The sequence below is a fragment of the Mesorhizobium sp. M8A.F.Ca.ET.057.01.1.1 genome, assembly GCF_003952565.1.
In the GTDB taxonomy this organism is placed as follows: Bacteria; Pseudomonadota; Alphaproteobacteria; order Rhizobiales; family Rhizobiaceae; genus Mesorhizobium.
On sequence record NZ_CP034454.1, the window covers coordinates 6,260,443 to 6,318,113 of the forward strand.

Consider the following 57,671-nt stretch of genomic DNA (forward strand, 5'->3'; position numbering starts at 1 on the left):
GCGGCCCCTACGTGTTCCGCATGAACCTCAACCAGCAATCCTCAGGGCCGACCTGGGAGACGCACAAGCAGTTGATGCAGACAACGTCGCCGATCGTCGATTGCGGCGTGCACTATCTCGACGTGATGCTGCAGATCACCGACGCGAAACCAGTCGAGGTGCGCGGCATGGGCGTGCGGCTCACCGACGAGGTGGCGCCCACCATGTACAATTACGGCCATCTGCAGGTGCTCTTCGATGACGGTTCGGTCGGCTGGTACGAAGCCGGCTGGGGTCCGATGATCTCCGAGACGGCCTTCTTTGTGAAGGATGTCATGTCGCCCAAGGGCTGCGTGTCGATCGTCATGAAGGAGGGCGTGAAGTCCGACGACATCGACACCCACACCAAGACCTCGACCATCCGCCTGCACAGTGCGGCGACCGGCGCGGACGGCAAGTTCCTAAAGCCGGACGAGATGCTGTCGATGGAAGGCGAACCCGGCCACCAGGACCTCTGCGACCTCGAGCAGGCCTTCGTGCTGAAGGCGATCCGCGAAAATATCGACCTGACCCGCCATATGGACGATGCGGTGAAGTCGCTCGCCGTCTGCCTTGCAGCCGACGAGAGCGTGCGCAGCGGCGCAGCCGTCAAACTCTAACGACAGGAAGAAGCCGTGGGCGCGCTAAAAATCGAGAACGTGAAAAAGGCCTTTGGGCCGGTCGAGGTGCTGAAGGGCATCGACCTCGAAGTGACGGATGGCGAGTTCGTCGTCTTTGTCGGCCCTTCGGGCTGCGGCAAGTCGACCTTGCTCCGCGTCATCGCCGGGCTGGAGGACTCGACCTCGGGCCGGGTGCTGATCGATGGCGAGGACGTCTCCGTCACGCCGCCGGCGAAACGCGGCATCGCCATGGTGTTCCAGACCTATGCGCTCTATCCGCATCTGACGGTGAAGAACAATATGGGCCTCGGCCTCAAGCAGGCGAGCACCCCTGCGGCGGAGATCGACCGCCGCATCGGCATCGCCTCGTCCATGCTGTCGCTGGAACCGTACCTGGAAAGGCGGCCGGCGGAGCTCTCCGGCGGCCAGCGCCAGCGCGTCGCCATCGGCCGCGCCGTGGTGCGCGAGCCGAAACTGTTCCTGTTCGACGAGCCGCTGTCGAACCTCGATGCCGCGTTGCGCGTCAACACGCGGCTGGAAATCGCGCAGCTGCACCGCCGCCTCAAGGCGACGATGATCTACGTCACCCACGACCAGGTCGAGGCGATGACGCTGGCCGACAAGATCGTCGTGCTCAATGCGGGCCGCATCGAGCAGATCGGCGGCCCGATGGAGCTCTACAACTCGCCGGCAAACGAGTTCGTCGCCGGCTTCATCGGCTCGCCCAAGATGAATTTCGTCGACGGCGCCCGCCTTGGCGAGACAGCCAAGACCATCGGCGTGCGGCCGGAGCACCTGACCGTCGATCCGAAATCCGGCGCCTGGAAGGGCACGGTCGTGCATGCCGAGCATCTCGGCGCCGATACCAATCTTTATCTGGATTGCGAGAAGGCCGGCCTGATCACCGTGCGGATTTTCGGCGTCTACGACGCGGAGCCCGGCGCCACGCTGTATGCGACGCCCGATCCGGCGAGGACCTATCGGTTTGGCGCGGATGGGAGGGTGCTGAAGTAGGCAGGCGCCAACGCTTCTTCCCTTCTCCACAAGGGGAGAAGGGAAGGGGCTGTCGCCCTAAACGTCAGCCCTAAACGTCTGCTTCTGCTGCCCCAAACCCTCGATCCCCAGCTCCACCACATCGCCGGCCTTCAAGAACACCGGCGGCTTCATGCCGAGACCGACGCCGGGCGGGGTGCCCGTCGAAATAATGTCGCCGGGGTGCAGCGACATGAACTGGCTGAGGTAGGAGACGAGATAGGCAACGCCGTAGACCATGGTCTTGGTCGAGCCGTTCTGCATCGTCTTGCCGTTGACGGTCAGCCACATTTTGAGGTTCTGCGGGTCGGATACTTCGTCCTTGGTCACCAGCCACGGGCCGGTCGGGCCGAACGTGTCGCAGCTCTTGCCCTTGGTCCACTGGCCCTGACGCTCGGCCTGGAAGGCGCGTTCGGACACGTCATGGGAGACGCAGTAGCCGGCGACGTAGTCGAGCGCATCGGCTTCGCTGACATATTTGGCTTTTTGCCGATGACCACGCCGAGCTCGACTTCCCAGTCGGTCTTCTCCGAGCCGCGCGGGATCAGCACGTCATCGTCGGGGCCGACGATGGCCGAGCTTGCCTTCATGAAGATGATCGGCTCCGGCGGCACGGTGGCGCCGGTTTCGGCGGCATGGTCGGAATAGTTGAGGCCGATGCAGATGAACTTGCCGGTGCCGGCAACGCAGGCGCCGAGCCGCGGCTTGCCGGAAACCGCCGGTAGCGACTTCGCATCGAGCTTCGACAGCATGTCAAGCGAGGCCGGATGAAGCGTGGTGCCGGCGATGTCGGCGACATGGGCGGAGAGATCGCGGATCGTTCCATCCGCATCGAGCAGGCCGGGACGTTCGCTTCCCACCTCGCCATAGCGCAGCAGTTTCATGCATCTTCTCCTGATTGCGGCCTCGCGGCCGTTCTACAAACTCTCCGCCGAGGCACCAGCCTTCCGGAACCGGGCGGACCCTAGCCACCGGCCTGCTTCACGACAAGCGCAGGCAGCCTGTTTTGACGGCCGGCGAGCGGGATTTTCAGACTTCCCGATCCTTCGTCGAACCCGATCGCCCGGTGCCCGCGATTGTCTCCGGGCGCGCTCAGATCGACCAGCCGCCGTCGATATTGTAGGCCTGCCCCGATGTGTAGGTGGCGCCGCCCAGGTAGACGGCGAGATCGGCAATCTCTTCCGGCGTGCCGAGCCGGCCCATCGGCTGGCGGGCGATGAAGGCGGCACGCGCTGCTTCGTAGTCGCCCTGCGCGTGCATGCGGTCCTCCAGCGACGGGCTTTCGACCGTGCCGGGGCAGATGGCGTTGCAGCGTATGCCCTTGCCGACATAGTCGGCCGCGACCGCCTTGGTCAGGCCGATGACCGCGGCTTTGCTCAGGCCATAGACGAAGCGGTTCGGTACACCCTTGGTCGAGCTCGCCAGTGAGGCCATGTTGATGATCGATCCATCGCCGCGCTCAAGCATGCCCGGCAACACGGCGCGGATGGTGCGGACCATGGCGCGAACGTTGAGGTTGAGCGCGAAATCGAGGTCGCCATCCTTCATTTCGAGGATCGAGCCGGAATGGACGAAACCGGCGCAGTTGAACAGCACGTCGACGCGGCCGATCTCGGCGAAGGCCGAGTTGACCGCCTCGTCATTGAGGACGTCGACCCTGCGGGTCTTGATGCCGGAGGTCTTAGCGAGTTCCGCCAGCAGCGTCTCGTTGATGTCGGTGGCATGGACGGTAGCGCCGGCCTTGGCGAAGGCCAGCGCGCTTGCCTTGCCGATGCCTTGCGCCGCTGCCGTGATGACAACGACCTTGCCTGCCAGATCCGCCATATCTTTTCCTCGCCTGCTCGGGTCAACTGCCTTTATCGGCGGCCGGCGAAGGCGTCATGTGCCAGTCAGGCGCGATCGTGCCGCCTGTGCCAGTTCACTGATAAAGATGTTTTTTCTCGTTAAAGAACATGCGTCCGGGCGTCAAGCCCGAACGCGGTCACCAAGTGCAAACATCAGTCGCCGTAAGGCACCCAGACATTCTTCACCTCGATGGCGCGGCGCAGCAAGGCGTCACCGGCGGCGTCTTCCGAGGCCCAGTCGAGGCTGCGGCCATTGCCGCTCCAGACGCGCTTGAGGTTGCCGACGGAGTCGGCTTCCGCCTTGGCGCAGGTGTCGGCGTCGGCAAACAGCCAGAGCCCATCGACGTCGTCATGCTTGGCCAGCACGCCGGCAAGCTCCGCCGCGCGTCCGGTGACGATGTTGATGGCGCCGGCCGGCACGTCGGAATATTCGATGACCTGGTAGAGATCGGTGGCCAGCAGCGGGTGGCGTTCCGACGGCACGGCCACCACCGTGTTGCCCATGGCCAATGCGGGTGCGACCAGCGAGATGAAGCCGAGCAAGGGCTGATTGTCGGGCGCGACGATGCCGACGACGCCGACCGGCTCATGCAACGCCAGCGTCACGGCACGCGCCGGCGGCTGGTGCACCCGGCCCTCGAACTTGTCGGCGAGGCCGGCATAGAGGAACAGCCGCTCAATCGCCTGTTCGACCTCGTCCCGCGCGGCCTTGGGCGTAGCGCCGGTCAGTTCGGTGAGGCGGGCGGCAAACTCGCCTGCACGGCCGGAAAGGTTCTCGGCCAGGTAATAGAGCACCTGGGACCTGTTATAGGCGGTTGCCTCCGGCCAGCTCTTGCAGGCGCGCGCGGCGGAAACGGCGTCACGGATATCCTTGCGGTTGCCGAGCCCGACTTCGCCGGCAAGCTTGCCCTTGGCGGTCGCGACGGCAATCGAATAATTGCCGTCAGGCCGCACCTGCTTGCCACCGATGAACAGCTTGGCCGTGCGGTCGATGGCTGAGCCATCCGCCTGTTCGACGGGCTGAGCGGACGACGTCGCCAGCTTGATCACCGGACCGAGCGGCAATTTTGGGGAGAGATATTCGAACATGCCCTCGCGCCCGCCCTCGCGGCCGAAGCCGCTCTCGCGATAGCCGCCGAAGCCGCAGGCGGCGTCGAACATGTTGGTGCCGTTGACCCACACCACGCCGGCCTTCAACTGTGGCGCGACGTGGAGGGCGAGGTTGACGTTCTCGCTCCACACCGAGGCGGCGAGCCCGTAGCGCGTGTTGTTGGCGAGCTCGATCGCTTCCTCCGTGTTGCGGAAGGTCATGGTGGCGAGCACTGGCCCGAACACTTCCTCCTGCGCCAGGATATTAGCCGGCGAAACACCGGTTGCCAGCGTCGGCAGATGATAATAGCCCGAGGACGGCAGCGCTGCATCCGGCTGCCAGCAGACGGCGCCCTGCCGGGCACCCTCGGCGATCAATCCCTTGACGCGGTCGAGTTGGGTGAGGTCGACCAGCGGGCCGATATCGGTGTTCTTGTCGAGCGGGCTGCCGACTCGCAACCGGCTCATCCGCGTCTTGACCTTGGCGATCAAGGCGTCGGCGATGCCTTCCTGTACCAAGAGGCGCGAACCGGCGCAGCAGACCTCGCCCTGGTTGAACCAGATGCCGTCGACGAGGCCTTCGACGGCGCTGTCGAGATCGGCGTCCTCGAAGACGATGAAGGCCGATTTGCCGCCAAGTTCCAGCGACAGTTTCTTGCCCGAGCCGGCGGTGGCCTTGCGGATGATCTTGCCGACCTCGGACGAGCCGGTGAAAGCGATCTTCTGGATGCCGGGATGGTTGACGATCGCCGCACCTGCTTCCGGGCCGCCCTGGACGATGTTGACGACGCCCTTCGGCACACCGGCGCGTTCGCAGATCTCGGCGAACAGGATTGATGTGAGCGGCGTGAATTCGGCCGGCTTCAGCACCACCGTGCAACCCGCCGCGAGCGCGGGCGCGATCTTCCAGGCCAGCATCAGCAGCGGGAAATTCCACGGGATGATCTGGCCGACGACGCCGACACTCTTGTGGCCGGTGAAATCCCGGTCCAGCGCCTGCGCCCAGCCGGCGTGATGGATGAAATGGCGGATCGCCAGCGGCACGTCGATGTCGCGGCTTTCGCGGATCGGCTTGCCATTGTCGATTGTCTCGAGCACCGCGAACAGGCGCTGGTGGCGCTGCATGGCGCGGCCGATGGCGTAGAGCACTTTCGCGCGCTGGTAGCCTGAACTGGCGCTCCACTTAGGCAGCGCTTTCGTGGCCGCCGCGACGGCCGCGTCGATATCGGCGGCATTGGCGTCTGAAACCTTGGCCAGCAACTTGCCGGAAGACGGTTCGCTGGTGTCGAAAGTCTTGCCGCCGGAAGCCGCTTTCCAATCGCCGCCGATGAACAGCGCCTTGCCGAAATCGCGCGTCGCGAGCCAGGCATCAGCTTCGTTGCGCGCCTCCGGCGCCGGGCCGTATTCCATGGCATGATAGCGTTCGAGAATGTTCATCAGGCACTCCAGATAGTTGTCGGAGAAGGCATTCCGTTACGCCCCTCAAAACTCTGACGCTACGCCATCGCGTGGCGGTGATTGGCCGAATAATGCCCGGTCAGATGATGCTCGAGCTGCCGCTCGATGTCGGTGAGCAGGCTCGACGCGCCGAAGCGGAACAGCTCGGGCTCCAGCCATGGCCGGCCGAGCTCTTCCTTCATCAGCACCAGCCAGTCGAGCGATACTTTCGCGGTGGAAATGCCGCCGGCCGGCTTGAAACCGATGAGATAGCCGGTTTCCTCGAAATAGGCCCTGATGGCGCGCACCATGGCAAGCCCGACGGGCAGCGTGGCGTTGACGCTTTCCTTGCCGGTCGAGGTTTTGATGAAATCCGCGCCCGCCATCATCGCCACCATCGAGGCCAGCATGACATTGCGCAGCGTGGCGAGGTCGCCAGTGCCCAAAATGACCTTCAGATGCGCGTCACCGCAGGCGGCACGCATCGAGACGATTTCATTATAAAGCTCGCGCCACTTGGCGCCGAACACCAGGCCGCGCGGAATGACGACGTCGATCTCGTCGGCGCCGTCCTTCACCGAGGCCTCTATTTCCTGCAGGCGGGTCGACAGCGGCGCCAGGCCGTGCGGGAAGGCGGTGGAGACGGCGGCGACATGGATGCCGGTGCCGCGCACGGCGTCAACGGCCGTGGCAACGAAGGGATGATAGACGCAGACCGCGGCCGGCCGGATGGTTTCGCCCGCAATGCCGAGGCCTTCCATGATGTCGCGGCGCAGCGGGTTGATCGCCTTGGCGCAGAGCCGGCGCACGCGCTCCTCGGTGTCGTTGGAGTTGAGCGTCGTCAGGTCCATGCAGGCGATCGCCCGCAGCAGCCAGGCGGCCTGGTTGTCGGCCTTGATCGAGCGCCGCTTGGTCAGACTGGCGACGCGGCGTTCCAGCGCCGAGCGGTTGACGCTGCGCACCGATTCCAGAAAACCAAGATCGAGTTTCAGGCCGGGATTGCGCGCGATGTGATGATCCAGCGGCACCGGCGTGTTGGCGGCGGCGCGTGCCGGCAGCGGCGTCACCTTGGTGCCAAGATCGGCTTCGCGGATTGTGCTGCTCATCTCCTGCCCTTTCATTCAGCGGCGTGCGCCTGATGTCTTGGCGCATCGTTCTCCCAAAGCCGTTCGACACTTTTGGGCGACACGCACGAAGATAGCCCGCGAAGCCGTGCTTCACGAGTCCTCAAGCGAGGGATAGCTGAAAAAGGCCGCGAAAGCAGCTGATTTTTGACCGGAAGGTCAAAACCAGGTTTTTGGGAGACCCGCGCCTCAGCCGACGAAGGCGCGTTCGACGACGAAGCTAGAGGGGTGGCTGAGCGAACCTTCCTGGAAGCCGAGGCTTTCGGCCAGCTCCTTGACGTCCTTCAGCATGTGCATCGAGCCGCAGATCATGATGCGGTCGGTTTCCGGATTGAGCTTCTCGATGCCGAGATCGCTGTAGAACTTGCCCGAACCGATCAGCGCGGTGATGCGGCCCATGCGCGCCGACTCTTCGCGTGTCGTCGAATTGTAGAGCGTGACGCGGCCGGCGGTCAGCTCGCCGATCAGCGGGTCGCTTTCCAGTGCCGCCACCAGTTCCTGGCCATAGATCAGCTCGGCATTGTCGCGGCAGGTATGGGTCAGGATCAGCTGATCGAATTTCTCGTAGGTGTCGGGGTCGCGCAGCAGGCTGGCGAAAGGCGCGATGCCGGTGCCGGTCGAGATCATGAACAGCCGCTTGGCCGGCGTCAGCGCGTCGACGACCAGCGTGCCGGTCGACTTCTGGCGCATGATGACCGTGTCGCCGACCTGGATCTTCTGCAGTTCCGAGGTCAGCGGGCCGTCCGGCACCTTGATCGAGAAGAATTCCAGCTCTTCGTCCCAGGCCGGGCTGGCGACGGAGTAGGCGCGATACACCGGCTTCTCGGCATTGGGCAGGCCGATCATCACGAACTCGCCCGAGCGGAAGCGCAGCGATTGCGGACGGGTGATCCGGAACGAGAACAGCCGGTCGGTATAGTGCTTCACCGAGACGACGGTTTCGGCATAGACATTGGCCGGAATCGGAAACTGCAGCGGGCGGGCTTCAGCGGTATTGAACGCGGGCGTGGTGTTCATCAATTCCAACCTTCTCGCCCAATTACAGACGCGGGCGCCAAACTTTCCCGTGCGCGCCCGAACCATTCAGGTTCCGGCGTGCCTTGCACACACTGCGAGGCGGTAAGCTCTTGTGTCGAGAATTTATTAGTATACAAACGATATTTGCGTCAAGATGCCGCCATAAAACACCTTTCCAAACTGCGGCATATCCGTAGTCCCAGCATTTCGGGTTTCGACAATGAAAGAGAATTTTTCGGTGCAACCGCCGGATTCCCTGGGCAGCGTCGTCGCCGGCATCGATGTCGGCGGAACCTTCACCGACCTGCTCCTGATCGACGGCAAGGACGGCGGCAAGGTGTATCTGGCCAAGACCCCGACTACGGTCGACAACCAGGCCTTTGGCGTGGTTTCGGCGCTTGGCGCCACCGGCTTTCCGGTCGACGGCATCGATCTCATCGTGCATGGCACGACCACCACCACCAACGCGGTGCTAGAGCGCCGCCTGGCCAGGACCGGCATGATCACCACGCGCGGTTTTCGCGACGTGATCGAGCTTGGCCGCCGTACGCGGCCGCAACCCTATGGCATGACGGGCACCTTCGTTCCGGTCATTCCGCGCAATTTGCGGCTGGAGGTGTCCGAACGCGTCGAGGCATCAGGCGCCATCCGAACGCCGCTCGACGAGGCAGAAATGCGCGATGCCGTACAGGCGCTGATCGCCGCCGGTTGCGAATCCCTCGTCATCCACTTCCTGCATTCCTACGCCAACCCTTCGCATGAACGGCGCGCCGCCGAAATCGCCGCCGAATTCTGGCCGAACGGCTACATCACCACGGGCCACGCGCTGCTGTCGGAGGCACGCGAATTCGAGCGCGGGGTAACGGCCTCGGTCAATGCCTCGGTGCAGCCGATACTGGAGCGCTATGTCGAGCGGCTGCGCAAGGAATTGGCCGACAAGGGCTATGCCCGCGACTTCCTGATCATGAACGGCAATGGCGGCATGATATCGGCCCGCTTCGTCACACGTGAATCGGCAAAGACCGTGATGTCGGGGCCTGCCTCCGGCGTCATCGCCGCCGCCTATACGGGCAAGCGCGCCGGCTTCGAAAACCTTGTCACCTACGATATGGGCGGTACTTCGACCGACGTGGCGCTGATCCGCAACGCCGAGCCGGCGGTCTCGAATGAGATCGAGATCGAATATGCCATGCCGATCCATGTGCCGATTGTGGCGGTGCATACGGTTGGCGCCGGCGGCGGTTCGATCGCCCGCGTCGATGCGGCCGGACTGATCCAGATCGGTCCGGAAAGCGCGGGCGCCAATCCCGGCCCGATTTGCTATGGGCGCGGCGGGACCGAGCCAACCATCACCGACGCCAATCTGGTGCTCGGCCGGCTAGCGCCGAAGAAGCTGCTAGCCGTCGACAATCCGGTCACAGCGGAGCGCGTCACCGGCATTTTCGAGGACCGGATCGGCAAGGCAACCGGCCTGTCCGGCGTCGAAGCGGCTGGCGCGGTGCTCAGGCTCGGCAATATGAAGATGGCCGGCGCCATCCGCATGGTATCCGTATCGCGCGGCCACGACCCCCGCGATTTCGCGCTGTTCGCCTTCGGCGGCGCCGGGCCGCTGCATGCGACGGCGCTCGCCCGCGAACTCGGCCTGCCCAAAGTCCTGGTGCCGGCGCGTCCCGGCATCACCAATGCGCTCGGCTGCGTCGTCGCCGATCTGCGTCACGACTTCGTCAACACCATCAATCAGCCCGTGGCGTTGCTTGATGAAGCCCAGCTCCACCAAGTATTGGAACGGCACCGGAACGAAGGCGAGGAGCTGATCGCCAAGGAAGCGGTGAAGCCGGCAACGATCCGCGTCACCCACTCCGCCGACATGCAGTTCGTCGGCCAGACCCACATCATCAACGTGCCGTTGCCGTCCTCCTCGGTAACGCGCGCTGCATTGCAGGGCCTGTTCGAGAAAGCCTATTTCGCCCGCTTCAAGGTCGAGTTGCCGGAAATCCGCGCCAACCTCGTCAACCTCAACACCTCGGTCACCGGTGTCAGGCCGGCGATCGACCTGTCGCGGTTGATCGACCCGGTCGGGCGCGCAAAAACGCTCAAAGAGGCGCGGCGCGAAATCCGGCCGGTCTGGTATGCCGGCCACTGGCACGACACGCCGGTGTATATCAGGGAAAAGCTGCCGCTCGATGCGGTCATCGAAGGTCCGGCGATCCTCGAACAGATGGACGCCACCACCGTGCTCGAACCCGGCGACCGCGCGCGCTGCGACGCCGACGGCAACATCATCATCGATATTGGCGAGGCCTGAAATGCCTGACATTGATATGGCAAAGCTCGACGCCATCACGCTTTCGGTCCTCCAGGCGGCCTTGCAGCAGGTCTGCGACGAGATGGACCTGACCTTTTCCCGTGCCGCCTTCTCGCCCGTCATCGCCGAGGCCAATGACCGCTCCGACGGCATCTATTCGGCCGTCGACGGCTCGCTGATCGCGCAAGGCAGCCAGGGCCTGCCGGTGTTCGTCGGCGTCATGCAATATTCGACCAGGACGGTGATCGAAATGATCGCCGACGGCCGCTGCCTGCTGCCGGAGCCGGGCGACATCTACATCGTCAACGACCCCTATCTCGGCGGCACGCATCTGATGGATGTGCGCTTCGCCATGCCGGTCTATCGCGGTGAAAAGATCTTCTGCTGGTTGTCGAACACCGGCCATTGGCCTGATATCGGCGGTTCCGTGCCGGGCGGCTTCTCCGCGTCCGCGACCGCCGTAGAACAGGAAGGCCTGCGGCTGCCGCCGGTAAAATTGTTCAAGAAGGGCGTGCTCGATCCCGAAATCTACGCCATCATCTGCTCCAACATCCGGGTTGCAGACCAGCGCATCGGCGACATCAGGGCACAGGCCGCCGCGTTGCTGATCGGCCAGGACAGGCTCAATGGAATCCTGGATCGTTACGGAGACGAAACCGTTGTCGAGGCGATCGCCGAACTGCGCCGGCGCGCCGCCGAGCAGATGCGCGCCAACATATCCGCCATTCCCGACGGCACCTATCGTTCCAAGGCCTTCGTCGATTCCGACGGGGTGATCAACGAACCGCTGACCATCGCGCTCGCCGTCCAGAAACAGGGCGATAGGCTGACCTTCGATTTCACGGGCTCATCAAAGCCCTGCGCCGGTCCGATGAACAGCGTGCTGGCGACGACCTTGTCGTCGGTCTATCTCGCCATGCGCCATATCTTCCCGGATGTGCCGATCAGCGCCGGCGCCTTCGAGCCACTCGAGGTCAAGCGGCCGGAAGGCACCTTCCTGGACGCGAAGTATCCCCGCCCGGTCTCGGGTTGCGCCGCCGAGGTCTCGCAGCGCATCGCCGAGGCGGTGTTCGCGGCCATGGTGCAGGCGCTGCCCGACAAGGTGACGGCGGCTCCCGCCGGCTCCAGCGGCAATTTCGCGCTCGGCGGCAGCGATCCCGCGCGCGGCCGCGATTATGTCATGTACCAGATCTCAGGCGGCGGCTATGGCGGCAATTCGGGCCATGACGGCCTGACCAATGGCTGCTCGACCATCGGCATTTCGAAATCGCCGCCGGTCGAAATCATGGAGCAGGCTTTTCCCGTGCTCTACCGGCACTATGCCTTGCGCGAAGGCTCTGGCGGCGCCGGCAAGCATCGCGGCGGTTTTGGCCTCGCCTACGAGGTCGAGATCCTGCGAGGCGAGGCGCGCGCCTCCTTCGTCATGGACCATGGCCGTTTCGGCCCGCAGGGCGCGCTCGGCGGTGGGGATGGCGAGCCCAACAGCGTGACCGTCTTCCGCAATGGCGTAGAACACATACCGCCGCACCTCTCCAAAGAGCAGGACATCCCGCTGAAGGCCGGCGACCGCGTGCGCGTCGGCACGCCTGGCGGCGGCGGCTATGGCGATCCGCGTGAGCGCGACCCGAAACTGGTCGCTCAGGATGTCCGGCTTGGTTATTACACTGCTGAGCAAGCCAAGGATCTGTTCGGGACCGAGGCACAAGCAAGCTGACCAAACTCGGATGAGCCGCCCCGCGCCGTGATCGCCGCATGGCATGTCGTTTCCGTCTCCGCCGGGAGCATGAAAGCCCGTAGATTTATCCGGTCAACGGAGATCTCGAACATGCATCTTTTGGGTCGTCTCGTGCTTGCCGCTTCCGTCGCCTTCGCGCTTGCCACCGGCGCTGTTTGACTATCTTGGCTGAGCGGCGTTCCCCTTTCTACAGCAGCATCGTCGGGCTTGGCGCGACCATGGGCCGGGTCGGTGGCGATTTCATCTCGGCCAAATACTATTCCGGCATTGCCGACGAGCACCTGAACACCCGCGCCAATGTCGGCGTGCAGGACCTCAGCACCATGGGCAAGATGGACATCAAGGGGCCCCACGCCGAGGCGCTGGTCAACCATGTCATCGTCAATGACGCCGCGGCGATGAAACCGGGCCAGGTGCGGTATTCCACCGTCTGCCGCGAGGATGGCGGCATCATGGACGACCTCACCATATTCCGGCTGGCGCCGGAGCATTTCATGCTGGTGACTGGCTCGGTCAACCGCCTGAAGATGCTGCCCTGGCTCCAGCATCATGCTGAGGGCCGCAAGGCCTATGTCACCGACATCACCGCGGCGGTCGCCTTCCCGACCATCCAGGGGCCGCGCTCGCGTGAACTCCTCAAGGCTCTGGTCAGCGATGCCGATCTCGATGGGTTGAAGCGCTGGGCGTTCACCTCGGGTCGCGTCGGCGAAACCAAGGTCATGATTTCGCGCACAGGCGTGACCGGCGAACTCGGCTTCGAGCTGTTCGTGCCGGCGGATGAGGCGACCTCGGTCTGGGAGGCGCTGATGCGGACTGGCCAAGTCTTCGGCCTGAAGCCCTATGGCGTGCTGGCGATGTTCACGCTCGGGCTGGAGAAGGCCTATCCAGCCCATGGCATCGACATGGACGAGAGCCGCACGCCGTTCAATGTTGGCCTCGACCGCTGGATCAAGTTCGACAAGGGCGATTTCGTCGGCCGCGAAGCGCTGCTCAAGATCCGCGACAAGGGCCTCGACGAGCGTTGGACCGGCCTGATCCTCGACGGCGACAAGCCGGCGGCGACCGATGCCAGGGTGCTGGCTGACGGCAAGGATGTGGGTGTGGTCACCTATAGCGACCACGGCTATTCACTTGGCAAGGTGCTGGCGACCGCGCATCTGCGGTTGCCGTTCACGGCTGTGGGCACCGAACTCAGCATCGATATACGCGGCAATCCTACCCGCGCGGTCGTGGCGCCGATCCCCTTCTTCGACCCGGAAGGGGTTAGGTTGAGAGGCTAGCGCGGCTTGCCTCGGTGGGCCGCTTGCTTCGGTAGTTAGCCGTAACGCCCTTTGCTTCGTCATCCACGGGCGGAGCAAGGAGCGCAGCGACGCGGCGCAGACCCGAGGATCCATGCCGGGACTCTGACGCGTCACCACGGTGCAGAATTCTGCTCCGCCGCACCTTCGACGCCGGTCGCGGCATGGATCCTCGGGTCTCTGCGACGCCGCTTCGCGGCTGCTTCGCCCGTGGATGACGAAGTCGAGGAGCCTCGCCTCATTCCTGGCAAGCCTACCAGCTCACCCCCGCCGATCCAGCCGCGCCACCAGCCGGTCGCCCGCCCACTGGATGCCGCAGACCAGGACGATCAGCACCACGACAACAGCAATCATCACGCTGGTTTCAAACCGCTGGTAGCCGTAGCGAATGGCGAGGTCGCCGAGGCCGCCGGCGCCGATGGCGCCGGCCATCGCCGAGGCGCCGACCAGCGTCACCAGCGTCACCGTGAAGCCGGCGACGATGCCGGGCAAGGCTTCGGGCACCAGCACCTCGCGGATGATGGTCCAACGATTGCCGCCCATGGCGCGGGCGGCCTCGATCAGGCCGTGGTCGACCTCGCGCAGCGACACTTCGGCGATCCGCGCATAGTAGGGCGTGGCGGCGATCGATAGCGGCACGATGGCAGCCCAGGTGCCGATCGAGGTGCCGACGATCAGCCGCGTCACCGGGATCAGCGCCACCAGAAGGATGATGAAAGGCACCGAGCGGAAGCCGTTGATGACGGCGCCGAGCACGCGATTGACCCACGGGCTTTCGGCAATGCCGCCGCGTTCGGTGGCGATCAGCGCCAAGCCGAGCGGCAGGCCGAACACCAGCGAGATCAGGCCGGAGGCGGCCGTCATCAGCACCGTCTCCCAGATCGACCGCAGCAGAAGCTCAAACAGGATCGGCGACATGGCCAAGCACCTCCACCCGCGCCTGGCGGGATTCCAGGAAAGCGATCACCTCGGCGAGATGACCCGCATCGCCGCCAGGGATGGAGAGGAACAGCGTCCCCACCGGCTCTCGCTGGATATGGTCGATGCCGCCATGGACGAGCCGGAAGGCACCGGGCACGGTTCTCGCAAGGTCGGACAGCAGCGGCCCGCGCGCAGGCTCGCCCGCAACGTCGACGCGCAAGATCGTTTCGGTACCACCCGCGGGCAGCAGCCGCGCCGCCAGCTCCGGCGGCAGTTGCGGCCGGATCGCGCCGAGCAGGCGTCTTGTGATGTCTGACCGTGGATCGGCGAACACCGACCAGACTGGCCCTTCCTCGACGATGCGTCCGGCGTCGATCACCGCCACGCGGTCGGCGATCGAGCGGATCACCTCCATCTCGTGGGTGATCAGCAGGATGGTCAGGCCAAGTTGCCGGTTGATGTCTTTGAGCAAGGCGAGGATGGACCGCGTCGTCTCCGGGTCGAGCGCTGACGTCGCTTCGTCCGACAGAAGCAGCGCCGGCCGCGCGGCCAGCGCCCGGGCGATGCCGACGCGCTGCTTCTGGCCGCCCGACAGCGACGTCGGATAGGCTTTCGCTTTCTCCGACAGGCCGACGAGATCGAGCAACTCCGCCGCCCGCTTCAGCCGTTCGGCCTTTGGCCGACCCTCGATCTTCAGCGGCAGCGCCACATTGTCCTCGACCGTCTTGGCCGACAGCAGGTTGAAATGCTGGAAGATCATGCCGATGCGCCGCCGCAGCGGCTGCAGGTCGCGCTCGCCGAGCCGGCTGATTTCGCGGCCCTCGATGAACACCTCGCCGGAATCGGGCCGCTCCAACCCGTTGAGGCAACGGATCAGCGTCGATTTGCCGGCGCCGCTGCGGCCGATAATGCCGAGGATCTCGCCCTTGCGCACCGTCAGGGAAATGCCGTCGAGCGCCGCCGTCGCGCCGAAGCGGCGCTTCAGCTCGACAAGGCGCACCACGTCCTGCGGAGGTGCATCGGCGTCGTTCGTGTTCTCGATGGCTGCGGTCACATGCTGGTTCATACGCGGATCCCGAAACAGGATTGCGGCCCGCGCATTGTGCGGACCGCTTTTCTTGTCAAGCAGACACTTTCGTGCCCGGATTGCTCAATAGGCGCTGAGGCCGGTGCCCTTGTAGACCTTGTCGAACTCGGCCTTGACCGCCTCGTTCTGGTAGGACGCCACCAGCGTCTTCACCCAGGCCTCGTTCTCGTTGCCGACCTTGACCGCAATGAAGTTGCGGTACGGATTGTCTGCGATCGGCTCCTGGGCGATGCGGTTTTCCGGGGTCAGGCCGCTTTTCAGCGCCCAGTCGGTGTTGACGACCGCAGCGTCGAGGTCCTCGACCGAGCGGCCGACGATGCCGGCGTCGAGTTCCTTGATCTCGACCTTCTTGGCGTTTTCGGCGATGTCGGCGGTGGTGGCCAGGATGCCGGTGCCGTCCTTCAGCTTGATCACGCCCTCATTCTGCAACACGCGCAGCGCCCGGCCTTCATTGGACGGGTCGTTCGGCACGCCGATGACAGCACCCTGGGGCAAGTCGGCGACCGCTTTATACTTCTTGGAGTACAGGCCGATCGGCCACACGCCGGTATAGCCGACGCGCACGATATGGTAGCCCTGGGTCTTGATCTGGTTGTCGAGATAGGGCTGGTGCTGGAAGGCGTTGGCGTCGATCTCGCCGCGCTCCAGCGCCTCGTTGGGCTGGGTATAGTCGTTGAACACCACCGTCTCGATGCTCAGGCCCTTCTCGGCGGCTTGAGCGACCACGACGCGCCAGACATCCTCGTCCTCGCCGCTGATGATGCCAACCTTGATCGCCTTCTTGTCCTCGGCGAACGAGGCATGCGGCGCCATCAGGGCGCCGATCGCGACGGCCGATGCGAACAGCAGAGCCAGGCCACTGCGGCGGTTCAGGGTTGACCTTGGGGAAGAGGGCAAAGTGTTGTTGAGGTCGGACATGATTGATCTCTGCGGTTGTGAAGTCATGGCAGCAAGGCGGATTGCCCAAGCTTGTTCACATCGTCAGAAATTCTATCGATTTTATCAAAGAACGCCTTTCGCCATTCTCCTTGAAGCTGGGAATATTCTCTCAAAAATTTTGAAGAAGGGAGTAAAAGACGCCCAGGATCGACCGCAACGGTTGCGGTGCGATCCGGCGGGCGTCGACAGGCGGTGAGGTTCTCAGCGAAGCCGGCGGCTCCTCAAAGGGCAATCCATGCCGTCTTCAGTTCGAGATATTTCTCCAGCGCGTGCAGCGACTTGTCGCGGCCGAAGCCGGATTGCTTGACGCCGCCAAGCGGCACGGTGATGTCGGCGCCGCCATAGGTGTTGACGTGGACGACGCCAGCATTGATGGCGCGCACCATGCGATGCGCGGTGGAAAGATTCGATGTCCACACCGCCGAGGCAAGTCCGTAGACCGTCGAGTTGGCAAGCCGCACCGCTTCCTCCTCGGTCTCGAAGCGCATCACGCCGAGCACCGGCCCGAACACCTCTTCGCGCGCAAGCTGCATGTCCTGCGTCACGTTCTCGAAGATCGTCGGCGCCATGTAGCTGCCGCCGGTCTCGGCCAGGATGCGTCCGCCGCCGGTGACCAGCCTTGCGCCCTCTTCAGCGGCCTTGGCGACGAAACCAAGATTCTTGTCCAGCTGCTCCGCGCTCGACACCGCGCCGACATCGCTTGCGAGATCGAGCGGATCGCCGACCTTCAGCCTTGTGGTCGCCGAGAGCAGTTCGTCCATGAAGCGGTCATAGACGGAGGCCTGGATAAGCAGCCGCGAGCCGGCGACGCAGACCTGGCCGGAATTGCGGAAGATTCCGTTGGCCGAGACGACCGCCGCCTGCTTCAAATCCGGCGCATCGGCGAAGACGATGTTGGGCGACTTGCCGCCGAGTTCGAGGAAGACGCGCTTCAGATTGGAACGGGCGGAGTATTCGAGCAGGCGGCGGCCGACCAGTCCCGAGCCGGTGAAGGCGATGGCGTCGACATCCCCATGCAGGCCGAGCGCTTCGCCGGTGACCGCGCCCCGGCCGGTCACGACATTGAGCACGCCGGCGGGCAGCCCGGCTTCGGCAGCCAGTTCGGCCAGCCGCAGCAGGGTCAGCGAGGCGATCTCCGGCGGCTTGACCACCACGCAATTGCCGGCGGCCAGAGCCGGCGCGATCTTCCAGGCGCCGATCATCAGGGGAAGTTCCAGGGAAGGATGACGCCGACCACGCCGAGCGGCTCCTTGTGGATCAGCCCAAGCACGTTGTCGGCGGTCGGCGCGATCTCGCCATAGACCTTGTCGATCGCCTCGGCGTAGTAGCGGATGGTGCCGGCCGCCGACAGCGGCTCGGCCTTGTAGGCCATGCCGATCTCGGTGCCGTTGTCGCGCACGCCGAGCACGGTCAGTTCGTCGACATGCTTTTCGATCAGCTCGGCGAGCCTGGTCAGCACCTTCTTGCGAAAGGCGGGGGCGGCGCGCGACCATGAACCCTTCTCGAACGCCTTGCGTGCCGAGCGAACGGCGCGGTCGATGTCGGCTGCATCGCCGTCGGCGATGCTGGCGAAGGTGCTGCCGTCGATCGGCGAAATCACCGGCAGGCTCGCGCCGCTTGCCGCCTCCGACTGCGCGCCATCGATGAACAGGCCGCGCGCGCCGATTTCCGCCTTGCGCAGTGTGTCGATGGCACTTTGACTGATCATTGTATTCTCACTTCAGGAGGGTCTGCGGGACGGCGTGATACGCCGCCCTGATATCTCGCTCAATCCTTGAGCGGTACGCCGAGATTGTCGAAGGCCACCCGATCGCGGCTCTTCAAAGCGCCTGCCAGCAGCAGGCCCACCACGCCGGCGATCAGCACCAGTCCCGGCAGGAACGCACCGAGGAAGCCGCCGGCTCCCGACAGGCTGCCGAAGTTGATGACGATCAGGTAGATGATGACGACGAAGGCGATGAAGGTCAGCCCGGGCAGGATCGTGGTCTTGAGCGCGTTCTCCTGGGCCGACGGGTTGGTGCGGAAGTACATCACCACGGCGAGCGAGGCGACCGCCATCATGACGATGACGCCGAGTGTCGCGACATTGGTCAGCCAGGAAAACAGCGCCAGCACCGGATCGAGCCCGAGCACGGCGAACAGCCCGACGACGACAGCCGCCAACACGCTCTGGATCACCGAAGCGACATGCGGACTCTGGTGCGCCGAATGCGTCACGCCGATCGCCTGCGGCAAGAGCTTCTCGCGGCCCGAGACATAGATGTAGCGGGCAACCGCATTGTGGAACGCCAGCACGCCGGCGAACAGGCTCGACACGAACAGGATGCTCATCGCATGCGTCAGCAGCGTTCCTGCATAACGGTCGGAGAGACCGAACAGGAAGGTGGTCGGATCCTGCAGGCCCTGCAGCGCCGGCAGCAATTTGTCGACGCCCGCACCCACCGCCATCAGCCAGGCGGTGACCATGTAGAAGACGCCGATCAGCAGCACCGAGAAATAGGTGGCGCGCGGAATGGTGACCTTGGGGTCACGGGCTTCCTCGGCGTAGATCGTCGTCGCCTCGAAGCCGATGAAGGCGGCGAAACAAAACAGGATGGCGATCGCCGGCGCGCCCGAGGTGATCTGGCTCCAGCTGAACGGCGCCGCCGACAAGCCGCTGTCGCCGCCGGTCTTGAGGATCACCAGGTCGAGGATCAGCACCACGGCATATTCGCACAGCACCAGCACCGTCAGGATCTTGGCCGACAGGTCGACCTGGCGGTAACCGAGCACGGCGACGATGGCGATGGCGATGAAACTCCACACCCACCAGGGCAGGTTGATGCCCCAGCTGGCGAATAGCCCGGAGGTTGCCGCACCCAGCAGGCCCATGACGCCGATCTGCATGGCATTGTAGGACAGGATGGCGATCAGCGCCGTGGCGCCGCCGGCGAGGCCGCCGAGCCCGCGCGCTGCATAGGCATAGAAGGCGCCGGCATTGCCGACATGGCGCGACATGGCGACATAGCCGACCGCGAACAACAGCAGCAGCACCGTGACGATCAGGTAGGTGCCGGCAAAGCCGGCGCCGTTGCCCATCAGCATGCCGAGCGGCGTGCCGCCGGCGACCGCCGTGAGCGGGGCGGCGGCCGAGATCACCATGAAGGTGATGGCGCCGACGCCGAGACTGTTCTTGCGCAGCCTGTTGGCCGGCGCCGCTTCCGAAACTGCTGACATTGGTCCCTCCTGTTTGCAAACCGGTTGGCTTGCCGGCCGAATGGCCTGTCCCATACGCTCTGGATGTGGTTCATTATTCGAACCATTATTTTGAATATAGACTTGCAAACAAAGCGGCTTGCTGTCAAGTTAATTCACACGTTAATTGATTGCCGCTTCTGGGGCGCACAATGCTGGGAGGAATGCGTTGAGTACGGTCGGCAAGGCGATTTCACTTCTGGAGCTGTTCACCGTGGCCGAGCCCGAGCTCGGACTGTCGGATCTGGCGCGCCGGTCGGGGTTCGACAAGGCGACGACGCGGCGCCTGCTGGTGGCGCTCACCGGCCATGGTCTCGTCGAGCAGGATGCCGCCACGCGGCACTACCGGCTCGGCGCCGGCCTGTCGCGGCTGGCGCGCATCCGCGAAGCCCGCTTTCCCTTCCTGCAGACCGCGGTGCCGCTGGTGCGGGATCTGGCAAGTGCCACGGCCGAGACCGTGCATCTGTCGGAGTATGGCATCGACCGGCTGGTCACCGTCCATGTCGAGCATCCGGCGCGGGCAAACCGGGTCAATGTCGATATCGGCCAGCTTCTGCCCCTGCATTCGACCGCTTCGGGCATCGTTTATCTGGCCTTCGCCAGGGACGAGGCCGTCAAGGCATGTTTGACCACTCCCCTGGAGGCCTTCACCGCGCACACGCTGACCGAGCCGGCCGCCATCGCGCGCTCCATGGGCGAGGCGCGCGAGCGCGGCTATTCGATCTGCGATCAGGGCCTGGAAGAAGGCGTCATATCAGTCGCGGCGGCAATCCTGGCGGCGGATGGGTTCGCGCTCGGCACGATCGCCGTGGCGGCGCCGAAGGCCAGGACGACGGCGGCCGACATCGCCGAGCGCGGACTTGCGGCCGTGGCCGCGGCGCGCGAGATTTCGATGCGGCTCAACGGCGACAATCTGCAAGCGCTGAGGAGGCAGGCCTGATGTCCGAACCCCGCATCCTGGTCATCGGCACCGGCGATACCAAGGCCGAAGAACTGCTGTTCATGAAAGCATGCATCGAGGCATCGGGCGGCAGCGCCGTGATGATGGATGTCAGCGTCCTGGGCGACCCGCCCTACAGCCCCGATCACGACAAGCACGCGGTCGCCCGCGCCGTGGATGTCACCATCGCCGAGATCATCTCCAGCGGTGACGAGAACACCGCCATGACGCTGATGGCGGGCGGCGCCGTGCAATTGGTGCGCAAGCTCCAGCAAGACGGCGAGATCGACGCCTTCATCGCCATAGGCGGCTCGATGGGAACCGATCTGGCGCTCGATGTCGCGCTTTGCCTGCCGCTCGGCGTGCCGAAATTCGTAGTCTCGACCATCGCCTATTCACACCTGATCCCGCCCGAGCGGGTGGCGCCAGACCTGATGATGATCCTCTGGGCGGGCGGCCTCTACGGCCTCAACTCGATCTGCAAGCTCGTCCTGTCGCAGGCCTGCGGCGCGGTCGTCGGCGCGACGAAGATGATGCTTGAAGCCCGCGCCTCCGCGCCGGCGAAAGGCCCGACCGTCGGCATGACCTCGCTCGGCAGCTCCTGCCTGCGCTACATGAAGACGCTGAAGCCGGCGCTGGAACGGCGCGGCTATGATGTCGCCGTCTTCCACACTACCGGCATGGGCGGCCGCGCCTTCGAATCGATCGCCGGCCAGGATCATTTCTGCGCGGTGTTCGATTTCAGCCTGCAGGAGATCACCAACCATCTGGCCGGCTCCGTCGTCAGCTCCGGCGCCGACCGGCTGGAGAATGCCGGCGCTCGTGGCGTTCCGCAGATCGCGGCACCCGGTGCGGTCGACATGGTCGACCTGCCGACCTGGCAGGATTTGCCGGCTAAATTTTCCGAACGCCCGTTCCACGCCCACAACAGGCTGATTGCCTCGGTTACAGTTGATGGGGATGACCGCCGCGAGGTCGCCCGGACCATCGCCGGGAAGCTCGGCATGGCAAAGGGCCGTTCCGCCCTTATCCTGCCTTCCCGTGGCATCCAGGAATGGGACACCGAGGGCGAGCCGCTCTATGAGCCCGAAGCGCTTGCCGCTTTCGTCGATGAGATGCGCAAGGCAATTCCGGCGCAAGTCGAGTTTCACGAGATCGAGGCACATATCAACAGTGACACCTTCGTCGCCAAGGCGCTGGAGATCTTCGACCACTGGGTCGAGGAGGGCATCATCCCGCGCGGCATGCCGGCCAACGAGGTCGCCGCGTGAGTGCTGTTTCCGCACAGGCGCTGGTCCTCGATTTCGGCGGCGTCGTCACCCGTACGCTGTTCGAGACCCATGCCTTGACCGAACAGGCGCTGGGACTGAAGCCGGGAACGCTGCAATGGCGCGGCCCGTTCGATCCAGGCAGCGATCCGCTATGGCGTGCCATGCAGGCCGACGAGATCAGCGAGCGGGACTATTGGCGCACGCGCACAAGCGAGGTCGGCCGGCTCGTAGGCGAGGACTGGCAGGCGATGGAAACCTTCGTCCAGCGCGCGCGTGGCGCCGAGCCCGAAAAGGTGGTGCGGCCGGAGGCCGACCGCGCCATCCGCGCCGTCCACGCGGCGGGATTTCGCCTGGCGATCCTGTCCAACGAACTCGACCTGTTCTACGGCGCCGACTTCCGCCGGCGCCTGCCGCTGCTCGGCCTGTTCGACGTCATCGTCGACGCCACCTATACCGGCATCCTCAAGCCGGATCCGCGTGCCTACGCCTTCGTTACCAAGGCGCTCGGCCTGCCCGCCGCCGCCTGCGTCTTCGTCGACGACCAGCAGCGCAATGTCGATGGCGGCCATGCCGCCGGCATGCGTACGGTTCATTTCGACGTTGCCCGGCCGGGCCATTCCTATGCCGAGACCCTCGGCCATTTCGACCTCGTCCCAGCTGCCTGAGACCATTTGCGGAGCCTTGTGATGCGCGACATCAACTTCCTCACCGAGACCAACGCCAGGCCAATCTGGCACCCGATGGCGCATCCGGCCGAGATGCGGGCCAATCCGCCCAAGGTGATCATGGGGGCGAGGGCGTCATGGTCACCGATATCGCCGGCAAAACCGTTCTCGACGCCGTCGGCGGGTTGTGGAACGTCAATCTCGGCTACAGCTGCGACCCGATCAAGCAGGCGATCGCCGACCAGCTCGGCGCACTGCCTTACTACTCCGGCTTTCGCGGCACCTCGACCGGACCGTCGATCGAGCTCGCCTACGAACTTGCGGAATGGTTCGCGCCAGAAGGCATGGTGCGGACCTTCTTCACCTCGGGCGGCTCGGATTCGGTCGAGACGGCGTTGCGGCTGGCGAGGCAATACTGGAAGATCCGCGGCCAGGGCGACCGCACAAAATTCCTCGCCTTGAAGAAGGGCTATCACGGCACGCATTTCGGCGGTGCCTCCGTCAATGGCAACGCCAATTTCCGCCGCAACTACGAGCCTCTGTTGCCCGGCGTCTTCCACATCCCCGCACCCTGGACCTTCCGCAACCCGTTCGACGAGACCGATCCGGCGCGGCTGGCCAAACTCTGCGCCAAGGCGCTGGAGGATGAGATCGCCTTCCAGGGCGGCGACACGATCGCTGCCTTCATCATGGAGCCGGTGCTGGGTGCCGGCGGCGTCATCGTTCCACATGAAAGCTTCATGCCGCTGGTGCGCGAGATCTGCGACCGCCACGAAATCCTGCTGATAGCCGACGAGGTGGTCACGGGCTTCGGCCGCACCGGCGCATGGTCCGGGTCGCGGCTGTCCGGTGTGAAGCCGGATTTCATGACCATCGCCAAGGCGATCACCTCGGGTTATTTCCCGCTCGGCGCCACCTTGATCGGCGCCAAGGTTGCCGATGTGTTCGAGTCCGACAAGACCAGTTTTGGCGCGATCGGCCACGGCTACACCTATTCCGGCCATCCGGTCGGCTGCGCGGCCGGGTTGGCGGCACTCGCCGAGACCAAACGGCTGCGCCTTCACGAAAACGCGGCCGCGCGCGGAGCCGAACTGGCGGTGGGCCTCGAAGGTTTGAAAGCGGAGCACGCGATCGTTGGCGATGTCAGGTACAAGGGCCTGATGGCGGCGGTGGAACTGGTTGCCGATCGCGCGACGAAAAAACCGGCCGACAAGAAGACCATGGCGGTGGTCTCGGAGGCTGCCTACGAGGCCGGTGTCATGCTGCGCGTCTCCGGCAACAACATCATCCTGTCGCCACCGCTCATCATAAGCGCCGCCGATGTCGCGAGGATCGGTGAGGCGCTCGACGCAGGCCTGTCGAAGGTCTGACATGCAACGGAGTTTTGGTACACCGATGGCTCAATCGCGGCAAGAACTGGCTGGGGAAACACTGGTTAGCCGGCGTGGCCGGCTGCTCGGCACGAAATCGCAATTGTTCTATGACGAGCCCGTGCATCTTGTGCGCGGCGAGGGTGTCTGGCTCTACGACGCCGACGGCCGCAAATATCTCGACGCCTATAACAATGTCGCCCATGTCGGCCATTGCCACCCGCATGTGGTCGAGGCGCTGTGCCGGCAGGCGAGCCTGCTCAACACCCACACGCGCTATCTCCACACCGCGATCCTCGATTATGTAGAGCGGCTGACCGCCACCTTCGATGCCAGCCTCTCCACCGCCATCCTGACCTGCACCGGCAGCGAGGCCAACGACATCGCGCTGCGCATGGCGCAGGCGGCCTCCGGCCAGATGGGCATCATCGCCACCGACGCCACCTATCACGGCAACACCACAGCCGTTTCGCAGCTCTCTACCCGCATGCCGCCGGTCGGCGGGCGCGCTCCGTATGTCAGGCTGGTGCCGGCCCCGGACAGCTATCGCCATCCAGATGCGATGGCCAATGGCAAGGCCTTCGGCGATGCCGTGCGCGCGGCGATCGCCTCGCTGGCCAGAGACGGCATCGGCCTCTCCGGAATGATCCTCTGCCCGCTGCTCGCCAATGAGGGCTTTCCGGCACTCCCGAGCGGCTTTTTCGATGATGCCATATCGGCGGTGTGCGAAGCCGGCGGTCTGATGATCGCCGACGAGGTGCAGCCCGGTTTCGGCCGCACCGGCAGCCATTTCTGGGGCCATCAGCGCGCCGGTTTCGTCCCCGACATCGTCACCATGGGCAAACCGATGGGCAACGGCCACCCGGTCGCCGCTGTCGTCACCACTCGAGACATATTGGCGACCTTCCGCGACGCCTTCCGCTACTTCAACACCTTTGGCGGCAATCCGGTCTCCTGCGCGGTGGCCAATGCGGTCCTCGATGTGCTGGAGGACGAAAACCTCGTCGCCAATGCCCGCGATGTCGGCGCCTACGCGCTCGGCCTGCTGCGGCCACTGGCCGATCGTCATGAATCGATCGGCCAGGTCAGGGGCGCCGGCCTGTTCTTCGGCGCCGAACTGGTCCGGGACCGCGAGACACGCGAGCCGGCGCCCGACATCGCCGGCCGCGTCATCAACGCGATGCGCGACCGTGGCGTGCTGATGGGCAAGACAGGCATCCACGGCAATGTGCTGAAGATCCGCCCGCCCATGCCGTTTTCGCGTGAAAACGCCGATGTCCTGATCGAAACGCTCGATGAGGTGCTCGGCGAAGTCGACGGAGTGCCGGCGTGAACGCTGTATCGACGCATGCCGGGCCGGAAACGGCAGCTGATGTCACCGACCTTGCCAGACGCGCGCTGGACCATTGGGGCGTTCGCGGCGGCGAGCCGGAGCTGCTGAAATACCGTGAGAATGCGGTCTTCCGGATCCACCTGCCCGGCGGCCAGCCGGCAGTGATGCGCGTGCATCGGCTTGGCTACCACACGGATGCCGCGCTGCGCGGGGAACTGCAATGGATGGGCTTTCTGCAAGCCGCCGGCGTCGCCACGCCGTCTCCCATCCCAACGCAGGCCGGCGACCCGTTCGTGCTCGTCGGCACCGCCGCTTTGACGCAACCGCGCCAGGTCGATTGCTTGAGCTGGCTCGAGGGCCGCGCCGTCGGCGCGCGCGGCGTACCGCTGGACCATACGCCGGAACAGTTGGAGCAGGTCTTCAGTGAGATCGGGCGAAGCATCGCCCACATGCACACTGTCACCGCCACGTGGACGCCGCCTTCAGGCTTCACCCGCCATGCCTGGGACTTCGACGGCTTCTTCGGCGCGGCCCCGAATTGGGGACTCTTCGAGACCTCGCCCTTCCTCGACGGCGCGCGCCGCGAGCTGGTTTTTCAGGCGCGGGAAAAGGCCGTGAAGGCGCTGTCGGAACACGAACGCAGCGCCCGCAACTTCGGCATCATCCACGCCGATCTGGCGCGCGAGAACGTGCTGATCCATGACGGTGCGGTGCGCATCATCGACTTCGATGATTGCGGCTTTGGCTGGCACATGTACGACCTCGCCGTCGCGCTCTACCAGAACCGCCAGGAGCCGCTCTATCCGCTGATCGAGGCGTCGCTGCTGGACGGCTACCGGCAGCAGCGGGAGTTGACCGCGCGGGATGTCGCAGCGCTGCCGCTGTTCGCCGCGCTGCGGGCCTTCGCGTTTCTGGGCTGGGTGCAAAGCCGCGTCGAGGGCGACATCACCAGGGAAGTCGGCCTGCGCATGTCTAACATCGCCGCCGATGTGATAGCGGCCTATTTGCGCGACAAATGAGGCGGTATGGCTGTCGGGGAACCGTCAGCCTTTCGCGAAATGGATGCTGACCGTTCCCGAACTGCCGAAATCGGCGACGATCGTGTCGCCCGGCCGCGCCTCGACCGGACGCACGAAGGAGCCCGACAGCACCACTTCCCCGGCAGCGATCGACAGGCCGTAGCGGGCGAGCCGGTCGGCCAGCCAGGCGACGCCCATCGCCGGATGGTTGAGCACGCCGGCGCCGAGCCCGGTCTCCTCGACCTCGGCATTGCGCGAAACTATGGCGCCGATCCAGCGCATGTCGGCTTCATCGGGCCGCTGCGGCCGGCCGCCGATGACAATGCCGGCATTGGCGGCATTGTCGGAGATGGTGTCGAAGAAGGTGCGGGCCTTCTTGGTCTCGGCATTGACGCGCTCGATGCGTGTATCGAGGATTTCCAGCGCCGGCGTGATGTAGTCCGTTGCGTTGAGCACGTCGAAGAGGCTCACCCCAGGCCCCTTCAACGGCGCCTTCATGACGAAGGCGATCTCGGCCTCGACGCGCGGCTGAATGAAGCGGCCGGCCGGAATGGTCGCGCCGTCGCTGAAGAACATGTCGTCGAACAGCACGCCCGAATCCGGCGTGTCGATGGCCAGCGCATACTGCATCGCCTTGGAGGTCAGGCCGATCTTCCAGCCCTTCGGCTTCAACCCGGCATCGGTCTTGCGCTTCACCAGCGCCGCCTGGACGCGGTAAGCATCCTCCATCGTCGCCTCGGGAAAATCGAGGCTGAGCAGCCTGATCTGGCGGCGTGAGCGCTCGGCTTCGAACAGCCGGTTGGCGGCGTCTTCCACTTGGCTTGGGGTCATGCTGTTGCCTCGTCGACGACGCCGTTTCTGAGCACGCCGATGCCGTCGGCCTCGACTTCGATCACATCGCCCGGTTTCAGCCAGACCGGCGGGTCGAAGCGGGCGCCGGCGCCGGTCGGTGTACCCGTGACGATGATATCGCCCGGCACCAGCGTGGTGAAGGTCGAGATGTAGTTGATGATCTTGCGGAAGGAAAAGATCATCCGGCTGGTGCGGTCCTGCTGGCGCACCTCGCCATTGACGCGGGTGGTCAGCGCGATGTCGGCGATCTGCGCCTCGTCCGTGAACGGCACCAGCCACGGGCCGATCGAGCCGGTGCGCTCGAAATTCTTGCCTTGCGTGACGTTGAACTTGGCGTGCCGCACCCAGTCGCGGATGGTGCCTTCGTTGCACAGCGACAGGGCGGCGATGTGGTCCAGCGCGTCGGGTTCGGCGACGCGCCGGCCTGGCTTGCCGATGACGATGACGATTTCGCCCTCGTAGTCGAGCTGTGGTGATTCCGGCGGCCGCACCAACGGCGCGCCATGACCGACGAAGGAGCTGACAAAGCGGATGAACAGCGACGGGTTCGAAGGTGCCGCCTGCCCGTCCTTGTACTCCTCGTTGCGGTCGGGATAGTTGACGCCGACGCAGATGATTTTTTCCGGTGAGGGAATAGGGATGTCGTAGGCGATGGCGTCGAGCGAGAAATCGGCGGCGAGGGTGCCCGCCTCTTCCGCCAGGCGTCGCAAGGTGCCGGCTTCGATCACTTCGCGCAGGGTAGGCCACTGGCCGTGGCGGGCCGAGAGGTCGACGACGCCCTTGCTTGTGATGGCGCCATAGCGCGTCTTGCCGCCAGCGGTGAAGGTGGCGAGGCGGGCGCTCATGCTGCGGCTCCGCCGATGGTGATGTTGGATGCCGGCCAGGGGGCGCGAAGGAACGCTGACATCGACCGGGACTCTATCAAGGCGCCACAATCGGCGAAGCGGCCAGATCCGGCTGCCGCACCTCCGCGCCGGCAAAAACACTGCCCTCCTCGAACCAGCTTTTCGGCGCCGGTGCGCCCCACAGCGTCTGGCGCTGCGGGTCCTTCAAATCCCATTTGATCGGCTCCAGATCCGGATCCACCGTCTGGTAGTCCGAACAATAGATCTCGATGCGGTGGTTGTCGGGATCGCGCACGTAGAGGAAGAACGCATTGGAAATGCCGTGTCGGCCGGGGCCGCGTTCGATGTTCGGCAGGTAGCCGGTGGTCGCCATCAGATCGAGCAGATCGATGATATTGAGCGGCGTCGGCACCCAGAAGGCGACGTGGTGCAGGCGCGGGCCGATGCCGTTGGTGAAGGCGATGTCGTGGACGCCGCCCTTGCGGTGTGTCCAGGCCGCCCACAGCTTTCCGCTTGAGGCATCTTCCGTATATTCGGTCACGCGAAAACCGAGCTCGTTGTAGAAGGCGACAGACTCGTCGACATTGGGCGAGAAGCAGTTGAAATGGTCGATGCGCAACGGCCTCACGCCCTTGTAGAGCGCGTATTTCTGGTGGATCGGCGGCAGCCGATCCATCGTTGCGTAGAATTCCAGCGGAATGCCGTGCGGGTCGCGCGTGCGGAAGGTGCGCGACTGGTAGGGACGCTCGACCCATTCGACCGGCAGGCCCTTGCCCCTGAAGAAATGCTCTGCCTTGTCGAGGTCTTCGTCGGAAAAAACCTTGAAGCCGAGGTCGCGGGCTTCCGGCGTCGTTGCCTTGCGAAGCACGATGCAATGATGGCCGCGCTCCTCCATGGCCCTGAGGTAGATGGCGCCCGATGTCTCGTCGGTGACCTGCAGGCCGAGCGTGTCGACATAGAAGGCGCGGGATCGGGCAAGGTCGGTTACCGCGAGTTCGACATGGCTGAGCCGAACGATGTTGAAGGCGGGGTAGAGGTTGGGCTTGGGCAAGGGCATCTGATTTCCTCCGGTCAGCCGCCGAGTTTCTGGATTGCGTGCGCCGAAGTGGCGAAGGCGACGTTCTTCGTCTCCATGTAGAAATCGAAGGAATGGTCGCCGCCGTCGCGGCCGATGCCGGAGTTCTTGACGCCGCCGAACGGCGTCGGCAGATGGCGCACATTCTCTGAATTGACCCAGATCATGCCGGCGTCCAGCGCATCGGTGAAGCGGAAAGCGCGGGTCACGTCGGATGTCCAGAGATAGCCGGTGAGGCCATATTGCGTGTCGTTGGCCAATGCCAGCGCCTCCGCCTCGTCCTTGAAGGCGATCGCGGTCAGCACCGGCCCGAAGATCTCTTCCTGGGCGATGCGCATCTTGTTGGTGGCGCCGGTAAACAGCGTCGGGCTGACATAACAGCCACCGCCCGGGCCGGCGTACTTGCCACCACCGGCCGCGACCACCGCGCCCTCCGATTTGCCGATCTCGATATAGGACAGCACCTTCTCCTCATGCACCGGATGGATCAGCGGCCCGACCACCGTTTTCGGATCGAGCGGATGGCCTATCTTGACGCGCTTTGCCTTCTCCGCCACCAGATCGGTGAACCGGTCATAGACCGAGGCCTCCACCAGCAGCCGCGACGAGGAGGTGCAGCGCTCGCCGTTGAGCGAGTAGATCATGAATACCGCCGCATCCGCCGCGCGCTCCAGATCCGCATCGGCGAAGACGATCACCGGGTTCTTGCCACCGAGTTCGAAATGCACGCGCTTCAGCGTATCGGCGCCCTGCTTCATGATCATCGAGCCGGTGCGGCTTTCGCCGACGAAACCGATCGCCTTGATGTCGGGGTGCTCGGTCAGCGCCTTGCCGGCATATTCGCCAAGGCCGTTGATCAGGTTCCACACCCCCTTCGGCAGGCCGGCCTCCTCGGCGATCTCGACCAGCAGCCGCGCCGTCAGCGGCGAGAATTCAGCCGGCTTATGAACCACGGTGCAGCCGGCAGCCAATGCCGGCGCGATCTTCCAGGTCGACAGCATGAATGGCGTGTTCCACGGCGTGATGATGCCGACCGGCCCGATCGGCACCCGCGTCGTCATGTTGACCTGGCCAGGCGTCCGGAGCGTTTCGCCATCACGCGCTTCCGGCGCACGGTCGGCGAAGAAACGGAAGTTTTCGGCGCCGCGCAATGCAGCCTTGGCCATGAACTTCAGCGCCTGGCCGGTGTCCATGCATTCGACGAAGGCGATCTCCTCGGCACGCGCCTCGATCGCATCGGCGATTCCGTGCAGCAGCTTCTTGCGCGCCTCGCCCGGCATGCCGGCCCAGGCCGGGAATGCCGCCTTGGCCGCTTTTGCCGCGCGGTCGATATCGGCGGCGCCGCCGCGCGCGACCTTGGCCAGCGGCTTGAGGTCGACCGGCGAGAGCGTCTCGAAAGTCGAGCCGTCGGCGGCAGGGACCGCTTCGCCGCCGATCTGGTTCAGCACGCCATCGCGCTTGAAACCGGCGAGGTAGGCTTGCGCCTTTTTCAGATTGCCTTCGAGATCGGACATGTCAGTCTTTCGTCACTTGCCGCGCAGCCGCGGGTGGATTGCGTTCTTCTTCCAGCTCAGCACCGGATCGATTTCCCGGATCTCCAGCGACAAGGCGAAATGCGGGGTCTCGAACAGCGTTGCCAGGTATTGGCTTACCGCGGTGAACACGGCCTCGCCGGTCCGTTTCTTGTCCTCGGCGCTGCGGCCGGTGCCGATGCGAAACGACATATCGAGAAAGGCGTTTTCCGGCAGGCGATCGGCAATGGCGTAGGCGTCAGTGCGAAAAGCCCGCACCCGCACGGCGCCGGTCTCGAACAGCCCGGTGTCGAGCACCGTGCGCAACACCAAGGCGCACAATTCATTCATGTCGACCTTGGCATCGAGGTTGGCTGAATACTCGATGGAGAAGTGCGGCACCGCGTATCGTTCCCTGGATTCTTGCATTTTGTAGTTAACGCGTTAATTACATGACGTGCCCCCAAAGTCAAGTCTTGCATCGGGCTGGAGGCGACGATACGGGATGGAAAGGTCGGGGTTTGACGTTGGTCCATGTGGGGTCAAAACTCGCCGACCACCGCATTTATTGGGGGCGCTGCTTCTTGCTGCCGGAAAACACTCGTCGCTCCTTGCCTATGGCATTGCTTCACGCCCGCGAAGCCGTGATGGCGCGGTTTCGCCCCATGCTTGCCGCGCATGACGTGACCGAGCAGCAATGGCGCGTTCTGCGCGTGCTGAGCGAGGCCGGCCCGGTCGAGGCGACCGAGCTTGCCGACCGCGCCTCGGTGCTGCCGCCCAGCCTGACCCGCATCATCAAGGCGCTCGAGGGCCGGAAATTCATCACCCGCAACAAGGCGGAAGGCGACGGCCGCCGCGTCGTGCTGACCATAGCGCCGGCCGGCTCGGCCCTGATCGATGCGCTCTCGCCCGAGCGCCGTATCATCTACGACGATATCGAACGCCGCTTCGGCCATGAAAGGCTGGAGCACCTGCTTGACCTGCTGGAAAGCCTGATCGACGGCGAGAGTTGAGCCTTTTCGGCAGGTGCTTCGTCATCCTATGGCGGAGCAAGGAGCGAAGCGACGCGGCGCAGACCCCTGGAGCTGCTCCGCAGCCCAAGGGATCCGTGCCGGGACTCCTGAACGCCGCCACGGTCCAGAATTCTGCTCCGCTGCGCCCCGCGTCTAAAGTCGCGGCATGGATCCTCGGGTCTCCGCGACGCCGCTTCGCGGCTGCTTCGCCCGTGGATGACGACGTTGGGAAGGCAGCGGCCAATCCTCAGCGCCGATGCAGTGCAGCCAGCCTCGCCTTACCCGCCAAAACTCCCCAGCCGCGTCGGCTGCGTGTAGATGCGGTCGACATAGAGCAGCGCCGAGCCGCCGCTGCCGTGCCTGACGTCGGTGACGCGGCCGATCATGACATTGTGCGTGCCGACGAGATGCACCGTCTCGATCTCGCAGTCGAAATTGACGATGGCGTCCGACAGTGCCGGCGTGCCCGAGGCCAGTGTCTGCCAGCGCGCGGCCTCGTAACGAGCCGCCATGTCCCTGGTCGCGCCGGCAAACTTTCCCGCCAGATGCATGTGGTCATGCGTCAGCACGTTGACACAGAAGCGCCGGTTGGCGAGGAACATGGCGGCCTGCGTCGACCGTCCGTTCATGCACACAAGCAGCGTCGGCGGCTCGTCGGAGACGCTGCACATGGCGGTGGCGGTGAAGCCGCCGCGTCCGGCCGGCCCGTCGGTGGTGATGATGTTGACCGGCGCGCAGACCCTTGCCATGGCGTCGCGGAAATCGGCCTTCGAAATCTGCGCGGCCATCGGCTTCATCCCGCCGTTGGAGTGAGCGGCGGCAACCAGGTGTCATCAGTCCAGCCATGCTCGTCATAGTCGGCCATGCAGGTGTCGACCAGTTCCTCCATCGCCTTCAGCCGGCCGCCGCGCTCGGCGCCCTTCAGCACCTGCAGCCGCACCTCTTCCGGCGCGCCGGCGTAGTTGAGCTCGTATAGCGCGTGGCGGCCGCCGAACTCGGTGCCGGTCGCGTCCCACAACAGCTTCATGATCTTGATGCGTTCGATGTGGCCCATGTCGTTGGAGCCGCGCACATATTGCGCCAGATATTTGTCGATCTCGGGATTGTTGAAATCGCGCACCGACGACGGCAAATAGATCAGGCCGGACGCGATCACGCGGCGCACCGTGTCGATGACGCGCGGATAGGCCTCCGACATGAAGGTACGATAAGCCAGCGCGGCATCGAGATTGGGCAGCACCGCGCCGTTCGCCCATGGGATCGGGTTGTGGGCCATGGCATTGGAAAAACTCCAGAACATGTGCCTGAGCGCAATAACCTCGCCAAGCGCCGCCTGGTTGCCGCGAAACGCGTCGCCGCCGGTGGCGCGCAGCGCCTTGGCCAGCAGGCCGGCGAGGAAGTCGAGCTTGACGGCAAAACGCGTGCAACCCTGGAAGCAGTAGCCGTGCATGAAGCCGGATGCCGGGTGGAACGACAGGATCTTCTGCGCATCCCGCAGCACCAGCACGTCCTCCCAGGGGATGAAGACATTGTCGAGCACCAGGATGGCGTCGTTCTCGTCGAAGCGTGACGAAAGCGGATAATCGAAGGGCGCGCCGACCGTGTTGGCGGTCTGCTCGTAGGAGACGCGGCAGAACATCTTTATCCCCGGCGCGTTCATCGGCACGATGAACATCACCGACAGCGACGGATCCTCCGTCACCGTCGCGGAGCCTTGCGCCAGGAAATTGTAGTGCGTCAGCGCCGACGACGTCGCCACCACCTTGGCGCCGGAAACGAAAATGCCGGCATCCGTCTCCTTGGTGATGTGGACGAAGACGTCCTTCACCTGTTCGGCCGGTTTGTGGCGGTCGATCGGCGGGTTGACGATCGCGTGGTTCATGAACAGCACGGCTTCCTGCGCTCTGCTGTGCCAGGATAGCGCATTGGCCTTGAACGGTCCGTACCAGTCGGCATTGGCGCCGAGCGTGTTCATCAGCGCCGCCTTGTAGTCGGGCGTGCGCCCCATCCAGCCATAGGACATGCGCGACCACTCGGCGATCGCCGTCTGCTGGGCCGCGAGTTCGCCGGAGGATTTGGCGACGCGGAAATATTTGTGGGTGTAGCCGCCCGACCCGGTGTCGGTCGCAGAGGTCAGCGCATCGCGCCGCTTGGGGTCATGCAGCGCATCGTAGAGCCGCGCCAGCGACCGCGCCGAATTGCGCATCGCGGGATGGGTGGTGACGTCTGCTATGCGCTCGCCATTGATATAGACCTCGCGCCCATCGCGCAGGCTCTCCAGATATTCCGCCCCGGTGAACGGGCGTGTTTTGTCCGCGCGAAACTCTTCCGACCGCATGATGCTCCTCCACTTGGTGTCGCAACCCTAGCGCCTCCGCTGGGGATCGGGTATGGACGGAACGGCAAAACCGATTGGACTTTTTCCGGCGCCATGAGCCAGAATTCGATTCCCGATTTCTTCGTCTATGGCGAGCCGGTAAGGCCGCTCGATGTCGGCTTCCTGCATGTCGAGACGGTGCTTGCGCGCGGCAACATTCACCTGGGCCAAGTTGCCGCGCACAAGCACCCACAGATGGGCCAGATCACCTACTGGACCTCCGGCTCCGGCACCTACCGCATCGAGGACCGCTCCTGGGACTTTTCGGCGCCGGCTGTCAGCTTCGTGCCGAGCACTATCGTGCATGGTTTTTCGATCGGGCCAGGCACCGACGCCATCGTCGTCTCGGTCGCCGACGATGCGCTTGCCACGCTTGCTGGCCACAGCCTGCTGCCGCTGGACCAGCCGGTCTTCACCGACGCCCTGCCCCAGCATGCCGCATGGCAAAGGCTGGCAACGGTGCTGGACATGATCGCCGCCGAATACGCCGAGGCGCAGGCCGGCAACGACAAGGTGCTGCCGGCGCTGATCGCTGTCGCGCTCTGCCATATAGCGAGGCTCGCGCCTGAGGCGACGGATGCCCTGGGCTCTTCCGACACGTCACTGGCGCGGGGGCTGAGGAGACTCGTCGACGCGCATTTCCGCGACAACTGGCCCGTCGACCGCTACGTCCAGGCCCTCGCCACGACGCCGCATTTGCTCGACAAGGCCGCCCGCGCGGTGCTGGGCAGCGGCGTCAAGCGGGTGGTCGGCGAGCGCCGGCTGCTGGAAGCCAAGCGGCTGCTGCTGTTCACCGTGCGCACCGTCGAGGACATCGCCTACGAAATCGGCTTCGACGACCCGGCCTATTTCTCCCGCTTCTTCCGCGAGCGTACCGGCGAGGCGCCGGCCGCGTGGCGGCGGAGGCAGTTGCAAGGGCATCGATCCTTACGCTGATTGAGTATGTCCGAGGCCAGCATTCTTCCCGGTTGCAGCCACGGCACCTTTTCGTGAAGGCGTGCGGGTTGATCCGGCGGCCTGCATGCCTAGGTAGAGAGGGCGGCCGGGCGCCACGCAATCTCAACAATCGGTATGACATTTTCCTGTATTCGAAAGCTTGCCTTTTCTGGTCTCATCGTCGTCGTCCAGTCTTCCTGCGTCGTTCCCGACGACACGTCGCGCATCGCCAAGATTGATCCCACGGCGGCGGCGGCTCGCAAGGAGATGGTCGGCCTTAGCGAAGCCGACGTTCGAATGTGCGCGGGGTTTCCAACCGCCACCGCGGACGCCGGTGGATCCGGCCAGATCTGGACCTACAAGCGCGTCGTTCAGCGCGGCAATCTCAGCATCGTCGTCCCGACCCTGTCGGTGGGGCCGGTCCCGGCGCTCGGCGGCTCCCTCAATGTCGCTCCCGGCGGCTATTGCGACACGCAGGTCCGCATGGTCGGCGGCCGCGTCGCCGAAGTTGCCTACGCCGGCGACAACAATCTGCCGAACAGGCGCGACGCGCTTTGTGTCAGCACGGTGGATGCCTGCGTGGCCTACGCCCGCCAACACAGGCCGGCGCCCAAATAGCGGCAGCGGATTTCGCGGGAAACGGCGATGGCCGGCCTTCGGTGTTTGACGCGGATGGCGTTGAGGGCTTGACTGACCCGCCGGACCGAATACGCTAAGGCCAAATACCGGCTCTGATCGCCGGGCGGCAAACATGCCTCGTATGCCTCGCCTTTTCCGGCGCTGGCTGCGGGGCATTGTCATTTCTGGGGTCCTGTTTGAAACGTCGCATCGAAATCGGCATCCTCTATTCCCGCTCGGGCAGTTATCAGCTCGTTTCCGACGCGTGCCGCATGGGCGCCATGCGCGCCATCGCCGACATCAACGCCGACAGGAGTTCAGGCATCGAGCTGGTGCCGGTCGAGCGCGATCCGCAAAGCAATGCCGATCGCTACGCGACGCTGTGCGAAGATATTTTCAAAACCAGCAACGCCCGCCATGTCGTCGGCTGCGTCACCTCCTGGAGCCGCAAGGAGACGATTCCGGTGCTGGAGAAGGCCGGCGGCATGCTCTGGTATGCCTGCCCCTATGAGGGTTTCGAGGCCAACGAGCATGTCGTCTACATGCACGCTTGCCCCAACCAGCACCTGGTGCCGCTGATGGCTCATGTCGTGCCGCGCTTCGGGGCAAACGGTTTTCTGCTGGGGTCGAACTACATCTGGGGCTGGGAGATGAACCGCGTGGCGCGCGACTTGATCGCCGATGCCGGCGGCAAGGTCTTGGGCGAGCGCTATCTGCGCATCGGCGAGACCGACGTGTCGCGGCTGATCGCCGAAATCCGGGCGACGCGGCCGAACTTCATCCTCAACAATCTGATCGGCACCTCGTCCTATGCCTTCCTGGCGGCCTATCGTGACCTGGGCGTCGAGGATCCCGCCTTCGGTTCGCAAAACTGCCCGGTCATCTCCTGCAACCTCACCGAGGGTGAGCTGCCGGCGATCGGCGAGACCGGCAAGGGCCATCTGTCGGTCGGGCCCTATTTCGCGCCAAGGCCGGCCGCCTTCGCCTCCTCCTTCGAAGCCTCCGCCTATGCCTCTGTGCAGGTGATGGCCGACGTGCTATCGCGCGATCCCGACGCCGGCCCGGCGGAATTTTCCAAAGCCTTCGCCGAGCGGCGCTTCTCCACCCGGCTCGGCCCGATCGCCATCGACGCCAATTCCCAGCACGCCACGCTGCCTGTCATCATCGGGCGGATCGCGGATGGCTTCTTCGAAGTCGTCAGCCGCGAGGACGAGGTCGCGCCGGATCCGTATCTGTCGCGCTACGACCCGGCAAAGACATTCGGCAGGCCGCGCCTCAGGGTGGTGTCGTGAGCCGGACGCCGCGCATCCCCAATCTCGGCGGCGCCAGGGCCTTTGTCCTGCATCGCCCGCACCCGACGGTGCAGGCGATCACCAGGCAATTGTCGGCCATCGGGCTTGTCACCGTGGACTGCTGGCCGGAACTGGCGCCGGAGGCGCTGGCCGCCGACTTCGTCTTCTTCGACGCCGATCTCGGCTTCGACGAGCAATTCCCCTGGAAGCCGGGCGAGGCGCCGATGCCGCTGGTGGCGCTGATCGGTTCCGAGGCGCCCGGCCGCATCGAATGGGCGCTATCGCACAAGGCCGATGCCCAGCTCCTGAAGCCGGTCGGCAATGCCGGCGTCTACAGCGCGCTGCTCATCGCGCGCCAGAGTTTCGAGGCTCGAAAGCACTTAGCCGGCGAGATCGCCGGGCTGCGCCAGCGTGTCGCCGAGCGCCAGACCATCGTGCGGGCTGTCTCGGCTTTGTCGAAAGGCAGCGATGACGATCGCGCCTATGCGCAGCTGCGCTCGCTGGCGATGAGTTGGCAGATCAGCGTCGAGGACGCCGCGCGCCGTATCGTGGCGATGACGGACGAGGCCAAGACCGGAGAGGAAGGCGGCGATGACCAGTCCCATCGCGCCTGATCTCACGGCCGGGCGCATGCCGGCCAGGCCGCGCGCCGGCGTCTGGCGCCGGCTGGTGAAGCGCCGCCTGGCGCTGCTCGGCCTGGTCATCGTCGCCATCGTCGTCGCCGGCGCGATCCTGGCGCCCTGGCTGACCGGCTATGACCCCAACGAACAGATGTTCGATGGCCTGACCATCGAGGGCTCGCCTCTGCCGCCGACCGCGAAATTCTGGCTGGGCACCGACCTGCTCGGGCGCGATCTTCTGACCCGCATACTCTACGGCGCGCGCACCTCGCTGATCATCGGCATCGTCGCCAATGGCGTGGCGCTCTTCATCGGCACGCTTGTCGGCGTCACCGCGGGCTATTTCCGCGGCTGGGTCGGCAGCGCGCTGATGCGTTTCACCGATCTGATGATGGCCTTCCCGGCATTGCTGCTGGCCATCTGCCTGGCGGCGGTGTTCCAGCCCAGCCTTTGGATCGTCGCCATGGTCATCGCCCTCGTCAACTGGGTGCAGACCGCGCGCGTCATCTACACCGAAACCTCCTCGCTCGCCGAGCGCGAGTTCATCGACGCCGAGCGCACGATAGGCGCGAGTGCGCCGCGCATCCTGTTTCGCCACATCCTGCCGCATCTGCTGCCGACCATCATCGTCTGGGGCACGCTCGGCATCTCGACCACGGTGCTGCTGGAGGCGACGCTTTCCTTCCTCGGTATCGGCGTGCAGCCGCCGACGGCATCGTGGGGCAACATCATCTTCGAGAACCAGACCTATTTCCAGGCCGCACCCTGGCTGGTGTTTTTTCCCGGCGTCGCGATCCTGGCGCTGGCGCTGGCCTTCAACCTGATCGGCGATGCGCTGCGCGACATCCTCGACCCGACGCAAAGGGGCCGTGAATAATGGGGGCCCCGTCATGATCGCCTATCTCGGCCGCCGGCTGATCCAGTCGCTGCTCATCCTGCTCGGCGTCTCGCTGATCACCTTCGCGCTGCTCTATCTCCTGCCCGCCGATCCGGTGCGCCAGATCGCCGGCCGCAGCGCCACGCCGCAGACGGTAGAGAACATCCGCCAGCAGCTCGGCCTCGACCAGCCCTTCGTCGTCCAGTACTGGCGCTATCTGGTGAAGCTCGTCAGCGGCGATCTCGGGCGCTCCTACATCCAGCGCTCCGAGGTTGCCGAGCTGATCGTCTCGCGGCTGCCGGCCAGCCTGCTTCTGATGGTCGGCGCCATCCTGTGCGAATTGCTGATCGGGCTCTCGATAGGCCTGATCGCCGCCGTCAAGCGCGGCACCGCCACCGACCAGACCTTGATGGTCGCCTCCTTCGTCGGCGTCTCGGCGCCGCAATTCGTCGTCGGCCTTTTGCTGCTCTACGTCTTTGCGGTCAGGCTGAGCTGGTTTCCGATCGGTGGCTACGGCACCTGGCGCCATCTCGTGCTGCCCTCGCTGACCATGGGCATTCTCGGCGCCGGCTGGTATGCGCGCATGATGCGCTCGTCGATGATCGACGTGCTGCGCCAGGACTACGTGCGCACCGCGCGTGCGAAAGGGCTGGCGCGCGGCGCGATCATTTTCCGCCACGCGCTGCCCAACGCCATCCTGCCGGTCATCGCCATGATCGGCATCGACATCGGCATCTTCATGGGCGGCATCGTCGTCGTTGAAAGCGTGTTCGGCTGGCCCGGCATCGGCCAGCTCGCCTGGCAAGCCATCCAGCGTGTCGACATCCCGATCATCATGGGCGTCACGCTGGTGTCGGCCTTCGCCATCGTGCTCGGGAACCTCTTGGCCGACATCATCGCGCCGTTCATCGACCCCCGTATCAAACTGAGATGAGCGCTCGGATGAAACCAGAAAACAAACAGAGAAAGGGAACACGACAATGAAGAAGTTTCTCGCATCGACCGTCACCGCATCGGCCTTGGCGCTGATGCTCGGCATGACGAGCGCCCGCGCCGAGGACACGATCGACCCGAACGCCAAGCAGGGCGGCGAAATCATCGCCACATACAAGGACGATGTCACGACGCTCGATCCGGCGATTGGCTATGACTGGCAGAACTGGTCGATGATCAAGAGCCTGTTCGACGGACTTATGGATTACGAGCCCGGCACCACCAACCTCAAGCCCGACCTCGCCGAGAGCTACGAGATTTCGCCCGACGGCAAGACCTTCACCTTCAAGCTGCGCCACGGCGTGAAATTCCACAATGGCCGCGAGATGACGGCCGACGACGTCAAATATTCGCTCGACCGCGTCACCAATCCGAAGACGCAGAGCCCCGGCGCCGGCTTCTTCGGCTCGATCAAGGGTTATGACGATGTCGCCGCGGGCAAGGCCGAAGGCCTCTCCGGCGTCACCGTCGTCGACCCCTACACGGTCAAGTTCGAGCTGACCCGCCCCGACGCCACCTTCCTGCATGTCATGGCCATCAACTTCTCGCATGTCGTGCCGAAGGAAGAGGTCGAAAAATATGGCGCCGATTTCGGCAAGCATCCGGTCGGCACCGGGGCGTTCAAACTCGCCGAGTGGACGCTCGGCCAGCGCATCGTCTTCGAGCGCAATCCGGACTATTGGCACAAAGGCCTGCCGCATCTCGACAAGATCACCTTCGAGGTTGGCCAGGAGCCGATCGTGGCTTTGCTGCGCCTGCAGAAAGGTGAGATCGACCTGCCGCTCGACGGCATTCCTCCGGCAAAATTCCAGGAGGTGATGGCCGATCCCGAGCAGAAGGCGCGCGTGGTCGAGGGCGGCCAGCTGCACACCGGCTATGTCACCATGAACACCACCATGGCGCCGTTCGACAATGTGAAGGTGCGCCAGGCCGTCAACATGGCGCTCAACAAGGGGCGCATCATCCAGATCATCAACGGCCGCGCCGTGCCGGCCAACCAGCCGCTGCCGCCATCGATGCCGGGCTACGACAAGGAGTACAAGGGTTATCCCTATGACGTCGCCAAGGCCAAGGCGCTGCTTGCCGAGGCCGGCCACCCCGATGGTTTCGAGACGCAATTGTTCGCCATGAACACCGACCCCAATCCGCGCATCGCCCAAGCGATCCAGCAGGACCTAGCGGCGATCGGCATCAAGGCCAGCATCCAGTCGCTGGCGCAAGCCAACGTCATCGCCGCCGGCGGCGACAAGGCCGGCGCGCCGATGATCTGGTCGGGCGGCATGGGCTGGATCGCCGACTTCCCCGATCCGTCGAACTTCTACGGTCCAATCCTGGGCTGCGCCGGTGCCGTGCCGGGCGGCTGGAACTGGTCGTGGTATTGCAACAAGGACCTCGACGCCAAGGCGGCCGAGGCCGACTCGATTGTCGACCCTGCGAAGGCCGGGGAGCGTAGCAAGATGTGGAGCGACATCTACGCGAAGATCATGGCGGACGCGCCTTGGGCGCCGGTCTTCAACGAGCAGCGATTCACCATGAAATCGGCCCGCATGGGCGGCGCCGACAACCTTTACGTGGACCCGGTCCATGTCCCGATCAACTACGACAATGTGTACGTAAAAGATGTGCAATAACTGCGACTACACCATCCACGGGCGCCATCACCATTTCGGCTGGGACAATTCGTTTGTCCCGGCGCAGCGCGTGGCGCCCGGCTCCACCATCGAGTTCCAGTGCCTCGATGCCGGGGGTGGCCAGCTGAGGCCGGATAGCACCGCCGCCGACATTGCCAAGCTCGACTTCGCGGGGATCAATCCCGTGACCGGACCGATCTTCGTCGAGGGCGCCGAGCCGGGCGATGCGCTGAAGGTGACGATCGAGATGTTCAAACCGTCCGGCTTCGGCTGGACGGCGAACATTCCGGGTTTCGGCCTGCTCGCGGACGACTTCAAGGAGCCGGCGCTCAACATCTGGAAATACGATGCGGTTTCACTGGAGCCGGCATTGTTCGGCAAGAACGCGCGCGTACCGCTGAAACCCTTTGCCGGCACCATCGGCAATGCGCTGGCCGAGATGGGCCACCACTCGGTGGTGCCGCCGCGCCGTGTCGGCGGCAATCTCGACATTCGCGACCTTGCCGCCGGCACCACGCTCTATCTGCCGGTGGAGGTGGCGGGCGCGCTGTTTTCGGTCGGGGACACCCATGCCGCGCAAGGCGACGGCGAGGTCTGCGGCACCGCGATCGAGAGCCCGATGGACGTCGTGCTCAAGCTCGATCTGGTGAAAGATGCGCGGCTGAAGACGCCGCGCTTCACCACATCGGGCCCGGTGACGCGCCATCTCGACGCCAAGGGTTATGAGGTGACGACTGGCATCGGCCCGGACCTGATGACGGGCGCGAAGGAGGCGGTGGCGCAGATGGTCGATTTGTTGGCGGGCCGCTACAGAATAGATCCCGTCGAGGCCTACATGCTGGCCTCGGTCTGCGGCGATCTCCGCATCAGCGAGATCGTCGATATGCCGAACTGGGTGGTGTCGTTCTATTTTCCGCGTTGCGTGTTTGAATGAGAGATCGGCGCCGCACCCCCCTCTGCCCTGCCGGGCCCGGCCCTTCGCTGTCGCTCCGGGCGTTCGTCATTCGGAAAGCCAGGCAATTGGCTTTCCGTCCGCTTCGCGGACCACTCCTCACCCCCCTCAAGGGGGAGATCGGATGTCGCTTTCGCCATTTGTCCACGGTGGAGAATGGGCGAGGCGGCAAAGCTGCCAATCTCCCCCTCGAGGGGGAGATGTCCGGCAGGACAGAGAGGGGCGTGCCGGAATTGACCTCTCAGAACCCTGCCTCCGCAACGACCCCCATCCTCACCATCGCCAACCTCTCCGTCTCCGTGCGCGGCGAGGATGGCTCCCGCGAGGTCGTCTCTGACCTCTCCCTGACACTCAAGCGCGGCGAAACGCTCTGCATCGCCGGCGAGTCCGGCTCCGGCAAGTCCATGACCGCGCTCGCCATCATGCAGCTCCTGCCGCAACCCGCCGCGCGCATCTCCGCCGGCACCATCCATTTGGCCGACACCGAGCTGACCACCCTCGAGGAGCGCCAGATGCGGCGCATTCGCGGCGACCGTATCGCCATGATCTTCCAGGAGCCGATGACCTCGCTCAATCCGGTGCTGTCGATCGGCCGCCAGCTCACCGAATCGATCGAGGCGCATACCAGCCTGTCGCCTGCGCAGGCCCGCCAGCGCGCCATCGAGGCGCTGAAGGCGGTGCGCATTTCGGAGGCCGAAAGCCGGCTAAAACAGTTTCCGCACGAGCTCTCCGGCGGCATGCGCCAGCGTGTGATGATCGCCATGGCGCTGGCGCTGGAGCCCGACGTGCTGATCGCCGACGAGCCGACCACGGCGCTCGACGTCACCGTGCAGGGCGAGGTGCTGGAGCTGCTGCGCGACCTGCAGCAAAAGCATGGCACCAGCGTCATCCTGATCACCCACGACATGGGCGTCGTCGCCGAGATGGCCGACCGGGTCATCATCATGCGGCACGGAAGCATGGTCGAGGAAGGCAAGACATCTGACATTTTCGCTCACCCGCAAGCCGATTATACGCGCGAGCTGCTCGCCGCCGTGCCGCGCATCGGCAGTGGCGTTGGCCGGCAGGCATCGAAAGAGATTGCCGAAGCCGTAACGCCGACCAATGTCGCCGATGTAAAAGACCTGCACGTCCGCTTCGACCTGCGCGGCGGCGTCTTCGGCCGGGTCACCCGCCGCGTCCATGCCGTCGAGGGTGTCAGCTTTTCCATCGCGCCCAACGAGACCCTGGCGCTGGTCGGCGAATCCGGCTGCGGCAAGTCGACCACCGCCAAGGCGCTTGCCGGGCTGGTGCCGTATAGCGGCGATATCGTCGTCGGCGGCCGCAACCTATCCGGCCTCGGCCGGGACGAGCGCAAGGCGGTGCGCCGCGACGTTCAGATGATCTTCCAGGATCCCTTCGCCTCGCTCGACCCGCGCATGCGCGTCGGCGACCTCGTCGCCGAGCCGCTGGTCATCCACGGCATCGCCTCGAAGGAAGAGCGCCGCGAGCGGGTGGCGGCCTTGTTCGACCGTGTCGGCCTGTCATCGGATCAGATGGAACTCTATCCGCACGAATTTTCCGGCGGCCAGCGCCAGCGCGTCTGCATCGCGCGTGCGCTGGCATTGCGCCCCAAACTGATCATCGCCGATGAAAGCGTGTCCGCGCTCGACGTCTCGGTCCAGGCGCGCGTGCTTGACCTGTTGAAGGAATTGCAGCGCGAATTCGGCGTCGCCTATCTCTTCATCTCGCACGACATGGCCGTGGTCGAGAACATCTCCGACCGTGTCGCCGTCATGTATCTCGGCCAGATCGTCGAGATGGGCACACGCGACCAGGTTTTTTCAAATCCACGCCACCCCTATACCAAACGCCTGATCGAAGCCGTGCCGGTGCCGGATCCCGCGCAGCGCAGAAGTCGTTTCGCCCGCCTCGATCGGGAAATTCCCAGCGCCACCCGCCGGATCGGCGAGGCGCCGCTGAAACTGGCGCTAAGCGATGTTGGAGGCGGGCATCTCGTCGCCGCCGAGGGCTGAGGGACTTACGGCCGCTGGCCGGGCTCACTCAAGGCGATCGTCTTCCAGTTCGCCACGCTAGAGCAATTCCAGGAAAAGTGTGTAACGGTTTTCCGTCCGGAATTGAGTGAAAACAAAGAGTTAGAGCGGGTCGGCGATTCTATCAAACGCTGAACCGCTCTAACCGACGTCACCTGGCAGATGTCGGGCGAAGTGATCCTGATGACGCTCCTGGGCGGCATCGGCATCATGGTCGGCCCGATCATCGGCGCCAGCCTCGTCGTCGGCCTGGAAAACACGCTGGCCACGTCAGGCTTCCGGTGACGATCGCCACGGGGCTGATCTCCATGGTGTGCGTGCTGGTGTTTCGGCGCGGGATCGTGGGGGAGGTTTATGCGCGGGTGATGGGCCGGGTGGGGAAGGGGTGACGGCCTGCGGGCGTGGGAAACACGTCACTGCTTAAAGCAGTGCTCACGGTGCCATTGCAAGAAATGCGGATGAGGGCGTTCAACCGGTCGGCGAGGCGGAAGCGCACGGCCTGACTTGTTGACGAACGCCCGCACGCTTTCGGGATCATTGACCTGACGCGAAATCAGAATCTCCAAGTCATCGCTTAGGCCGATCAGTCCGCGATCGAACATCCAATGCGCGGTGCCGGAGAGTGCAATACCGTTGCTGACAACGTCCGGCCCACTTGCCTCGACAGGTCGAATATGGGCCGCAGCCACCTCTGCACGGCCCCGCCCATTTATCAGCTTAAGTCCTGTGATCGCGCAGCGCTCGTCATAAGCACGCAAGACGATGCGACGGAAAACGCGGTCGCGCACAAGCCTTGATCCGACATAGGCGACCCGGTCGCGGCTCTGCTCGAACTGAAACGGAACCTGCTCCTCTTCAAACTCAAAACCGATGTCATCGACACGCGGTAGCAGCGGCTCGTTCTCGTTCAATCCAAGATCGACAATTCGGTTGAAATCGCTCGGGCTGAGCGGACGAACCGCCGATTGGGCACGACCAGAAATCTGTCGCTCATCGTTGAGCAACCCTCGTTCTACCAGCCCATCGGTCCCGCTGAACGGAACCGAATTGACGAAATCGAGGTAACTTCCTGGTTCTATGAGAGCCAGGTACATTCCCCGAATCGCAGGATCGGGGATGACTTTCTGCACCTTGGCCATGGCGAAATAGCCTCGCGTCTCCGCGATCTTCCGAGGCTCGTAGTAGATGATCCAGTCACCGACGCATGCTTCGACGCGACGCAGATACTGGCTCGGGAACTGATATTGCTCAGCCGGGCTGTCCTCGTAGATCGAATCGAAGCGATGAATGAAAACACCGAATCCCATGGGCGTCTAATACTGCAATCTTTGAAGGTATGCATTGAGCCTGGGATATCTTATTGCCGAGCTTCCGGCCCACAAGCACCAAAGCTCAGTCCATCCTCACCCATAACACCCGCGCTCCGTCGCCAGCCGCCGCACCAGCGCCAGCACCCCGTCGATCGCCGGCGTCGGCTGCCCCGTCAGCCGCCCAAGTTCCTGCACGGCGCCTACCAGCGCGTCGATCTCCATAGGGCGGCCGCGTTCCAGGTCCTGCAGCATCGAGGTCTTGTGTTCGCCGACATCGCCGGCGCCTTTGATGCGGCGGTCGACGTCGATGGGGAAGCGCACGCCGAGGCTTTCGCCGATCGCTTGCGCTTCCAGCATCATGGCGCGGGCGAGCGTGCGGGTGTCCTCGTCGGCGACGATTGCCGTCAGCGTGCTGCCGGTCAGCGCCGAGATCGGGTTGAAGGAGAGGTTGCCCCACAGTTTTATCCAGATCTCGCCACGTATGTCGTCGCGCACCGGCGCCTGCAATCCGGCCTTGACCATCTCCCCGGCCAGAAGCGTGGCCCGGTCGCTCTTCTCGCCCGAGGGTTCGCCGAGCGAGAAGCGCCTGCCCTCGACATGGCGGATCAGGCCCGGCGCGTCGACCTCGACGGCGGGATAGACGACCGAGCCGATGACGCGCTGCGGGCCGAGCCGGTCCCAGATCGTGCCGCCGGGATCGACCTGATGCAGCCTGGTGCCTTCGAGCGCGCCGCCGGCCTTGTAGAAATACCACCAGGGCACGCCGTTCTGCATGGTGACGACGGATGTGTGGTCCCCAAGCAGCGGTGCGATCTGGTCGAGCGCGGGCGCGACGGAATGCGCCTTCAGCGCCAGCACGACATAATCCTGCGCGCCGAGATCTTCCGCCTTGGCGGCGGCCCTGACCGGAGCGATCGTTTCCTTGCCGTCCTCGATCAGGCGCAGGCCATCTGCCTTGATCGCTTCGAGATGCGCGCCGCGGGCGACGATCGACAGATCGGTGCGGCCGGCAATCGCCAGCTTGGCCGCGAGATAGCCGCCGATGGCGCCGGCGCCGAAGATGGTGATCTTCATCGTCACAGCCCGAGCTTGGCGGCGAGCCCGATGCGCTGCAGCTTGCCCGTCGCGCCCTTGGGGATCTCGTCCAGGATCAGCACCTTGCGCGGCACCTTGAAATCGGCGAGCCGGGTCGCGGCGTGAGCGCGGATATCGCCCTCTGTGGCGCTCATGCCTTCGCGCAGCACCACTGCCGCCGCCACCTCCTCGCCGAGCTTCTCATGCGGCATGGCGAAGGTGACGACCTGCGCCACCGCCGGGTGGTCCATCAGCACGTCATCGACTTCGAGCGGCGAGATCTTTTCGCCGCCGCGATTGATGATTTCTTTCAGCCGGCCGGTGACCTTGAGATAGCCGTCATCGTCGAGCACGCCCTGGTCGCCGGTGTGGAACCAGCCATGCGCGAAGGCCGTGGCGTTGGCGTCCGGGTTCTTCTCATAGCCTGACGTGACGTTGGGGCCGCGAATGACGATTTCGCCTGTCTCGCCTGGTTCGAGCAGCCGCCCGTCCGGCGCCATCACGGCCACCTCCGGTCCGCCCGCCGCACCGACGCTGCCCGGCTTGCGCAGGCCGGGCGGCAGCCGGTTCGAGGCCATCTGGTGCGCGGCCTCGGTCATCCCGTAGGATTCGATGACGGGGCAGCCGAAGGTCGCTTCGAGTTCGGCCATCACCTGCGCCGGCAGCGACGCCGAGGACGAGCGGATGAAGCGCAGGCGTGCCACCGCCAGTGCTTCGGCATTGCGCGCCGCGCGCGCCAGGATCGCCTGGTGCATGGTCGGCACCGCCGTGTACCAGCTCGGTTTGGCGTCACTCAGCCACTGGAAGAAGCGCAGCGCGTTGAAGCCCGGTGTGCAGTAGATGCTGCCTCCGGCGGCGAGCGACGACAGCACCGCCGCGATCAGCCCGTGGATGTGGAATAGCGGCATGATGTTGAGGCAGCGGTCACCGGCCGTCAGGCCGAGCGTCGCGCCGATATGGCGGGCGGAGGCGGCGACATTGGCATGGCTGAGCGGCACCAGCTTGGGCCGCGACGTCGTGCCGGAGGTGTGCAGCAACAGCGCGATATCGTCATCGCCAGCCATGGCGGGCGCCGCTCGCGGACCGACCGCCTTGCCCTCGATGGTGAAGCTCCCGGCCGGCGCATCTGGCGGCACGATGAGCCGCAGCACGCCGATGCCGAGGCGCTCGGCCACCGTCACGGTCGGACCGGTCTCGGTCTCCGCGACGAGGATCGCCTTGGCGCCGATGTCGGTGAGGTAGAAATCGAGTTCGTCGGCCCGGTAGGCGGGATTGAGCGGCGCCGTCGAGGCTGTGGCCGCCACCGCGACGAAGCTTGTCGCCATCTCCGGCCCGTTAGGCAGCACGATAGCCACCCTGTCGCCTCGGCCGATGCCCAGGGCGTGCAACTGAGTGGCGGTGGCGGCGATCAGCGCGCGCAGACCGCCATGGGTCAGCGTGGGCCTGTCGGGCGCCAGGATGGCGGGGTCGTCGTCGGTGCCGGCGACGAGGCGGCGGGAGACGTCTGGGTGGGTTTGGGTCATGGTCACCGACTATGTTTCAAAGCTTGTGAAAGTCCAGCCGCCGTTGGCGCCAGCACCATACGCGATTGCTCTCCCGTAAACGGGGCGAAAGAGCTGCCCTCAATATCCCAGCGCCATCCCATCCTTGCGCGGGTCCGACGCGCCCGTCAGCGTTCCCTTTTCCCAGTCGATCAGCACCGCCTGGCCGCCGCCGAGCGGATGGTGCGGCTCGGTGATGGCGTGGCCGCGCCGGCGCAGGCCTTCGATCGCCTCGGTGGGCACGTTGCGCTCCGCCTCCACCATGCCGTCATTGTAGAACACGCGCGGCGCGTCCAGCGCCTGCTGCGGGTCCATGCCGAAATCGATCATGTTGGTCAGAAGATGGACATGGCCGAACGGCTGGTAGCCGCCGCCCATCACGCCGAACGGCATCACCACGCGGCCGTTCCTCGTCGCCATGCCGGGCATGATCGTGTGCATCGGCCGCTTGCCGGGCGCGATCGCATTGGGATGCGCCGGATCGAGGCGGAAGCTCGAGCCGCGGTTCTGCAGCACCACGCCGGTCTTCGGGCCGACGACGCCGCTGCCGAAGGAATAATAGGTCGAGTTGATGAAGGAGACCGCGTTGCGGTCGCGGTCGACGATCGAGATATAGACCGTGTCGCTGCCGGGCAGTTGCACATCCGGCAGGTGCGTCATGGCGCGCTCGCGGTCGATCTCGGCGCGCAGCCGCCCGGCATAGGCGGTCGACAGGAGCTCTCGCACCGGCACCGGGACACGGTCCTGGTCGCCGACGAAACGGTCGCGGTCGCGATAGGCCAGCCGCCCGGCCTCGATCTCCAGGTGCAGGCGTTCGGCGCCGTTGGGGTCGAGGCCGCCGAGCTTGAAGCCCGACAGCACGTTCAGCATCAAAAGCGCCGTCAGGCCCTGGTTGTTCGGCGGCATCTGGTGGATCTCGTGGCCGCCATAGCTGATGCTCACCGGCGCCACATAGTCGCCCCGGGTCGCGGCGAAATCCTCATGCGAATGCAGCCCGCCCAGTTCCTTGAGCCGGCGCACCATGTCGTCGGCCACCGCGCCTTCGTAGAAACCGGCGCGGCCCTGTTTGGCGATGATGCGCAAGGTGGCGGCAAGCTCCGGCTGCCGGTGCACGTCGCCTGCTTTCGGCGCGACGCCGCCGGGCAGGAAGATGCGGGCGGCATGCTCGTCGGCGGAAAGGTCGGTTTCGGGTTCGGCCCAGTCGAAGGCGACGCGGTCGTGCACGACATAGCCATTCTCGGCATAGTGGATCGCCGGCGCCAGCACCTCGGCCAGGCTCTTGCTGCCATGGTCTTCCAGCAGCCGGCACCAGGCGTCGATCGCGCCCGGCACGGTCACTGCATGCGGCCCCTGTTTGGGAAGCTCGCTAAAACCCTTGTCGCGATACCAGTCGACGGTCGCGGCCGCCGGCGCCCGGCCGGAGCCGTTGAAAGCCAGCATCTCGCTCTGCCCCTTGCGGCAGTAGAGGACAAAGCAATCGCCGCCGATGCCGGTCGATTGCGGCTCGACGACACCCTGCACGGCGGCAGCACAGATGGCGGCATCCATGGCATTGCCGCCGGCGCGCAGCATCTCGATGGCCGCAAGTGTCGAAAGCGGATGCGATGTCGCGGCAATCGCTTCCGTGGCACGAACCGGCGAGCGGCCGGGAAACTGGAAATCACGCATCTGGTCTGGATATCCCTAAGGTCATTTCTGCGAATTGGTCGATAATCAATGCCGCCGGCCGAAGATCTGCGCCAGCGACAAAAGCAGCACCGACAGCACGATCAGGCAGGTCGAGATGGCGGCGATGGTCGGGTCGATCTGGTCGCGCAGCGCGTTGAACATGCGGCGTGTCAGGGTCGTGGTCTCGCCGCCCGAGATGAACAGCGAAACGACAACTTCGTCGAAGGAGGTGATGAACGCAAACAGCGCGCCCGAGACGATCGAGAAGCGGATCTGCGGCATCGTCACCTGCCAGAACGCCGCGATGCGTCCCGCACCGAGGCTGCGCGCCACCCGTTCCTGGTTCATGTCGTAGGAGCGCAGCCCCGAAAGCACCGTCAGCACCACCAGCGGCAGCGCCTGCACCGTATGCGCGATGACCAGGCCGGTCAGCGTGTTGTTGAGGCCGATGCGCGCATAGAGGAAGAAGGTGCCGATGCCGACCAGGATCACCGGGATGATCAGCGACGCCGTGAGCAGCGCGTTGATGGTGCCGTTGAAGCGCAGCGTGCCGCGGTTGATGGCATAGGCGGCAGCGGTGGCGAGCGGCGTCGCCACCAGCGCGGTCATGATTGCGACCTTGACCGACACGATGGTGGCGTCGCGCCATTCCAGCGATTGGAAATAGCTTTCATACCAACGCAGCGACCATTGCTGCGGCGGGAACTGCAGCAGCGTCGAATCCGAAAACGACATGATGACGATGATGACCGACGGCGCGATCAGGAACAACAGCACGAGGCCGCCGAAGCCGTAAAGCCACAGGCGTTGCCGGTGCGAGATCGGCAGGCCGATACCGTCACTCATCGCGAACTCCATACGCCGGTTGCGCGCGCGCCGAGCAGCCACTGGAACAGGCCCAGCAGCGCCAGCGTGACCACCAGCAGCACGACGCCGAGTGCCGCACCGGCCCCCCAGTTGGAATAGAGGCTGGTGGTCTGTTCCATGCGCATCGCCCACATCACCACCTTGCCGCCACCCATCAGCGCCGGCGTCACGAAGAAGCCGAGGCAGAGCACGAAGACGATAACCACGCCCGAGGCGAGGCCGGGCAGCGACAGAGGAAAGAAGATCTGTCGGAAGGTCGCGGCCGGGCCGGCGCCGAGATTCATGCCGGCGCGCAGGCAGTCGGTGTCGATGGTCTTCATCGAGGCATAGAGCGGCAGCACCAGGAACGGCAGCAATATGTGCGTCATGCCGATGACCACGCCGGCAAAATTGTTGGCCAGCGACAGCGGTTGGCTGATCACGCCGAGATCGATCAGCCAGCTGTTGATCAGGCCCTTGCGCTGCAGGATCACCAGCCAGGCATAGGTGCGCACCAGCACCGAGGTCCAGAACGGCAGGATGACGAAGATCAGGCAGATCGACGCCGCCCGGCGCGGCAGTTGCGACAGCATGTAGGCCAGGGGATAGCCGAGCAGCACGCAGGCGCCGGTGACGATGAAGGCGACCTTGAAGGTGGTGAGGAAGGTCTTGATGTAGGAAGCCTGTTCGAAGAAACGGGCATAGTTGGCGGCGCTGAAGGCGCCTGTCTCGTCGAACAGCGACAGCCAGAACAGCCAGCCGATCGGCACGATGATGATGGCGCAGACGAGGAACAGGCTCGGCGCCAGCAGCGCCAGCAGCCGCAGCGACTCGCGCCGCGCGTCGGCGCGCAGCGCCTGCGCATTGAGATCCTGCCTCGCCGGGCCGGCGATCTCTTTCAGCAGGGCGGATTGCGCGCTCATCCTTCGGCCGCCACCAGGATCGTGTCCTTCGCGTCGAGGCCGAGCATGATCGGCTGGCCGGCGGCCGGCAGCCTGGCCAGCACATCGCTGCGGCAATAGTCGCGAAGCGTCAGCTGGCGGCCGTCGCGCAGGCTGGCATAGCAGACGAAACTGTCGCCCTGGTAGATGATGTCGCTGACCGTCGCATCGAGTACATTGATGCCGGCCGACGGGTCGGCTGCCGTGACCAGCCTGAGCTTCTCCGGCCGCACCACCATCAGGTGCGGACCAGCCGCCGGTGTCGGTGCCCCGGTCTGGATCCGCCTGTCCTCATACCAGACCGACCCGTTGCGGCTTTCGACCGGGATGAAATTCGATTCGCCGATGAAGCCGGCTACGAACTGCGTCTTCGGCGCGGCGTAAAGGGTTTCGGGCCGGTCGAGCTGTTCGATGAGGCCACCGTTCATGACGGCGATGCGGTCAGACATGGTGATGGCTTCGCGCTGGTCGTGCGTGACATAGACAGTCGTCATGCCAAGACGGCGATGAAGCGCGCGCAGCTCGATCTGCATATGCTCGCGCAGGCCCTTGTCGAGCGCCGACAACGGCTCGTCCATCAGCACGATACGCGGCTCGAAGACGATGGCGCGCGCCAGGGCCACGCGCTGGCGCTGGCCGCCGGAAAGCTGGTCGACGCGCCGCTCGCCCAGCCCCTGCAATTTCACCAGCTCCAGCGCCTTCTCCACCCGCTGCGCCGTCTCGGCGGCCGCGACGCCGCGCTGTTTCAGCGGGAAGGCGATGTTGTGGAAGACGTTCATATGCGGAAACAGCGCATAGTTCTGGAACACCATGCCGATATTGCGCCTGTGCGGCGGCGTGGTGATGATCTCGTCGCCGCCGACCTTGATGCTCCCGGCATTGGCCCTGACGAAACCGGCCAGGATCATCAGCAGCGTCGTCTTTCCCGAGCCGGAGGGGCCGAGCAAGGTCAGGAACTCGCCGGCCTCGACATCGAGGTTCAGGTCGCGCAGCACCGGCACGCTGCCAAATCTCTTCTCGATCCGGCGCATGCTGATCGGCAGCGCGGATGGTGCAATGGACAAGATCGTTTTCTCCCGGGCACAGACTGAAGGAGCAGGGCGGCGTTTGCGCCGCCCTGCAATGTCAGGGTTCCGGCCTATTGCTGAATCAGATTGTTGAACTTCTCCGTCGCCTCGACGAGGTTGTCACGCCAGAACTCGGCATCCTGCAGCACCTGTTTCTTGACGTTTTCGGGCGCCGAGTTGATGTCCTTGATCCGCTCGGGCGGGATCTTGCCGGTCTCGAAGGCCTTCTCGTTGACCGGCCCATTGTCGACATAGAGCGGCAAATTGGCCTGCAGCTGCGGGCTGACGAACATCGCCAGCGCCTTCATCGCCGCTTCCTTGTTCTTGGCGCCCTTGGGGATGACCATGCAGTCGGCGGTGAGCACGCCCTGGTCGAAGGAGAAGCTGACCGGCGCGCCTGCCTTCTTCAGTGTGCCGGCGCGTCCGTTCCAGATGCTCGCCATGTCGACTTCGCCGTCCTTCACCAATTGCATGGCCTGGGCGCCGGAAGTCCACCACGCGTCGACATGGCCACGGATCTTGTCGACTGTTTTCAGCGCCCCGTCGATATCGACCGGATAGACCTTGTCGATCGGCAGGCCCGAGGCGAGTGCGGCAACGCTCAGCGTCTCCGTCGCCTGGCTGCTGCTCAGCGCGCGCCGTCCCGGGAATTTCTCCACGTTCCAGAAGTCGGCCCAGGTCTTCGGGCCCTTGTCGCCGAAGACATCGGTCCGGTAAATCAGCACGACGGAGGTGTAGGAAATGCCGACCCAGTCGTCATGCACCAGCTTCGGGTTGATGCCGCTCTTGTCGATGATGCCGTAATCCAGCTTTTCGAACAGGCCCTCCTTCGAGCCGCGCGCGCATTCGTCGGCGCCGAGCTCAGTAATGTCCCATTTGACGGCATTGCCGGTCACCTGCAGCCGCACGTCGTCGAGGCCGTTGGTGGTGTCTTCCTTGATGGTGATGCCGAGCGCATCGGCGGTCGGCTTGAAGAAGGCTTTGGTCTGCGCCTCCTGATAGGTGCCGCCCCACGAGGCGACGGTGATCGTGTCGGCGGCGACGGCGGGCACTGCGACCGCCGCCACAAGGCCCGCGATCGCCACAACGCTAACGTTTCTGATCCTGTTCATTTCGGTTCTCCGACCGGTGTTCCCATTTGTTTTTGATTTGGCATGCGATTTTGTATACAATTTAGAATGTAGCCGAGAGATCGGTGTTGTCAACTGCGACAGGCACGATCAGTTGGAGGCGATGGGACGGTGCCGCAGGCGTGGCAAATTGCGCCGACTGCGATTACAAACGAAGCAATGTCCGGCTAAAACGGCCGGAGAACTGGGAACGGAACTTGGCCAAGGAAACCAAAAACACGCTGCGCGACTCGGTCTATTCCGCGCTCAAGGCGATGATCGTGACCGGCCAGATTCCGCCGGGCTCACGCGTCACCGAAAGCGACATCGCGGCGAAACTCAATGTCAGCCGTACGCCGGTGCGCGAAGCCTTCAACCGGCTGGAGCGCGACGGGCTGGTCACCGGCCGGCCGCGCCAGGGCTATGCCGTCACCGAGTTCGACATCAATATGTTCCGCGAGGCCTTCGATATCCGCGAACTGCTCGACGGCCATGCAACCGAACTGGCGGCCACCGCGGCGACCGACAAGGACAAGGCGCGGCTGCGCGCCATGCTGGCCGAATGCGAACGGCTGGCCGCCATCCCGGATCGCACGACGCGCGAGAAATTCCAGGAACTGGAAGTCGGCATCGACCTGCACCGTGTCATCGCCGAGATCAGCGGCAACGCGATGCTGCACGGCATGCTGTGCGGCATCCTCGACAAGTGCCAGCACTATGTCTGGACCGAACTGTTGTGGCTCGATGAATGGAAGATCGCCCGCGACGAGCATGCCGAGATCGTCGAGGCGATCTGCGCCGGCGACGCCAGCCGCGCCGGCGCCCTGGCGCGCGCCCATGTGCGGGGATCGCGCGAGAACGTGCTGCGCCTGCTGCAGGCGAAATCGGACTATCAGAGTTTTCTGGCCAAGGCCTCCTGAGCGGGGACAGCCCCTGTCCCTACCAGGTCCAGCCGCCCTTTCCGAGCGTGGCCACAGCGTCGACGATGCGGGTGAAGCTGGCGCGGGCGCGGCCGACGCTGTGCCGGGCCCTGAGATAGCCGTGCACCAGGCCGGGTTCCTCGAACCAGGTAGCGTGCCCGCCTGCCGCGACGATGCGGTCGCGATAAGCCTCGCCATCGGACGACAAGGGGTCGCACTCGGCGGTGATCAGCACGGTCGGCGGCAAATTGGCGAAATCGGCATCGGCCAGCGGCGACAGCGTGATGTCGCCGGTCTGGTCGGTTCCACCGGTACGGATGTGCTTGTAGAATTCGAGATCGCGCACCGTCAGCATCGGCGCTTCGGCGTGTGTCACATAGGAGCCGCGCGAACGATCGCCGCCGAGACCGGGATAAATCAGCACCTGGCCGATCGGCTTTTTCACATGGCCACGCGTCGCGTGCGCAACGGCGGCGCAAAGGTTGCCGCCGGCGCTGTCACCGCACAGCACGACCGGGCGGTCGTAGGTCCCTGCGGCCCATTCGAAGGCGCTCATCGCATCATCGAAAGCGGCTGGATGCGGATGCTCAGGCGCCAGCCGGTAATCGACCGAGATCACTTCATGGCCGGTGCGGCCGCAAAGCTCGGCGCAGACATCGTCATGGCTGTCGAGCCCGCCGAGGATGAAACCACCGCCATGGATGTAAACCACCATCGCCGCATCGTTCGGCGTCGCGTTGCGGTAGATGCGGATAGGGAGGTCTTGCGCGGGCGTGGCAACAACCGTGGTTTCGGCAGTCACGCCCTGCGGATAGCCGGCAAAGAACTCGCGGCACATCCGGTCATAGATCTCACGTTGCTGGGTGATCGTATCGTCGATCGTGTCGGGCGGATAATAGGAATTGGTCCGCTCGATGAAGGCCCAGGTCTCGGCATCGATGAGGCTTTTGTAGTCGGTCATGCTGGCTGACCAATTTTCGGGGATGGCGCTGTCATCTCCGCAGGATCACTTCCCCTTCCACACAGGCTCGCGCTTCTCGGCAAAAGCCCGGAAGCCTTCCATATTGTCCTCCGACCCATAGAGCGCGTCGACGGTCGGCAACTGCCGGCGCGTCACCTTGTTCATCGCATCCTGGAAGGTCAGCGATTCTGCCACCCGTGCCGTCTCCTTGATCGCGGCGAAGACCAGAGGCGGGCCGCTGGCGAGCAGGCGAGCGATCTCCCAGACGCGGTCCTCGAGCTTTTCCTTGGGCAGCACCTCGTTGACCAGGCCCCAGCGATGCGCCTCGGCGACATCCATCCAGCGGCCGGTGAGCAGAAGGTCCATGGCGACATGATAAGGAATGCGCTTCGGCAGCTTGATCGTCGCCGCGTCGGCCAGCGTGCCGGCACGGATTTCGGGCAGTGCGAAGGAGGAATGGTCCGAGGCGTAGATGAGGTCGCAGGACAGCGCCAGCTCGAAGCCGCCGCCGACCGCCATGCCGTTGACGCAGGCGATGACCGGCTTGTTCAGGTCACGCAGTTCCTGCAGGCCGGCAAAACCGCCGACGCCATAGTCGCCGTCGACGGCGTCGCCGCTGGCCGCGGCCTTCAGGTCCCAACCGGCGCAGAAGAACTTGTCGCCCGCGGTCTTGACGATGGCGACGCGCAGTTCCGGATCGTCGCGGAACGCCTTGAAGGTCTCGCCCATCAGCCGCGAGGTTTTCAGGTCGATGGCATTGGCCTTGGGGCGGTCGAGCGTGACCTCGAGGATGGTGCCTTCGCGGCGGGTTGATATGACGTCAGACATTCTTGTTCTCTCCCAGCACCAGCAGCGCGTCGGCGATCCAGGCGCCCTTGCCTTGTGTGCAGACGATCAGCGGATTGATGTCGAGTTCCTCGATCTCGCCGGCATTCTCCTGCACGAAACCGGCGATGCCAGCGATCGCGTCTATGGCGGCGGCGACATCGGCCTTCGGCCGGCCGCGATAGCCTTCGAGCAGCGGGAACAGTTTGAGGCCGCGCAGCGCGGCCTCGATGTCGTCGCGCGTCGCCGGCAGCATCAGCGTGACGCTGTCGCGCAGCAGTTCGACCAGCACGCCGCCGGTGCCCAGCGTCATGACGGCGCCGAACATCGGGTCGCGGGTGAAGCCGACGATCAGTTCGGCGACGCCGTCGCGCACCATACGTTCGACATAGAGCCCGGTGCCGAGCGGCAACAGGTCGTGCGCCGCCGTGCTGACCGATTCGGCATCCTTGAGGTTGAGCCGGACGGCGCCGACCTCGGATTTGTGAGTGACGCCCAGCGCCTTCAGGGCAACGGGAAAGCCGAGCGCCATCGACGAAATCACCGCCTCAACCGCATTGCTGGCGCGCTCGCCCTTGGGCACGGGAAGCCCGGCCTTGATCAGCCGCGCCTTGGCTTCGGCCTCGTCGGGCGTGACGTGATCGCCGCCAGCGGCGCCGGCAGCGGATGTGTCGACCGGCTGCGCCTGCGGTTCAGCCCATGCCCAGCCGATGAAGGCTGCCGCGCCTGCGGCATCCATCGCCTCGGAAATGCCGAACAGCGGCACCATGCCGCGCGCCATCAGCTCGGCGGTGTATTCCTCGGGCAGGTTTTCCGGCAGCGAGGAGACGATGGCGCCATGCGCCTTGTTGGTCTTCAGCGCCGATTCGAAGGCGCGCAGCGTCGCCCACCAGTCGGTCACCGAGCAGCGGTCGGGGCGCGGGAAGTCGAGCACCAGCATATTGAGGTCGAAGCCGCCCGACACCATGGCGGTGAAGGTGGCGGTCATAGCCGGCTCGTTGTTCCAGATGAAGGTGTGGTAGTCCAAGGGGTTGGCCACCGCGACCAGCGGCCCGAGCGTCGATTTGACATGGGCGCGGTGGGTGTCGGTCAGGTCAGGGAAGTTGACCCAGCGCCCTTCCGCGCTGTCGGCCATGACCGACGCTTCGCCGCCCGAACAGCTCATCGACGAGAGCTTGTAGCCAGGCAGCGGGCCGGTGATGTGCAGCAGCTTCAGCGCCTCGATGAAGGCGGGGATGGAATCGACACGGGCAATGCCAAGCCGCCTCAGGAAGGCGCCGGAAGCAGCGTCCGAGCCGGCGAGCGATGCGGTGTGCGAGACGGTTGCCTGCCGTGCCTGTTCGGAACGGCCGACCTTCATGGCGATGATCGGTTTCCTGAGCTCTCGCGCCCGTGCCGCCAGGCGCTCGAAGCCGGCTACAGAGTCGAAGGCCTCGATATGCAGGCCGAGTGACGTGACGCGCTCGTCCTCGATCAGGCCGAGCGC

48 protein-coding genes and 4 pseudogenes (2 of these 52 only partly in view) are annotated in these 57,671 nt (G+C 64.8%); 24 read left to right on the forward strand and 28 right to left on the reverse strand.

All coding sequences use genetic code 11. The annotated features are described in order from the left end of the window. On the forward strand, positions 1-638 hold the 3' portion of the coding sequence (locus tag EJ077_RS29710; protein ID WP_208698402.1) for a Gfo/Idh/MocA family protein. 424 nt of this gene lie to the left of the window's left edge; only the last 638 of its 1,062 coding nucleotides appear in the window; its start codon lies off the left edge, out of view; the stop codon is at positions 636-638. Between the two features lie 15 nt (positions 639-653). Further along, a complete protein-coding gene (locus EJ077_RS29715) occupies positions 654-1,652 on the forward strand; it encodes an ABC transporter ATP-binding protein (RefSeq protein WP_208698403.1) in 999 nt (332 codons plus the stop codon). A 57-nt stretch (positions 1,653-1,709) separates the two neighbouring features. Here EJ077_RS29715 and EJ077_RS29720 read toward each other — a convergent pair. From EJ077_RS29720 to EJ077_RS29740, 5 genes and pseudogenes are all read right to left on the reverse strand, one after another. Continuing rightward, positions 1,710-2,554, reverse strand: a pseudogene (locus tag EJ077_RS29720) (fumarylacetoacetate hydrolase family protein). A 208-nt stretch (positions 2,555-2,762) separates the two neighbouring features. After that, the gene (locus EJ077_RS29725; protein WP_127275360.1) at positions 2,763-3,494 is read right to left on the reverse strand and encodes an SDR family oxidoreductase; all 732 of its coding nucleotides are present in this window, start codon (positions 3,492-3,494) and stop codon (positions 2,763-2,765) included. A gap of 173 nt (positions 3,495-3,667) precedes the next feature. After that, entirely contained in the window at positions 3,668-6,040 is a 2,373-nt protein-coding gene (locus EJ077_RS29730; RefSeq protein ID WP_208698404.1) for an aldehyde dehydrogenase family protein, read from the reverse strand. Positions 6,041-6,099: 59 nt separating this feature from the next. Beyond that, positions 6,100-7,146, reverse strand: a complete 1,047-nt coding sequence (gene deoC, locus EJ077_RS29735; RefSeq protein WP_127871140.1) for a deoxyribose-phosphate aldolase — start codon at positions 7,144-7,146, stop codon at positions 6,100-6,102. A gap of 207 nt (positions 7,147-7,353) precedes the next feature. Next, positions 7,354-8,181, reverse strand: coding sequence for a ferredoxin--NADP reductase (locus EJ077_RS29740; RefSeq protein WP_127275363.1), 828 nt, complete (start codon positions 8,179-8,181; stop codon positions 7,354-7,356). A gap of 220 nt (positions 8,182-8,401) precedes the next feature. Here EJ077_RS29740 and EJ077_RS29745 point away from each other — a divergent pair, with 220 nt between their 5' ends. From EJ077_RS29745 to EJ077_RS29755, 3 genes are all read left to right on the forward strand, one after another. Further along, positions 8,402-10,486, forward strand: a complete 2,085-nt coding sequence (locus tag EJ077_RS29745; protein WP_208698405.1) for a hydantoinase/oxoprolinase family protein — start codon at positions 8,402-8,404, stop codon at positions 10,484-10,486. Positions 10,487-10,502: 16 nt separating this feature from the next. Then, positions 10,503-12,200: a hydantoinase B/oxoprolinase family protein gene (locus EJ077_RS29750; protein ID WP_208703165.1), complete on the forward strand. Its 1,698-nt coding sequence runs from the start codon at positions 10,503-10,505 to the stop codon at positions 12,198-12,200. Positions 12,201-12,385: 185 nt separating this feature from the next. Further along, the gene (locus EJ077_RS29755) at positions 12,386-13,501 is read left to right on the forward strand and encodes an aminomethyltransferase family protein (protein WP_208698406.1); all 1,116 of its coding nucleotides are present in this window, start codon (positions 12,386-12,388) and stop codon (positions 13,499-13,501) included. Between the two features lie 279 nt (positions 13,502-13,780). On the opposite strand, the gene EJ077_RS29760 is transcribed toward EJ077_RS29755, so the two are convergent. The 3 genes from EJ077_RS29760 to EJ077_RS29770 form a co-directional block, all read right to left on the reverse strand. Next, positions 13,781-14,437, reverse strand: coding sequence for a methionine ABC transporter permease (locus tag EJ077_RS29760; protein WP_208698407.1), 657 nt, complete (start codon positions 14,435-14,437; stop codon positions 13,781-13,783). After that, entirely contained in the window at positions 14,418-15,506 is a 1,089-nt protein-coding gene (locus EJ077_RS29765) for a methionine ABC transporter ATP-binding protein (RefSeq protein ID WP_208698408.1), read from the reverse strand. Before EJ077_RS29765 ends, EJ077_RS29760 begins: the two co-directional genes overlap by 20 nt. Positions 15,507-15,590: 84 nt before the next feature. Next, positions 15,591-16,445 carry a MetQ/NlpA family lipoprotein gene (locus EJ077_RS29770; RefSeq protein ID WP_208698410.1) on the reverse strand — a complete coding sequence of 285 codons (855 nt, stop codon included), beginning with the start codon at positions 16,443-16,445 and terminating at the stop codon, positions 15,591-15,593. On the opposite strand from EJ077_RS29770, the gene EJ077_RS29775 reads away from it, so the two are divergent. Further along, on the forward strand, positions 16,444-16,662 hold the full coding sequence (locus tag EJ077_RS29775; RefSeq protein ID WP_208698412.1) for a hypothetical protein: 219 nt from the start codon (positions 16,444-16,446) through the stop codon (positions 16,660-16,662). The genes EJ077_RS29770 and EJ077_RS29775 overlap by 2 nt on opposite strands. 25 nt (positions 16,663-16,687) lie before the next feature. Here the strand turns inward: EJ077_RS29775 and EJ077_RS29780 are convergent. After that, positions 16,688-18,174 (reverse strand): annotated as a pseudogene (locus EJ077_RS29780) (aldehyde dehydrogenase). Between the two features lie 59 nt (positions 18,175-18,233). Further along, positions 18,234-19,682, reverse strand: coding sequence for an APC family permease (locus EJ077_RS29785; RefSeq protein ID WP_208698413.1), 1,449 nt, complete (start codon positions 19,680-19,682; stop codon positions 18,234-18,236). A gap of 187 nt (positions 19,683-19,869) precedes the next feature. On the opposite strand from EJ077_RS29785, the gene EJ077_RS29790 reads away from it, so the two are divergent. The 6 genes and pseudogenes from EJ077_RS29790 to EJ077_RS29815 all read left to right on the forward strand — a co-directional run bounded on the left by EJ077_RS29790 (position 19,870) and on the right by EJ077_RS29815 (position 26,298). Continuing rightward, positions 19,870-20,640 (forward strand): IclR family transcriptional regulator, encoded by a 771-nt coding sequence (locus EJ077_RS29790; protein ID WP_208698414.1) that lies wholly within the window; start codon positions 19,870-19,872, stop codon positions 20,638-20,640. Next, positions 20,640-21,911 (forward strand): Tm-1-like ATP-binding domain-containing protein, encoded by a 1,272-nt coding sequence (locus EJ077_RS29795; RefSeq protein ID WP_208698415.1) that lies wholly within the window; start codon positions 20,640-20,642, stop codon positions 21,909-21,911. Before EJ077_RS29790 ends, EJ077_RS29795 begins: the two co-directional genes overlap by 1 nt. After that, a complete protein-coding gene (locus tag EJ077_RS29800; RefSeq protein ID WP_208698416.1) occupies positions 21,908-22,576 on the forward strand; it encodes an HAD family hydrolase in 669 nt (222 codons plus the stop codon). Before EJ077_RS29795 ends, EJ077_RS29800 begins: the two co-directional genes overlap by 4 nt. A 21-nt stretch (positions 22,577-22,597) precedes the next feature. Continuing rightward, positions 22,598-23,946, forward strand: a pseudogene (locus EJ077_RS29805) (aminotransferase class III-fold pyridoxal phosphate-dependent enzyme). Between the two features lie 46 nt (positions 23,947-23,992). After that, positions 23,993-25,279 (forward strand): aminotransferase class III-fold pyridoxal phosphate-dependent enzyme, encoded by a 1,287-nt coding sequence (locus EJ077_RS29810; protein ID WP_208703166.1) that lies wholly within the window; start codon positions 23,993-23,995, stop codon positions 25,277-25,279. Continuing rightward, positions 25,276-26,298 carry a phosphotransferase enzyme family protein gene (locus tag EJ077_RS29815; protein ID WP_208698417.1) on the forward strand — a complete coding sequence of 341 codons (1,023 nt, stop codon included), beginning with the start codon at positions 25,276-25,278 and terminating at the stop codon, positions 26,296-26,298. Before EJ077_RS29810 ends, EJ077_RS29815 begins: the two co-directional genes overlap by 4 nt. 24 nt (positions 26,299-26,322) lie before the next feature. Here the strand turns inward: EJ077_RS29815 and hpaH are convergent, their stop codons facing one another. The 5 genes from hpaH to EJ077_RS29840 all read right to left on the reverse strand — a co-directional run bounded on the left by hpaH (position 26,323) and on the right by EJ077_RS29840 (position 30,983). Then, on the reverse strand, positions 26,323-27,129 hold the full coding sequence (gene hpaH / locus EJ077_RS29820; RefSeq protein ID WP_208698418.1) for a 2-oxo-hept-4-ene-1,7-dioate hydratase: 807 nt from the start codon (positions 27,127-27,129) through the stop codon (positions 26,323-26,325). After that, a complete protein-coding gene (locus tag EJ077_RS29825; protein ID WP_208698419.1) occupies positions 27,126-27,995 on the reverse strand; it encodes a fumarylacetoacetate hydrolase family protein in 870 nt (289 codons plus the stop codon). The genes hpaH and EJ077_RS29825 overlap by 4 nt, the downstream gene beginning before the upstream one ends. 76 nt (positions 27,996-28,071) lie before the next feature. Beyond that, positions 28,072-29,052, reverse strand: coding sequence for a 3,4-dihydroxyphenylacetate 2,3-dioxygenase (gene hpaD, locus EJ077_RS29830; RefSeq protein ID WP_208698420.1), 981 nt, complete (start codon positions 29,050-29,052; stop codon positions 28,072-28,074). Between the two features lie 14 nt (positions 29,053-29,066). Continuing rightward, positions 29,067-30,584 carry a 5-carboxymethyl-2-hydroxymuconate semialdehyde dehydrogenase gene (hpaE, locus tag EJ077_RS29835; protein WP_208698422.1) on the reverse strand — a complete coding sequence of 506 codons (1,518 nt, stop codon included), beginning with the start codon at positions 30,582-30,584 and terminating at the stop codon, positions 29,067-29,069. Positions 30,585-30,596: 12 nt separating this feature from the next. After that, positions 30,597-30,983, reverse strand: coding sequence for a 5-carboxymethyl-2-hydroxymuconate Delta-isomerase (locus tag EJ077_RS29840; RefSeq protein WP_208698424.1), 387 nt, complete (start codon positions 30,981-30,983; stop codon positions 30,597-30,599). Positions 30,984-31,198: 215 nt separating this feature from the next. Here EJ077_RS29840 and hpaR point away from each other — a divergent pair, with 215 nt between their 5' ends. After that, positions 31,199-31,594 (forward strand): homoprotocatechuate degradation operon regulator HpaR, encoded by a 396-nt coding sequence (gene hpaR / locus EJ077_RS29845; protein ID WP_245458578.1) that lies wholly within the window; start codon positions 31,199-31,201, stop codon positions 31,592-31,594. 278 nt (positions 31,595-31,872) lie between these two features. On the opposite strand, the gene EJ077_RS29850 is transcribed toward hpaR, so the two are convergent. Both EJ077_RS29850 and EJ077_RS29855 read right to left on the reverse strand, forming a co-directional pair. Further along, positions 31,873-32,382, reverse strand: coding sequence for a flavin reductase (locus tag EJ077_RS29850; protein ID WP_208698428.1), 510 nt, complete (start codon positions 32,380-32,382; stop codon positions 31,873-31,875). Positions 32,383-32,387: 5 nt separating this feature from the next. Continuing rightward, positions 32,388-33,932 carry a 4-hydroxyphenylacetate 3-hydroxylase N-terminal domain-containing protein gene (locus tag EJ077_RS29855; RefSeq protein WP_208698430.1) on the reverse strand — a complete coding sequence of 515 codons (1,545 nt, stop codon included), beginning with the start codon at positions 33,930-33,932 and terminating at the stop codon, positions 32,388-32,390. 93 nt (positions 33,933-34,025) lie between these two features. Between EJ077_RS29855 and EJ077_RS29860 the strand changes: the two genes are divergently transcribed. From EJ077_RS29860 to EJ077_RS29905, 10 genes and pseudogenes are all read left to right on the forward strand, one after another. Continuing rightward, on the forward strand, positions 34,026-34,907 hold the full coding sequence (locus tag EJ077_RS29860) for a helix-turn-helix domain-containing protein (RefSeq protein WP_208698432.1): 882 nt from the start codon (positions 34,026-34,028) through the stop codon (positions 34,905-34,907). 135 nt (positions 34,908-35,042) lie between these two features. Then, positions 35,043-35,525, forward strand: coding sequence for a hypothetical protein (locus tag EJ077_RS29865; RefSeq protein ID WP_208698434.1), 483 nt, complete (start codon positions 35,043-35,045; stop codon positions 35,523-35,525). A 197-nt stretch (positions 35,526-35,722) separates the two neighbouring features. Then, positions 35,723-36,817: a transporter substrate-binding protein gene (locus tag EJ077_RS29870; RefSeq protein ID WP_208698436.1), complete on the forward strand. Its 1,095-nt coding sequence runs from the start codon at positions 35,723-35,725 to the stop codon at positions 36,815-36,817. Continuing rightward, positions 36,814-37,431, forward strand: a complete 618-nt coding sequence (locus EJ077_RS29875) for an ANTAR domain-containing response regulator (RefSeq protein WP_208698438.1) — start codon at positions 36,814-36,816, stop codon at positions 37,429-37,431. Before EJ077_RS29870 ends, EJ077_RS29875 begins: the two co-directional genes overlap by 4 nt. Then, entirely contained in the window at positions 37,409-38,314 is a 906-nt protein-coding gene (locus EJ077_RS29880) for an ABC transporter permease (protein ID WP_210212144.1), read from the forward strand. The genes EJ077_RS29875 and EJ077_RS29880 overlap by 23 nt, the downstream gene beginning before the upstream one ends. Before the next feature lie 13 nt (positions 38,315-38,327). Next, positions 38,328-39,248, forward strand: a complete 921-nt coding sequence (locus EJ077_RS29885) for an ABC transporter permease (RefSeq protein ID WP_208698439.1) — start codon at positions 38,328-38,330, stop codon at positions 39,246-39,248. Positions 39,249-39,294: 46 nt separating this feature from the next. After that, positions 39,295-40,938, forward strand: coding sequence for an ABC transporter substrate-binding protein (locus EJ077_RS29890; RefSeq protein ID WP_208698441.1), 1,644 nt, complete (start codon positions 39,295-39,297; stop codon positions 40,936-40,938). Then, positions 40,928-41,872, forward strand: coding sequence for an acetamidase/formamidase family protein (locus EJ077_RS29895; RefSeq protein WP_208698444.1), 945 nt, complete (start codon positions 40,928-40,930; stop codon positions 41,870-41,872). The genes EJ077_RS29890 and EJ077_RS29895 overlap by 11 nt, the downstream gene beginning before the upstream one ends. Before the next feature lie 218 nt (positions 41,873-42,090). Next, complete coding sequence (locus EJ077_RS29900) at positions 42,091-43,905, forward strand: ABC transporter ATP-binding protein (RefSeq protein ID WP_210212145.1); 1,815 nt, start codon at positions 42,091-42,093, stop codon at positions 43,903-43,905. 159 nt (positions 43,906-44,064) lie between these two features. Next, positions 44,065-44,312, forward strand: a pseudogene (locus tag EJ077_RS29905) (branched-chain amino acid ABC transporter permease); the annotation flags it as partial. Between the two features lie 24 nt (positions 44,313-44,336). Here EJ077_RS29905 and EJ077_RS29910 read toward each other — a convergent pair. The 8 genes from EJ077_RS29910 to EJ077_RS29945 all read right to left on the reverse strand — a co-directional run bounded on the left by EJ077_RS29910 (position 44,337) and on the right by EJ077_RS29945 (position 53,482). Then, the gene (locus tag EJ077_RS29910) at positions 44,337-45,230 is read right to left on the reverse strand and encodes an HNH endonuclease (protein ID WP_208698446.1); all 894 of its coding nucleotides are present in this window, start codon (positions 45,228-45,230) and stop codon (positions 44,337-44,339) included. 96 nt (positions 45,231-45,326) lie between these two features. Next, positions 45,327-46,307 (reverse strand): 2-dehydropantoate 2-reductase, encoded by a 981-nt coding sequence (locus tag EJ077_RS29915; RefSeq protein WP_208698448.1) that lies wholly within the window; start codon positions 46,305-46,307, stop codon positions 45,327-45,329. Between the two features lie 2 nt (positions 46,308-46,309). Next, positions 46,310-47,830, reverse strand: coding sequence for an acyl--CoA ligase (locus tag EJ077_RS29920; protein WP_208703169.1), 1,521 nt, complete (start codon positions 47,828-47,830; stop codon positions 46,310-46,312). 99 nt (positions 47,831-47,929) lie between these two features. Then, entirely contained in the window at positions 47,930-49,516 is a 1,587-nt protein-coding gene (gene ggt, locus EJ077_RS29925) for a gamma-glutamyltransferase (RefSeq protein WP_208698450.1), read from the reverse strand. 45 nt (positions 49,517-49,561) lie between these two features. Further along, positions 49,562-50,362 carry an ABC transporter permease gene (locus EJ077_RS29930; RefSeq protein WP_208698452.1) on the reverse strand — a complete coding sequence of 267 codons (801 nt, stop codon included), beginning with the start codon at positions 50,360-50,362 and terminating at the stop codon, positions 49,562-49,564. Continuing rightward, positions 50,359-51,285, reverse strand: a complete 927-nt coding sequence (locus EJ077_RS29935; RefSeq protein WP_208698454.1) for an ABC transporter permease — start codon at positions 51,283-51,285, stop codon at positions 50,359-50,361. The genes EJ077_RS29930 and EJ077_RS29935 overlap by 4 nt, the downstream gene beginning before the upstream one ends. After that, on the reverse strand, positions 51,282-52,367 hold the full coding sequence (locus EJ077_RS29940; RefSeq protein ID WP_208698456.1) for an ABC transporter ATP-binding protein: 1,086 nt from the start codon (positions 52,365-52,367) through the stop codon (positions 51,282-51,284). The genes EJ077_RS29935 and EJ077_RS29940 overlap by 4 nt, the downstream gene beginning before the upstream one ends. Positions 52,368-52,441: 74 nt before the next feature. Next, entirely contained in the window at positions 52,442-53,482 is a 1,041-nt protein-coding gene (locus EJ077_RS29945; protein ID WP_208698458.1) for an ABC transporter substrate-binding protein, read from the reverse strand. Positions 53,483-53,697: 215 nt separating this feature from the next. On the opposite strand from EJ077_RS29945, the gene EJ077_RS29950 reads away from it, so the two are divergent. Beyond that, entirely contained in the window at positions 53,698-54,399 is a 702-nt protein-coding gene (locus tag EJ077_RS29950; RefSeq protein ID WP_167531393.1) for a GntR family transcriptional regulator, read from the forward strand. A gap of 19 nt (positions 54,400-54,418) precedes the next feature. On the opposite strand, the gene EJ077_RS29955 is transcribed toward EJ077_RS29950, so the two are convergent. The 3 genes in view from EJ077_RS29955 to EJ077_RS29965 are tightly spaced (at most 45 nt apart) and all read right to left on the reverse strand, a layout consistent with a single transcriptional unit that may run on beyond the window. Next, entirely contained in the window at positions 54,419-55,360 is a 942-nt protein-coding gene (locus EJ077_RS29955; protein WP_208698460.1) for an alpha/beta hydrolase, read from the reverse strand. 45 nt (positions 55,361-55,405) lie between these two features. Continuing rightward, positions 55,406-56,188 (reverse strand): carnitinyl-CoA dehydratase, encoded by a 783-nt coding sequence (locus tag EJ077_RS29960; protein ID WP_208698462.1) that lies wholly within the window; start codon positions 56,186-56,188, stop codon positions 55,406-55,408. After that, a protein-coding gene (locus tag EJ077_RS29965; RefSeq protein ID WP_208698463.1) for an acetate--CoA ligase family protein crosses the window boundary here: on the reverse strand, positions 56,181-57,671 show its 3' portion. Its footprint extends 588 nt past the window's final position; 1,491 of the gene's 2,079 nt are visible here — the last part of the coding sequence; its start codon lies beyond the right edge, outside the window — the gene reads right to left on this strand; the stop codon is at positions 56,181-56,183. Before EJ077_RS29965 ends, EJ077_RS29960 begins: the two co-directional genes overlap by 8 nt.

Coding starts and splice junctions, on each gene's coding strand:
- EJ077_RS29725 (WP_127275360.1), bottom strand. CDS start 3,494: ATGGCGGATCTGGCAGGCAAGGTCGTTGTCATCACGGCAGCGGCGCAA.
- EJ077_RS29730 (WP_208698404.1), bottom strand. CDS start 6,040: ATGAACATTCTCGAACGCTATCATGCCATGGAATACGGCCCGGCGCCG.
- deoC (WP_127871140.1), bottom strand. CDS start 7,146: ATGAGCAGCACAATCCGCGAAGCCGATCTTGGCACCAAGGTGACGCCG.
- EJ077_RS29740 (WP_127275363.1), bottom strand. CDS start 8,181: ATGAACACCACGCCCGCGTTCAATACCGCTGAAGCCCGCCCGCTGCAG.
- EJ077_RS29745 (WP_208698405.1), top strand. CDS start 8,402: ATGAAAGAGAATTTTTCGGTGCAACCGCCGGATTCCCTGGGCAGCGTC.
- EJ077_RS29750 (WP_208703165.1), top strand. CDS start 10,503: ATGGCAAAGCTCGACGCCATCACGCTTTCGGTCCTCCAGGCGGCCTTG.
- EJ077_RS29760 (WP_208698407.1), bottom strand. CDS start 14,437: ATGTCGCCGATCCTGTTTGAGCTTCTGCTGCGGTCGATCTGGGAGACG.
- EJ077_RS29765 (WP_208698408.1), bottom strand. CDS start 15,506: ATGAACCAGCATGTGACCGCAGCCATCGAGAACACGAACGACGCCGAT.
- EJ077_RS29775 (WP_208698412.1), top strand. CDS start 16,444: ATGATTGATCTCTGCGGTTGTGAAGTCATGGCAGCAAGGCGGATTGCC.
- EJ077_RS29770 (WP_208698410.1), bottom strand. CDS start 16,445: ATGTCCGACCTCAACAACACTTTGCCCTCTTCCCCAAGGTCAACCCTG.
- EJ077_RS29785 (WP_208698413.1), bottom strand. CDS start 19,682: ATGTCAGCAGTTTCGGAAGCGGCGCCGGCCAACAGGCTGCGCAAGAAC.
- EJ077_RS29795 (WP_208698415.1), top strand. CDS start 20,640: ATGTCCGAACCCCGCATCCTGGTCATCGGCACCGGCGATACCAAGGCC.
- hpaH (WP_208698418.1), bottom strand. CDS start 27,129: ATGACCCCAAGCCAAGTGGAAGACGCCGCCAACCGGCTGTTCGAAGCC.
- EJ077_RS29825 (WP_208698419.1), bottom strand. CDS start 27,995: ATGAGCGCCCGCCTCGCCACCTTCACCGCTGGCGGCAAGACGCGCTAT.
- hpaD (WP_208698420.1), bottom strand. CDS start 29,052: ATGCCCTTGCCCAAGCCCAACCTCTACCCCGCCTTCAACATCGTTCGG.
- hpaE (WP_208698422.1), bottom strand. CDS start 30,584: ATGTCCGATCTCGAAGGCAATCTGAAAAAGGCGCAAGCCTACCTCGCC.
- hpaR (WP_245458578.1), top strand. CDS start 31,199: ATGGCATTGCTTCACGCCCGCGAAGCCGTGATGGCGCGGTTTCGCCCC.
- EJ077_RS29850 (WP_208698428.1), bottom strand. CDS start 32,382: ATGGCCGCGCAGATTTCGAAGGCCGATTTCCGCGACGCCATGGCAAGG.
- EJ077_RS29855 (WP_208698430.1), bottom strand. CDS start 33,932: ATGCGGTCGGAAGAGTTTCGCGCGGACAAAACACGCCCGTTCACCGGG.
- EJ077_RS29860 (WP_208698432.1), top strand. CDS start 34,026: ATGAGCCAGAATTCGATTCCCGATTTCTTCGTCTATGGCGAGCCGGTA.
- EJ077_RS29865 (WP_208698434.1), top strand. CDS start 35,043: ATGACATTTTCCTGTATTCGAAAGCTTGCCTTTTCTGGTCTCATCGTC.
- EJ077_RS29880 (WP_210212144.1), top strand. CDS start 37,409: ATGACCAGTCCCATCGCGCCTGATCTCACGGCCGGGCGCATGCCGGCC.
- EJ077_RS29885 (WP_208698439.1), top strand. CDS start 38,328: ATGATCGCCTATCTCGGCCGCCGGCTGATCCAGTCGCTGCTCATCCTG.
- EJ077_RS29890 (WP_208698441.1), top strand. CDS start 39,295: ATGAAGAAGTTTCTCGCATCGACCGTCACCGCATCGGCCTTGGCGCTG.
- EJ077_RS29895 (WP_208698444.1), top strand. CDS start 40,928: ATGTGCAATAACTGCGACTACACCATCCACGGGCGCCATCACCATTTC.
- EJ077_RS29900 (WP_210212145.1), top strand. CDS start 42,091: ATGTCCGGCAGGACAGAGAGGGGCGTGCCGGAATTGACCTCTCAGAAC.
- EJ077_RS29910 (WP_208698446.1), bottom strand. CDS start 45,230: ATGGGATTCGGTGTTTTCATTCATCGCTTCGATTCGATCTACGAGGAC.
- EJ077_RS29915 (WP_208698448.1), bottom strand. CDS start 46,307: ATGAAGATCACCATCTTCGGCGCCGGCGCCATCGGCGGCTATCTCGCG.
- EJ077_RS29920 (WP_208703169.1), bottom strand. CDS start 47,830: ATGACCCAAACCCACCCAGACGTCTCCCGCCGCCTCGTCGCCGGCACC.
- ggt (WP_208698450.1), bottom strand. CDS start 49,516: ATGCGTGATTTCCAGTTTCCCGGCCGCTCGCCGGTTCGTGCCACGGAA.
- EJ077_RS29930 (WP_208698452.1), bottom strand. CDS start 50,362: ATGAGTGACGGTATCGGCCTGCCGATCTCGCACCGGCAACGCCTGTGG.
- EJ077_RS29935 (WP_208698454.1), bottom strand. CDS start 51,285: ATGAGCGCGCAATCCGCCCTGCTGAAAGAGATCGCCGGCCCGGCGAGG.
- EJ077_RS29945 (WP_208698458.1), bottom strand. CDS start 53,482: ATGAACAGGATCAGAAACGTTAGCGTTGTGGCGATCGCGGGCCTTGTG.
- EJ077_RS29955 (WP_208698460.1), bottom strand. CDS start 55,360: ATGACCGACTACAAAAGCCTCATCGATGCCGAGACCTGGGCCTTCATC.
- EJ077_RS29960 (WP_208698462.1), bottom strand. CDS start 56,188: ATGTCTGACGTCATATCAACCCGCCGCGAAGGCACCATCCTCGAGGTC.